This is a genomic window from Streptomyces sp. NPDC050732, assembly GCF_040654255.1.
Lineage (GTDB): Bacteria > Actinomycetota > Actinomycetes > Streptomycetales > Streptomycetaceae > Streptomyces.
Map to the genome: position 1 here is coordinate 1 of NZ_JBFAHP010000023.1, position 56135 is coordinate 56135.

Annotated in this window: 49 protein-coding genes and 1 pseudogene (1 of these 50 running past the window's edge); 21 read left to right on the forward strand and 29 right to left on the reverse strand. The window is 72.3% G+C overall.

Annotated elements, in window-relative coordinates:
• Positions 1–91: 91 nt before the first annotated feature.
• On the reverse strand, positions 92–1969 hold the full coding sequence (locus AB0H82_RS21430) for an NAD-binding protein (protein ID WP_362995168.1): 1878 nt from the start codon (positions 1967–1969) through the stop codon (positions 92–94).
• Between the two features lie 246 nt (positions 1970–2215).
• Here AB0H82_RS21430 and AB0H82_RS21435 point away from each other — a divergent pair, with 246 nt between their 5' ends.
• From AB0H82_RS21435 to AB0H82_RS21450, 4 genes are read left to right on the forward strand one after another with little or no spacing between them, the layout of a single operon-like run.
• A complete protein-coding gene (locus AB0H82_RS21435) occupies positions 2216–3055 on the forward strand; it encodes a TetR/AcrR family transcriptional regulator (protein ID WP_362994965.1) in 840 nt (279 codons plus the stop codon).
• Between the two features lie 54 nt (positions 3056–3109).
• Positions 3110–4003 (forward strand): 3-keto-5-aminohexanoate cleavage protein, encoded by an 894-nt coding sequence (locus AB0H82_RS21440; protein WP_362994967.1) that lies wholly within the window; start codon positions 3110–3112, stop codon positions 4001–4003.
• 39 nt (positions 4004–4042) lie between these two features.
• On the forward strand, positions 4043–4996 hold the full coding sequence (locus AB0H82_RS21445; RefSeq protein ID WP_362994969.1) for a 3-hydroxyacyl-CoA dehydrogenase NAD-binding domain-containing protein: 954 nt from the start codon (positions 4043–4045) through the stop codon (positions 4994–4996).
• A complete protein-coding gene (locus tag AB0H82_RS21450) occupies positions 4993–5484 on the forward strand; it encodes a thioesterase family protein (protein ID WP_362994971.1) in 492 nt (163 codons plus the stop codon). Before AB0H82_RS21445 ends, AB0H82_RS21450 begins: the two co-directional genes overlap by 4 nt.
• A gap of 50 nt (positions 5485–5534) precedes the next feature.
• Here the strand turns inward: AB0H82_RS21450 and AB0H82_RS21455 are convergent, their stop codons facing one another.
• Positions 5535–6845, reverse strand: coding sequence for an MFS transporter (locus AB0H82_RS21455; protein ID WP_362994973.1), 1311 nt, complete (start codon positions 6843–6845; stop codon positions 5535–5537).
• Positions 6846–6926: 81 nt separating this feature from the next.
• Positions 6927–7733, reverse strand: a complete 807-nt coding sequence (locus AB0H82_RS21460) for a hypothetical protein (protein WP_362995170.1) — start codon at positions 7731–7733, stop codon at positions 6927–6929.
• A gap of 149 nt (positions 7734–7882) precedes the next feature.
• On the opposite strand from AB0H82_RS21460, the gene AB0H82_RS21465 reads away from it, so the two are divergent.
• Both AB0H82_RS21465 and AB0H82_RS21470 read left to right on the forward strand, forming a co-directional pair.
• Positions 7883–9223 (forward strand): 6-phospho-beta-glucosidase, encoded by a 1341-nt coding sequence (locus AB0H82_RS21465; RefSeq protein ID WP_362994975.1) that lies wholly within the window; start codon positions 7883–7885, stop codon positions 9221–9223.
• Between the two features lie 53 nt (positions 9224–9276).
• Positions 9277–9666: a (2Fe-2S) ferredoxin domain-containing protein gene (locus tag AB0H82_RS21470; RefSeq protein ID WP_362994977.1), complete on the forward strand. Its 390-nt coding sequence runs from the start codon at positions 9277–9279 to the stop codon at positions 9664–9666.
• 38 nt (positions 9667–9704) lie between these two features.
• Here AB0H82_RS21470 and AB0H82_RS21475 read toward each other — a convergent pair whose 3' ends face one another.
• The gene (locus AB0H82_RS21475) at positions 9705–10208 is read right to left on the reverse strand and encodes an FBP domain-containing protein (RefSeq protein WP_362994979.1); all 504 of its coding nucleotides are present in this window, start codon (positions 10206–10208) and stop codon (positions 9705–9707) included.
• Positions 10209–10307: 99 nt separating this feature from the next.
• Here AB0H82_RS21475 and ppk2 point away from each other — a divergent pair, with 99 nt between their 5' ends.
• Positions 10308–11267: a polyphosphate kinase 2 gene (ppk2, locus tag AB0H82_RS21480; protein WP_362994981.1), complete on the forward strand. Its 960-nt coding sequence runs from the start codon at positions 10308–10310 to the stop codon at positions 11265–11267.
• Positions 11268–11294: 27 nt separating this feature from the next.
• On the opposite strand, the gene AB0H82_RS21485 is transcribed toward ppk2, so the two are convergent.
• Complete coding sequence (locus AB0H82_RS21485) at positions 11295–12536, reverse strand: serine hydrolase domain-containing protein (protein WP_362994983.1); 1242 nt, start codon at positions 12534–12536, stop codon at positions 11295–11297.
• A gap of 239 nt (positions 12537–12775) precedes the next feature.
• Between AB0H82_RS21485 and AB0H82_RS21490 the strand changes: the two genes are divergently transcribed.
• Both AB0H82_RS21490 and AB0H82_RS21495 read left to right on the forward strand, forming a co-directional pair.
• Positions 12776–14833 (forward strand): phosphocholine-specific phospholipase C, encoded by a 2058-nt coding sequence (locus AB0H82_RS21490; protein WP_362994985.1) that lies wholly within the window; start codon positions 12776–12778, stop codon positions 14831–14833.
• Positions 14834–15079: 246 nt separating this feature from the next.
• Positions 15080–16018, forward strand: coding sequence for a phospholipid scramblase-related protein (locus tag AB0H82_RS21495; RefSeq protein ID WP_362994987.1), 939 nt, complete (start codon positions 15080–15082; stop codon positions 16016–16018).
• Positions 16019–16321: 303 nt separating this feature from the next.
• Here AB0H82_RS21495 and AB0H82_RS21500 read toward each other — a convergent pair whose 3' ends face one another.
• Together AB0H82_RS21500 and AB0H82_RS21505 are read right to left on the reverse strand one after the other, a co-directional pair.
• Positions 16322–17233, reverse strand: coding sequence for a DMT family transporter (locus AB0H82_RS21500; protein WP_362994989.1), 912 nt, complete (start codon positions 17231–17233; stop codon positions 16322–16324).
• Positions 17230–18066, reverse strand: coding sequence for a phosphatase PAP2 family protein (locus AB0H82_RS21505; protein WP_362994991.1), 837 nt, complete (start codon positions 18064–18066; stop codon positions 17230–17232). Before AB0H82_RS21505 ends, AB0H82_RS21500 begins: the two co-directional genes overlap by 4 nt.
• 159 nt (positions 18067–18225) lie before the next feature.
• Between AB0H82_RS21505 and AB0H82_RS21510 the strand changes: the two genes are divergently transcribed.
• The gene (locus tag AB0H82_RS21510; RefSeq protein ID WP_362994993.1) at positions 18226–18810 is read left to right on the forward strand and encodes a TetR/AcrR family transcriptional regulator; all 585 of its coding nucleotides are present in this window, start codon (positions 18226–18228) and stop codon (positions 18808–18810) included.
• Between the two features lie 143 nt (positions 18811–18953).
• Here AB0H82_RS21510 and AB0H82_RS21515 read toward each other — a convergent pair whose 3' ends face one another.
• The 4 genes from AB0H82_RS21515 to AB0H82_RS21530 form a co-directional block, all read right to left on the reverse strand.
• The gene (locus tag AB0H82_RS21515) at positions 18954–19907 is read right to left on the reverse strand and encodes a DUF2510 domain-containing protein (protein ID WP_362994995.1); all 954 of its coding nucleotides are present in this window, start codon (positions 19905–19907) and stop codon (positions 18954–18956) included.
• Between the two features lie 84 nt (positions 19908–19991).
• Entirely contained in the window at positions 19992–21176 is a 1185-nt protein-coding gene (locus AB0H82_RS21520) for an anhydro-N-acetylmuramic acid kinase (RefSeq protein ID WP_362994997.1), read from the reverse strand.
• Positions 21177–21285: 109 nt separating this feature from the next.
• The gene (locus AB0H82_RS21525) at positions 21286–22272 is read right to left on the reverse strand and encodes an acyl-CoA dehydrogenase family protein (RefSeq protein WP_362994999.1); all 987 of its coding nucleotides are present in this window, start codon (positions 22270–22272) and stop codon (positions 21286–21288) included.
• Positions 22272–23444, reverse strand: coding sequence for an acyl-CoA dehydrogenase family protein (locus AB0H82_RS21530; protein ID WP_362995001.1), 1173 nt, complete (start codon positions 23442–23444; stop codon positions 22272–22274). Before AB0H82_RS21530 ends, AB0H82_RS21525 begins: the two co-directional genes overlap by 1 nt.
• A 109-nt stretch (positions 23445–23553) precedes the next feature.
• Between AB0H82_RS21530 and AB0H82_RS21535 the strand changes: the two genes are divergently transcribed.
• From AB0H82_RS21535 to AB0H82_RS21550, 4 genes are all read left to right on the forward strand, one after another.
• On the forward strand, positions 23554–24345 hold the full coding sequence (locus tag AB0H82_RS21535; RefSeq protein WP_362995003.1) for an SDR family oxidoreductase: 792 nt from the start codon (positions 23554–23556) through the stop codon (positions 24343–24345).
• A 15-nt stretch (positions 24346–24360) separates the two neighbouring features.
• Positions 24361–25005 carry a TetR/AcrR family transcriptional regulator gene (locus AB0H82_RS21540; protein WP_362995005.1) on the forward strand — a complete coding sequence of 215 codons (645 nt, stop codon included), beginning with the start codon at positions 24361–24363 and terminating at the stop codon, positions 25003–25005.
• Positions 25006–25051: 46 nt separating this feature from the next.
• On the forward strand, positions 25052–26209 hold the full coding sequence (locus tag AB0H82_RS21545; RefSeq protein WP_362995007.1) for an acetyl-CoA C-acetyltransferase: 1158 nt from the start codon (positions 25052–25054) through the stop codon (positions 26207–26209).
• Positions 26210–26358: 149 nt separating this feature from the next.
• A complete protein-coding gene (locus AB0H82_RS21550; protein WP_362995009.1) occupies positions 26359–29022 on the forward strand; it encodes an AAA family ATPase in 2664 nt (887 codons plus the stop codon).
• Here the strand turns inward: AB0H82_RS21550 and AB0H82_RS21555 are convergent.
• The 4 genes from AB0H82_RS21555 to AB0H82_RS21570 are packed head-to-tail and all read right to left on the reverse strand — an operon-like array spanning position 29002 to position 32511.
• Complete coding sequence (locus AB0H82_RS21555; protein ID WP_362995172.1) at positions 29002–30078, reverse strand: nitronate monooxygenase; 1077 nt, start codon at positions 30076–30078, stop codon at positions 29002–29004. The two genes, AB0H82_RS21550 and AB0H82_RS21555, sit on opposite strands and share 21 nt — an antisense overlap.
• A 20-nt stretch (positions 30079–30098) precedes the next feature.
• Positions 30099–30872, reverse strand: a complete 774-nt coding sequence (locus AB0H82_RS21560; RefSeq protein ID WP_362995011.1) for a CoA-transferase — start codon at positions 30870–30872, stop codon at positions 30099–30101.
• Positions 30869–31759, reverse strand: coding sequence for a CoA-transferase (locus AB0H82_RS21565; protein WP_362995013.1), 891 nt, complete (start codon positions 31757–31759; stop codon positions 30869–30871). The genes AB0H82_RS21560 and AB0H82_RS21565 overlap by 4 nt, the downstream gene beginning before the upstream one ends.
• Entirely contained in the window at positions 31756–32511 is a 756-nt protein-coding gene (locus tag AB0H82_RS21570; protein ID WP_362995015.1) for an enoyl-CoA hydratase family protein, read from the reverse strand. Before AB0H82_RS21570 ends, AB0H82_RS21565 begins: the two co-directional genes overlap by 4 nt.
• A gap of 69 nt (positions 32512–32580) precedes the next feature.
• Here AB0H82_RS21570 and AB0H82_RS21575 point away from each other — a divergent pair, with 69 nt between their 5' ends.
• Both AB0H82_RS21575 and AB0H82_RS21580 read left to right on the forward strand, forming a co-directional pair.
• Positions 32581–33345: an SDR family oxidoreductase gene (locus AB0H82_RS21575; protein ID WP_362995017.1), complete on the forward strand. Its 765-nt coding sequence runs from the start codon at positions 32581–32583 to the stop codon at positions 33343–33345.
• 26 nt (positions 33346–33371) lie between these two features.
• On the forward strand, positions 33372–34298 hold the full coding sequence (locus AB0H82_RS21580) for an SDR family oxidoreductase (protein WP_362995019.1): 927 nt from the start codon (positions 33372–33374) through the stop codon (positions 34296–34298).
• A gap of 39 nt (positions 34299–34337) precedes the next feature.
• Here AB0H82_RS21580 and pcaD read toward each other — a convergent pair whose 3' ends face one another.
• From pcaD to AB0H82_RS21615, 7 genes and pseudogenes are all read right to left on the reverse strand, one after another.
• Positions 34338–35513 (reverse strand): 3-oxoadipate enol-lactonase, encoded by a 1176-nt coding sequence (gene pcaD / locus AB0H82_RS21585; protein WP_362995021.1) that lies wholly within the window; start codon positions 35511–35513, stop codon positions 34338–34340.
• Positions 35510–35644 (reverse strand): annotated as a pseudogene (locus AB0H82_RS21590) (3-carboxy-cis,cis-muconate cycloisomerase); the annotation flags it as partial. The pseudogene AB0H82_RS21590 and the gene pcaD, both read right to left, overlap by 4 nt.
• A 26-nt stretch (positions 35645–35670) precedes the next feature.
• The gene (gene pcaB, locus AB0H82_RS21595) at positions 35671–37020 is read right to left on the reverse strand and encodes a 3-carboxy-cis,cis-muconate cycloisomerase (RefSeq protein ID WP_362995023.1); all 1350 of its coding nucleotides are present in this window, start codon (positions 37018–37020) and stop codon (positions 35671–35673) included.
• Entirely contained in the window at positions 37017–37616 is a 600-nt protein-coding gene (pcaG, locus tag AB0H82_RS21600) for a protocatechuate 3,4-dioxygenase subunit alpha (RefSeq protein ID WP_362995025.1), read from the reverse strand. Before pcaG ends, pcaB begins: the two co-directional genes overlap by 4 nt.
• Complete coding sequence (pcaH, locus tag AB0H82_RS21605; protein WP_362995027.1) at positions 37616–38392, reverse strand: protocatechuate 3,4-dioxygenase subunit beta; 777 nt, start codon at positions 38390–38392, stop codon at positions 37616–37618. The genes pcaG and pcaH overlap by 1 nt, the downstream gene beginning before the upstream one ends.
• Positions 38389–39051 carry a CoA transferase subunit B gene (locus AB0H82_RS21610; protein WP_362995029.1) on the reverse strand — a complete coding sequence of 221 codons (663 nt, stop codon included), beginning with the start codon at positions 39049–39051 and terminating at the stop codon, positions 38389–38391. Before AB0H82_RS21610 ends, pcaH begins: the two co-directional genes overlap by 4 nt.
• Positions 39051–39806 (reverse strand): CoA transferase subunit A, encoded by a 756-nt coding sequence (locus AB0H82_RS21615; RefSeq protein WP_362995031.1) that lies wholly within the window; start codon positions 39804–39806, stop codon positions 39051–39053. The genes AB0H82_RS21610 and AB0H82_RS21615 overlap by 1 nt, the downstream gene beginning before the upstream one ends.
• Positions 39807–39977: 171 nt before the next feature.
• On the opposite strand from AB0H82_RS21615, the gene AB0H82_RS21620 reads away from it, so the two are divergent.
• Positions 39978–40493 carry a MarR family transcriptional regulator gene (locus tag AB0H82_RS21620; RefSeq protein WP_362995174.1) on the forward strand — a complete coding sequence of 172 codons (516 nt, stop codon included), beginning with the start codon at positions 39978–39980 and terminating at the stop codon, positions 40491–40493.
• Here AB0H82_RS21620 and AB0H82_RS21625 read toward each other — a convergent pair.
• The 3 genes from AB0H82_RS21625 to AB0H82_RS21635 all read right to left on the reverse strand — a co-directional run bounded on the left by AB0H82_RS21625 (position 40423) and on the right by AB0H82_RS21635 (position 44471).
• Positions 40423–41316: a DUF3048 domain-containing protein gene (locus tag AB0H82_RS21625; RefSeq protein WP_362995033.1), complete on the reverse strand. Its 894-nt coding sequence runs from the start codon at positions 41314–41316 to the stop codon at positions 40423–40425. The genes AB0H82_RS21620 and AB0H82_RS21625 overlap by 71 nt on opposite strands.
• 116 nt (positions 41317–41432) lie before the next feature.
• Positions 41433–43226, reverse strand: coding sequence for an FAD-dependent oxidoreductase (locus tag AB0H82_RS21630; RefSeq protein ID WP_362995035.1), 1794 nt, complete (start codon positions 43224–43226; stop codon positions 41433–41435).
• A 174-nt stretch (positions 43227–43400) separates the two neighbouring features.
• Positions 43401–44471, reverse strand: a complete 1071-nt coding sequence (locus tag AB0H82_RS21635; protein WP_362995037.1) for an ATP-dependent DNA ligase — start codon at positions 44469–44471, stop codon at positions 43401–43403.
• Between the two features lie 83 nt (positions 44472–44554).
• On the opposite strand from AB0H82_RS21635, the gene ligD reads away from it, so the two are divergent.
• Positions 44555–45586, forward strand: a complete 1032-nt coding sequence (gene ligD, locus AB0H82_RS21640) for a non-homologous end-joining DNA ligase (RefSeq protein ID WP_362995039.1) — start codon at positions 44555–44557, stop codon at positions 45584–45586.
• Between the two features lie 81 nt (positions 45587–45667).
• Here ligD and AB0H82_RS21645 read toward each other — a convergent pair whose 3' ends face one another.
• Positions 45668–47815, reverse strand: coding sequence for a family 16 glycoside hydrolase (locus tag AB0H82_RS21645; RefSeq protein WP_362995176.1), 2148 nt, complete (start codon positions 47813–47815; stop codon positions 45668–45670).
• Between the two features lie 89 nt (positions 47816–47904).
• On the reverse strand, positions 47905–50319 hold the full coding sequence (locus AB0H82_RS21650) for a ThuA domain-containing protein (protein WP_362995178.1): 2415 nt from the start codon (positions 50317–50319) through the stop codon (positions 47905–47907).
• 310 nt (positions 50320–50629) lie between these two features.
• Between AB0H82_RS21650 and AB0H82_RS21655 the strand changes: the two genes are divergently transcribed.
• On the forward strand, positions 50630–51733 hold the full coding sequence (locus AB0H82_RS21655) for a multicopper oxidase domain-containing protein (protein ID WP_362995041.1): 1104 nt from the start codon (positions 50630–50632) through the stop codon (positions 51731–51733).
• Positions 51734–51766: 33 nt separating this feature from the next.
• On the opposite strand, the gene AB0H82_RS21660 is transcribed toward AB0H82_RS21655, so the two are convergent.
• Positions 51767–53245 carry a hypothetical protein gene (locus tag AB0H82_RS21660; RefSeq protein WP_362995043.1) on the reverse strand — a complete coding sequence of 493 codons (1479 nt, stop codon included), beginning with the start codon at positions 53243–53245 and terminating at the stop codon, positions 51767–51769.
• 307 nt (positions 53246–53552) lie between these two features.
• Here AB0H82_RS21660 and AB0H82_RS21665 point away from each other — a divergent pair, with 307 nt between their 5' ends.
• A complete protein-coding gene (locus tag AB0H82_RS21665) occupies positions 53553–53867 on the forward strand; it encodes a hypothetical protein (RefSeq protein ID WP_362995045.1) in 315 nt (104 codons plus the stop codon).
• Positions 53868–53892: 25 nt separating this feature from the next.
• Positions 53893–54927 carry a LacI family DNA-binding transcriptional regulator gene (locus AB0H82_RS21670; RefSeq protein ID WP_362995047.1) on the forward strand — a complete coding sequence of 345 codons (1035 nt, stop codon included), beginning with the start codon at positions 53893–53895 and terminating at the stop codon, positions 54925–54927.
• 31 nt (positions 54928–54958) lie between these two features.
• Here AB0H82_RS21670 and AB0H82_RS21675 read toward each other — a convergent pair whose 3' ends face one another.
• Positions 54959–56135, reverse strand: partial view of a glycoside hydrolase family 64 protein gene (locus AB0H82_RS21675; RefSeq protein WP_362995049.1) — the 3' portion only. 62 nt of this gene lie beyond the right edge of the window; 1177 of the gene's 1239 nt are visible here — the last part of the coding sequence; its start codon lies off the right edge, out of view — the gene reads right to left on this strand; its stop codon occupies positions 54959–54961.

Here is a 56135-nt window from a genome sequence, read left to right on the forward strand (position 1 = left end):
CCAAGCTCTCGGCTCCGCTTGAGCAGGGGAGGCCCCAATCCGCCGCTGCGCCCGCGCTCCGCGCGAACGACGGGGGTTCAAAGACAGGCTCTCAGGGCTGGGCGGGCAGCGGTCTGCGGGCGAGGAGCTCGGCCAGGCCCTGACGGGTCGCGGCCAGCACGACGCGGTCCTCGGGGCGCAGTTCGTACTCCGGGTCGAGCTCCCACTCCAGGCCCGACGACAGACCGGGCCGCTGGCCGGACGCGCGCTCCAGGGCCACGACGCGCCAGGCGCCGGGCCGGAACACCGCGGCGATGGTGCGGCCCGTCAGCTGCGGCTGCAACGACACGTCGAGCACCGCGAAGAGCAGCACCGAGCGCTCGACGGGCAGCGCGCCCAGGATCTGCCGGCCCATCATCGCCCCGGCGAACGCGGGCGCGGCCAGCGCGGACACGCTGCGGCTCCGGGTGAGGGCACCGGGGTGCGCGGCGCGCAGGGTGCGGTAGACGGCGGTCGCGAACTCGTCGTCGTACAGCCGCAGCGCCACCCGCAGATCGGGCTTCACCGACCGTGCGTACAGGGCCGCTTCCAGGTTGATGGTGTCCGCGCTGGTCAGCGCGAGCAGGGCGTGCGCGCGGTGCACCTTGGCCGCCTCCAGGACACCCTCCTCCGTCACGTCCCCGATCACGGTCGGCACGCGCAGGCGCCGGGCCAGGGAGATGCCGCGCGCCTCCGGGTCGGCCTCCACGCACACCACCGGGATGTCCAGCTCGCGCAGCCGGGCGAGCACGCGCGTGCCGATCTTGCCGAGGCCCAGCAGGACGACGTGGCCGGAGAGGCCGCGCGGCGGGCGGCGCAGCGACGACGCGGTGCGGAACGTGCCGAGCGCCTCCAGGACGGCGGCGAACAGGATCGGCAGGAGCAGCAGCCCGACCAGCCCGGCGAGGAGCTGGAGGACCTGCCGGCTCATCGGCCCTTCCGTCGCCGGGTCGTTGATCGAGAAGAGGTCCAGGAGCGTCAGATACGTGGCGTGCAGCGGGGTGGTGTCCTCGGTGGTGACGATCGACGCGATGGCCATGCCGACGACGGCCGCCGCGAACCCGGCCACCGACCAGCGCAGCCGCCGCGAGAACAGCTCGCGCAGCGGCACGCCGCGCCCCGCGAGGAATCCGGGCGGCGGCGCGGAACCGGAGTACGAGACGGTCTCAAGGACCAGCGCGCCCCGCCCGGGAGCGGCGGCGACGGCGGCGTCGTCCGGCAGCAGCCGGGGCCCCGCGCCGACGCCCGCGTCGTCCGAACCCTCCGCGCCCGCCGGGTCGTTGGCGGTGGCCGAGAGCAGCGCGAGGGTGGCGAGGCCGCGCGGCGCCACCTCGCCGGGCGCCGGCGGGGTCCGCTCCACCGCGCGCAGCAGCAGCCCGTCGGCGTGCACGACCTTGCTGGTACCGGCGACGGCGGTGGCGGCGAGGGCCGGGGCCGCGGTGTCCGCGTCGGACAGGACGGTGACGCTGGCGTCGGTGGTGGCGAGCCCCGCCACGGCGGCCGCCTGGTCCAGCAACTCCTCCACGTGCTGCCCGAGCTTGCGGTTGTACAGCCGGATCACCAGGCGCAGCCGGGGGTTGAGCCTGCGGGCCGCGAGCGCCGTGCGGATGTTGGTCTCGTCGTCGTCGTGCATGAGCGCGAGCGCGGCGGCCTGCGGGATGCCGGCGTCGGCCAGGACGTCGTCGGTGAGGTCGGCGGCCTCCAGGGTCCGCGGCAGGCCGGCAGGGTCGCCGTTCTCGGCGTGGCCGTCCCCGTTTCCGTTCCCCGTGGTGCGCGAGACGGCGGCGGTGATACGCCCGATCAGCGCCGTCGTCCGGGCCCGCCCCGTCAGCCGGTTCGGCTCACCACGCCCCGCGGGCGGCACGACGAGAACGACCTGCTCGCCGTAGACACCGCGCAGTTCGGCGGCGAGCCGGTGGGCGAGGGCGTTGTCACCGCCGCACACGACCATGTGGCCGGGGAAGGGCAGCGGCGGGCGCTGTGGGGGAAACGAAGATGCGTGCGACACAGAAGGAAGAGTGCCTCACGTGGCCGGCCGGTTCCGCGGGCGGCTGGGGTAAGCAGTGACTGATGCGTCAGTCAGAAACGCAATTTCTCCTCAGGATCTCCTCAACTCGTGGTGGATTGGGGGAATGAGGTGACGGAGGCCCTGCGCCTGCGTTGTGTTCACCGCAATGCACGGGTAGGGTCGCCGACCATGCAGTACGACCCCGAGGTGGCGGACCGCGTCCGCAAGGTGATCGCCGATGCCGGCGTGACCCAGCGCGAATTCGCCCGCCGTATCGTCATGGACCCCTCCAAGCTCTCCCGCTCGCTGGGCGGCACCCGGCGCTTCACGGCCGCGGAGCTCGCCCGCATCGCCGATACCGGCGGGGTCGACGCGGGCTGGCTGCTCGGCGCCGCCCGGCCCCCGGAGCCCGCCGCCCGGCGTGAGCGCGCCGTGGCGCCCGAGGGCGGCCGTCCCCTGCAGATCGTCCGCGAGACCGTCCGCCTCATCGCGGAGCGCGGCTTCCACGCCGTACGCGTGCAGGACATCGCGGCGGCCTGCGACACCAGCACCGCCGCCATCCACTACCACTTCCCCGGCCGCGACGACCTCCTCGAAGCCGCCGTGCGCTGGTGCATGGACGAGGACACCGCGCGCAGGGCGGCCCGGGTCGCGGACGCCGCGGACACCGCCGACGAACTCCGCCAGCTCATCGAGCTGCAGATCCCCCGCACCCCGCAGCAGCGCTGGCAGTGGAGCGTCTGGCTCGACCTGTGGGCGGAGGCCGCCCGCTCCACCGCCGTGGGCCGCCTGCACGCCGACTACTACCGCCAGTGGCGCACCACCGTCGCCGACGTCATCCGCCGCGGCACCGCCGAAGGCGTCTTCCGCCCCGCCGACCCCGACGCCGCGGCGCTGCGCCTGACCGCCCTGATCGACGGCCTCGCCACCCAGGTCCTCGCCGCGGCCCCCGACGGACCCGGCACCGGCCCCGACGACATGCACGAGGCCCTCACCGCCTACGTCGACGCGACGCTGACCGCGCACTGACTCCTCGTACGACGCCCGGCTCCACCCCCCCCCATCCCCCAGGGAGAGTTCAGCATGCCCGTGAACGACAACGTCATCATCACCTGCGCCCTGACCGGCGCGGGCGACACCGTGCGCAAGAGCCCGCACGTGCCCGTCACGCCCGAGCAGATAGCCACCTCGGCGGTCGAGGCCGCCGAGGCGGGCGCCGCCGTCGTCCACATCCACGTCCGCGACCCCGAGAGCGGCGCCCCCTCCCGCGACCCGCGCCTGTACCGCGAGGTCGTCGAGCGCATCAAGGAGACCGGCACCGACGTCGTCATCAACCTGACCGCGGGCATGGGCGGCGACCTCGTCATCGACCCGGACGAGCCCCTCAACCACCTCCCCGGCACCGACCTCGTCAGCGGCCTCGACCGCCTCCCGCACGTCGAGGACCTGCTCCCCGACATCTGCACCCTGGACTGCGGCTCCCTCAACTTCGGCGACGGCAGCAACCTCTACGTCTCCACCCCCGACATGCTCCGGCAGGGCGCCAAGCGCATCCAGGAGCTCGGCGTCCGCCCCGAGCTGGAGATCTTCGACACCGGCCAGCTGTGGTTCGCCAAGCAGCTCCTCGCCGAAGGGCTGCTCGACGACCCCACCGTCTTCCAGCTCTGCATGGGCATCCCGTGGGGCGCCCCCGCCGACCCGGGCGTCCTCCAGTCCATGGTCAACATGCTGCCCGAAGGCGCCCAGTGGGCCAGCTTCGCGCTCGGCCGCATGCAGATGCCGTGGGTCGCCCAGTCCATCCTGCTCGGCGGGCAGGTCCGCGTCGGCCTGGAGGACAACCTCTACCTCGGCAAGGGCAACAAGGCGACGAACGCGCAGCTCGTGGAGCGTGCCGTGCAGATCACCGAGAGCTTGGGCTCTCGGGTCGCGTCCCCCGACGAGGCCCGGCAGAAGCTGGGGCTCAAGCCCCGCGCGTAGCGCTCCCCCCCCACCGGCAGCACGGATAGGACCCCCCTCATGACCACCACCCCTGAAGAAGTCCGCCGCGTCGCCTGCATAGGCGCCGGCGTGATCGGCGGCGGCTGGGTCGCCCACTTCCTGGCCCGCGGCTACGACGTCACCGCCTGGGACCCCGCGCCCGACGCCGAGCAGCGGCTGCGTCGTCTCGTCGAGGCCGCCTGGCCGGCGCTGACCCAGCTCGGCCTCGCCGAGGGCGCCTCGCGGGACCGCCTCACCGTCACCGCGACCCTCGAAGAGGCCGTCGCCGACGCCCAGTTCGTGCAGGAGAGCGCCCCCGAGAAGCTGGAGCTCAAGCGCGAGCTCCTCGCGCAGGTGGACGCCGCCGCCCCCGCCGGCGTCGTCATCGCCTCCTCCACCTCCGGCTACCCGATGACCGACATGCAGACCGAGGCCGCCACGCCGGGCCGCCTCGTCGTCGGGCACCCCTTCAACCCGCCGTACCTGATCCCCCTCGTCGAGGTCGTCGGCGGCGAGCGGACCGACGCCTCCGCCGTGGCCTGGGCGTCCCGGTTCTACGAGGTCGCGGGCAAATCCGTCATCACCATGAAGAGCGAGGTGCCCGGCTTCATCGCCAACCGCCTCCAGGAAGCCCTGTGGCGCGAGGCGCTGCACATGGTCGCCAACGGTGAGGCCACCGTCCGGGAGATCGACGACTCCATCACCGAAGGGCCAGGGCTGCGCTGGGCGTTCATGGGCCCCATGCTCACCTTCGCGCTCGCGGGCGGCGAGGGCGGCATGGCCCACATGCTCGACCACTTCGGCCCGTCCCTGAAGTCGCCGTGGACGCGCCTCGAAGCGCCCGAACTCGACAAGAAGCTGTACGACGCCGTGGTCGCAGGGTGCGACGAGGCGGCGAACGGCCGCACCATCGCGGACCTCGTCGCCGAGCGGGACCAGGGCGTCATCGACGTCCTGCGCGCCACGGGCCGGCTCCCCGGAGGCACCGAGTGACCGAGCCCCTGCCCCTGTTCCACCGGACGGTGCGCCCCGAGTGGATCGACTACAACGGCCACATGAGCGAGGCCTTCTACGTCCTCGTCTTCGGCTACGCCACCGACGCCATGATGATCGAGACGGGCCTGCACGCCGGCTACCGCGAGTCCACCGGCTGCTCCCTCTACACCGTCGAGGCCCACGTCCGGTACCTCGACGACGTCGCCGAGGGCTCCCACCTCACCCTCCGCACCCGCATACTGGGCGCGGACGCCAAGAAGGCCCGGTTCACGCACGAGATGTACGTGGTCGAGGCCGAGGGCGCGGAACCCGCCCCGGACGCCACCCCCGTGGCCACCACGGAGCTCCTCGCGCTCCACGTCGACCGGAACGCGGGCCGCGCGACCCCGTTCCCGGACGGGATCCGCGACCACCTCACGGCTCTGACGGAACCGGCCCCGGAGTGGGCGGGCCGCTCGATCGCCGGGGTGCCCCGGGTGGCTTAGGGGCGCGGGGAACTGCGCGATCAGCCACAACGAACCGGCAGATACAGAACTCACCGTTCGAGGGGCTTGTGAGCAGTTTCCGGAAGCCTCAGATAGACGGCCGACGAAGCAACACACAGCACGGCCACGTACACGGGAAACAACCCAGGAGACCCGATCTCCTTGAACAACGTGCCCATGTACGGGGCCGTGCCGCCGAACACCGCGACGGTCAGCGAGTACGGGAAGCCGATCCCGGCCGCCCGCACCCGCGCGGGGAAGACTTCGGCGTTCACGGCCGCCGAGATCGACGTGAAGCCGGTCAGGAGCACCATGCCCGCGCACTGCACGAGCAGCAGCGAACCGAACGACCCCGAGAGGGACTTGAGCAGCGGCACGCTCAGGGCGGCGAAGCCGACGCCGAAGAAGAGCAGCAGCGGCCTGCGCCCGACCCGGTCGGAGAGCAGCCCGCCCACCGGCTGGAGCACGGTGAAGAAGGCGAGGGACACCGTGCCCGCGAGGAGCGCCTGGCCCTTGCTGATGTCCGTGTTCAGCTCGGCGTACGTCGGCAGGTACGACGTCCAGGTGTAGTAGGCGAGGGTGCCGCCCGCCGTGATGCCGCAGATCAGCAGGGACTGGCGCGGATGGTGCCGCAGCGCGTCGAAGAGCCCCGGCCGGTCGCCCTCCTCGGCGGGCGCCCGGTGCGTCTCGTGCGCCCCTTGCCTGATCCAGAAGCCGACCAGGCTCAGCGCGGCCCCGACGAAGAAGGGCAGCCGCCAGCCCCAGCCGTCCATCTGCCCGTCGGAGAGCGTGGCGACGAGGAGGGCGGCGATGCCGGACGCCGCGAGCTGGCCGATGCTGGTGGAGACGTACTGGAAACTGGAGAAGAGTCCGCGCCGCCCCGGGCCCGCCGACTCGACGAGGAACGTCGTCGACGCCGCGAACTCCCCGCCCACGGAGAGTCCTTGGAGCAGCCGGGCCAGCACCAGCACGATCGGGGAGAGCACGCCCACGGCCGCGTAGGTCGGGGTCAGGCCGACCAGCAGACTGCTGCCGCCCATCAGCAGGATCGTGACGGTCAGCGCCGCCCGTCTGCCCTGCCGGTCGGCGACCGCTCCCATCAACAGCCCGCCGACGGGCCGCATGAAGAAGCCCACCGCGAAGACGGCGAACGTGGAGAGCAGCGGGACGAGGGAGTTGCCGGATCCCTTGGGGAAGACCTGGTCGGCGATGTACGTGGCGAGGAAGGTGTACGCGTACCAGTCGTACCACTCCACGGCGTTGCCGACCGACGCGGCGAGCAGCTGCCGTATCGGGCGCCGCTCGGCGGCGGGGGAGGGGACGGGACCGGTGGCGGCCACCTGCTGGTCGTGCTGTGTCATGATCACGACCTTCCCCTGCCCCGCGGCGCCCCACACGTCCTGTCCGGCAGACGGACGGGCCCGCGTCCGCAGGGCGAGCGCTCAGCCGGTCGTCGGCTTGTACGCGTACACCGCCGTCGTCACCAGGCACGGCACGGGCGGCACCACCTCGACGCGCAGGGTGCGGCGCGCGGCGTCGTAGTCGACGCCCTCCGTCTCGAACGTGCCGGAGCAGACGCTGCGCTGCGGCGCCGCGAAGAGGCTCGTGACGCGGCCTGTTACCGGCTGCCCGTCGAGGGGGCGCTCCAGATCGACCTGGAGGACCGGGCGGTCCACGGGGAACAGCTCCTTGGACGCGTCGTTGGAGGCGCACACCAGGCGCGTGGCGGAGGCGAAGTCGCAGCCCTGGATGTCACGCACCGGCTTGTCGAGCGTGATCTGCCCCGCCTGGGGGAGCGCGCCGCCGGCGGGCGGGGTCGAGGGGTTGAGGAGCGGGGCGGGGAACACCTGGAGGCGGTGCTGGTCGCCCCACTCGCCGGAGACCAGCCACCGCGCGTCGGGCGAGACGGCCGCGAAGGAGTTGTTGAGCTTCTCGCCCGCGTCGAGCCGGTGCTCGTACAGGTGGCGCTTCCCGTCCGGCGTCGTGACCGCGAACATCTTCGACCGCGCGCTGTCGCCGCCCTGGTAGGCGTCGAAGGTGTGGCCGTCCGCGATGTCCGGGTCGCCTATGTGCCCCCAGCCCTTGGCGCGCAGGTCGAGGGGTATCGAGCCGAGGCCGCGGTGGAGGAGCCCGCCGTCGGCGCGGCTCGCGAGGCCCTGGCTGCCGGTGAGGGAGTTGACGTACGACGTGCCGGTCTCCTGCCAGCCGCCGGGCGAGGCGGGCGCGGCCGAGGCGGCGCCGCCCGTCATCACCGCCAGGGCGACGGTGCCGAGCAGGGCGGTTGATGCCTTCCAAAGGGTCATCGGGGCGCTACCTCCGTGGGGGGTCGGAACGCTGCCGCGTCATCGTACGTAACGTGAGCACCGGTGATAACGGTCCGACAGAAGGCGGTTCAGACGTGAAGCTGGCAATTCTCGGCGGCGGCGGGTTCCGCGTGCCGCTCGTCTACGGGGCTCTCCTCGGCGACCGCGCCGAGGGCCGCGTCACCGACGTCGTGCTGCACGACCTCGACGCGGCCCGGCTCGACGCCATCGCCCGTGTCCTCGCCGACCAGGCCGCCGGTGTCCCGGACGCGCCCTCCGTGACCGCCACCACCGACCTCGACGAGGCGCTGCGCGGCGCCGACTTCGTGTTCTCCGCCATCCGCGTCGGCGGCCTGGAGGGGCGCGCCGCCGACGAACGCGTCGCCCTCGCCGAGGGAGTGCTCGGGCAGGAGACGGTCGGCGCGGGCGGCATCGCGTACGGACTGCGCACCGTGCCCGTCGCCGTCGACATCGCGCGCCGCGTCGCCCGGCTCGCCCCCGACGCCTGGGTCATCAACTTCACCAACCCCGCGGGCCTCGTCACCGAGGCCATGTCCCGCCACCTGGGCGACCGCGTCATCGGCATCTGCGACTCGCCCGTGGGCCTCGGCCGCAGGATCGCGCAGGTGCTCGGCGGCAACCCCGACGAGGCCTTCATCGACTACGTGGGCCTCAACCACCTGGGCTGGCTGCGCGGCCTGCACATCGGGGGCCACGACGAACTGCCGCGCCTGCTCGCCGAACCCGAACTCCTCGTCGCCTTCGAACAGGGCAGGCTGTTCGGCCCCGACTGGCTCCAGTCGCTCGGCATGATCCCCAACGAATACCTGCACTACTACTACTTCAACCGCGACACCGTGCGCGCCTACCAGAGGGCCGAGCGGACCCGCGGCGCCTTCCTCCACCACCAACAGGCGCGTTTCTACGCCGACATGCGCCACCCCGACACACACGCCCTCAAGGCCTGGAACGACACTCTCGCCGAGCGTGAGGCGGCGTACATGGCGGAGAACAGGGAAGCGGCGGGCGTCGGGGAGCGGGCCGAGGAGGACCTGGAGTCCGGCGGGTACGAGAAGGTCGCCCTCGCGCTGATGCGGGCCATCGCACGCGACGAGCGGTCGACGCTGATCCTCAACGTCCGCAACGGCACGACCCTCGCCGCGCTGGACGCGGACGCCGTGATCGAGGTGCCCTGCTCCGTCGACGCCAACGGCGCCCACCCCATGTCGGTGGCCCCGCTGCCCGGCCACGCCACCGGCCTGGTGTGCGCGGTCAAGGCCGTCGAGCGCGAGGTGCTCGAAGCGGCGGACAGCGGTTCGGCGGCCACCGCCGTCAAGGCGTTCGCGCTGCACCCGCTCGTCGACTCCGTGACCGTCGCGCGGCGCCTGGTGGACGGCTACCGGGGCGTGCACCCCGGGCTCGCGTACCTGAGGTGATCACACCCCGAGGTGATCGCACCCGCGGTGAGCCCACCTGAGATGATCACGACATGAGTCCCGTCGTCTCCATCGGTGCCGCCGCCCGCCGCCCCTGCACGCTCGTCGTGTGCCGGGGCTGCTGCTGCGGCGACCCGCGCAAGAACCCCGGCATCGACCACGCCTGGCAGCTGGAGCGGCTGCGCTCCGCGGCGGCGGCCTCGCGCGGCCGGTTCGCGGTGCGCACGAGCGACTGCCTCGGCCCGTGCGGCCAGGCCAACATCGTCGTGGTCCAGCCCTCCTCCGAGGGGCGCAGGCGGGGCGGCCGGGCGGCCTGGGTGGGTTTCGTCACGGACGACGAGTCGCTCGACGGGATAATCACCTGGGCCGCGGCGGGCGGCCCGGGCCTCGCCGCCCCCTCGGACACGCTCACCCTCCAGCTGGTGGACCCCCGCGCGAGCTAGGGCGTGTCTTTCGGCCGGAGGCCCGCGCCGGGCTGCGGTCAGCCGTCGAGGACCTGGTCCAGGAAACCGTTCAGGTTCTGTATGGTCCGCGCGTTCTGCTCCTCCGGCGTGAGGCTCTCCTCCAGGCGGCGGCGGGCCTGCGCGGTGGTCCTCTTGCCCCGTACGTAGAGGGAGCAGGCCAGGTCCGCGCAGACGTAAAGGCCGACGGAGTTGCCCTGGCGGCCCGCCGCGCCCGCCTTCGGGGCCACGAGCAGCGTGATGCCGGAGCCGGACTGCGGCGTCACGCAGACCGAGCAGATGCTGGACTTGAGCATGCTCCTGCGGGCCCCGGTGGAGGCGCGCAGGGCGATGCCCACGGGCCGGTCGTCACGCCACGTCACGACATAGCCGCGCTCGGGCGCCTTGGGGTCCCGCCAGCCGAGAAAGTCCAGGTCGGACCAGGGAGTGTCGGCGAAGTCCGCCGGGAGGGTGAGTCTGCGGGCCTCGCCCTTCGAACAGTTCACAAAGGACGCACGGATCTCGTTCTCACTTACGGACTTCATGATCCGCAAGGTACCAACGGGCCGAGGGGACCGTCCTGCCATTTTTGGGGCAGGCTGTCGACTGAGGCGTCGAGGATCTTTCGAGGGAGAGGTGACCGCGTGGTGCCGACCGGTGGGAACGGCGAGGATCTGCTCAAGGGCCTTTCGGTGGACGAGGCCCGTCCCGAACGCCCGGTGCTCCTCGACGAGCAGGGGCAGCCCCTGCGGACATGGCAGGAGAACTACCCGTACACGGAGAAGCTGGGCCGCCGGGCGTACGAGCGGCGCAAGCGGATCCTCCAGATCGAGCTGCTGAAACTGCAGAAGTCGGTGCGTGACCAGGGCAAGCGCATCGTGGTGCTGTGCGAGGGCCGTGACGCGGCGGGCAAGGGCGGCACGATCAAACGTTTCACCGAGCGCCTGAACCCGCGCGGCGCGCGGACCGTGGCGCTCGACAAGCCGAACGAGCACGAGGCGGGCCAGTGGTACTTCCAGCGGTACGTCGCCCAGCTGCCGACGGCCGGCGAGATCGTCTTCTTCGACCGGTCCTGGTACAACCGCGCCGGCGTCGAGCCGGTGATGGGGTTCTGTACGCCCGAACAGCACCGGCACTTCCTGGAACAGGCTCCGCTGTTCGAAAAGATGATCACCGATGACGGCATCATCCTCGTCAAGTTCTGGTTCTCCGTCTCCCGGGCCGAGCAGCGGACCCGGTTCGCGATCCGGCAGGTCGACCCGGTGCGCCAGTGGAAGCTGTCCTCCACCGACGTCGCCTCACTGGACCTGTGGGACGCCTACACGTACGCGAAGGTCGAGATGTTCCGGGCGACGGACACCGCGCACGCCCCCTGGACCGTCGTGAAGACCAACGACAAGCGGCGCGGCCGCCTCGAAGCCATGCGGCACCTGCTGCTGCGGGTCGACTACGAGGCCAAGGACACGGAGGCGGTGGGGAAGGCCGACCCGCTGATCATCGGCCCGGCCAACACCCTGCTGGAACCCGGGGAGGACGCCACGGACCTGTCGCCCAGCAAGCTCGCCCCCAACGACCGGGGCCCCGGCCGGCACCCCGACACCTGAGAGCCTGTGTCATGACCCCGTCGTCGGCTACCGCACCGGGCCCAGCTCGGCCAGCCCCTCGTACAGCGCGCCGACCAGGTGGATGCTGCGCAGGTCCTCGCCGGAGGTCCCGGCACCCATGCGGTTCATGGTGTACGCGTACGAGACGCCGTTCTCCGGGTCGGCGAAGGCGTAGGAACCGCCCGCGCCGCCGTGCCCGAACGCCCGCGGGTTGGGGCCCGCCTGCCCGAACTGGTTGAGCATGTAGCCGAGGCCCCACGGCCAGTTCTCGGCGAGCGGGGTGCCCGCCCGCAGCACCAGGTCCGGCTCGTCGCCCCCGCCCTGCCGGGTGCGCAGCCGCTCCACGGCGCCGGGGGAGAGGAGCCTGCCGCCCGCCAGCTCCGCGTACACGGCGGCGAGTCCCCGCGCGGTGGCGTGGCCGTTGACCGCGGGGATCTCCGCGCTGCGGTAGGCCGCGGCGTTCACGTCGCCGAGCGGCAGGTACTGCAGGGCGAGCGTGACCGGCGCCATCGGATGGTCCGTCAGACCGCCCACGGGGGGCTTCGGCGCATCGCCGAACACGGTGCGGGCCTGCTTCGGCGACACGCCGGACTCCGAAGGAGCCGGCGCCGGCTCCTCGGTGGCGCGGAGGGCCGGTGCCATGTCCGCGCACCGCCCGTGCTCGCTCTCCGGCGTGCCCACGTGGACGTCGGCGCCGAGCGGCCCGGTCACCTCGGCGCGCAGGAACGTCCCGAGCGAGACACCCGTGACGCGCCGCACCACCTCACCGACGAGGAAACCGAACGTCACCGCGTGATAGCCCTGGGCGGTGCCCGGCCGCCACCACGGCCGCGTCGCCGCCAGCGCGTCCGTCACCTTCTCCCAGTCGTACACCCCGCCCGGCGCCAGCGGCTCGCTCGGCGCGATGAGACCGGCGCGGTGGCTCAGCAGCCAGCGCACCGGGATGTCGGCCTTGCCCTCCCGCGCGAACTCGGGCCAGTACCGCGCGACCGGCGCGTCCAGGTCTAACTCGCCGCCGTCGACGAGCAGATGGGCGCAGAGGGCCGTCATCCCCTTGGTCGTGGAGTAGACGTTGACCAGCGTGTCCCGCTCCCAGGGGCGGGTGCCGGTGCGGTCCGCGTCGCCGCCCCACAGGTCGACGACGAGCTCGCCGCCGACGATGGCCGCGACGGACGCGCCGAGGTCGTCGCGCTCGGTGAAGTTCCGCTCGAATTCCGCCCGCACGCGCTCGAAACCGGGGGCGCAGGTGCCATGGACGCGCAGAGTCATGGGCTCATGGTTGCCTACGGCACCTATCGCCGCAAGAGGGCCGGAGGTGTGCACGACGCGTGAAGAAATGCCTGCGCCGAATGTGCTGTTTTCCGCCTCAATGCCCGGCGCTTGTGTCCTGCCCGCCGGAGGTTGGACTTCTCTTCACACAGCCGTCACAGGCTCTTCCGTATCGCTTGCTCCCCTTGGCACACTTCACCCCGCTCACGTCCCCCACAAAACACGAGGTCGGAACATTCATGCCTGAACTCAATCGGCGCCGCTTCATGCAGCTGGCCGGCGGCACCGCGACGTTCGCCATGCTCAACCAGAGCATCGCCCGCGCCGCGTCCCTGCCGGCCGCCCGCGCCACCGGCACCATCAAGGACGTCGAGCACGTCGTCGTACTGATGCAGGAGAACCGGTCCTTCGACCACTACTTCGGGACGATGAAGGGCGTACGCGGCTTCGGCGATCCGCGCCCGGTGACCCTGCCCAGCGGCAAGCCGGTCTGGCACCAGCGGGGCGGCGGCAAGGAGGTGCTGCCCTTCCACCCGGACGCCGAGAACCTCGGCATGCAGTTCATCGCGGGCCTCGACCACGACTGGGCGGGCGGCCACAAGGCGTTCAACAACGGCGCGTACGACCAGTGGATCCCCGCGAAGTCCGAGCGGACGATGGCCTACCTGGAGCGGAACGACATCCCGTTCCACTACGCCCTCGCCGACGCGTTCACGGTCTGCGACGACTACCACTGCTCGTTCATCGGGGCCACCGACCCCAACCGCTACTACATGCTCACGGGCCACGTCGGCAACGACGGCAAGGGCGGCGGCCCGGTCCTCGGCAACCAGGAGCTCGGCTACGACTGGACGACGTACGCGGAGCGCCTGGAGCAGGCGGGCGTGAGCTGGAAGGTCTACCAGGACATCGGCGACGGCCTGAACGCGGCGGGTCACTGGGGCTGGATCGACGACGCCTACCGCGGCAACTACGGCGACAACTCGCTCCTCTACTTCAACAAGTACCGCAACGCCAAGCCGGGCGACCCGCTGTACGACAAGGCCCGCACCGGCACCAACGCCAAGGCGGGCGACGGCTACTTCGACATCCTCACGGCCGACGTGAAGGCGGACAGGCTCCCGCAGGTCTCCTACATCGCCTGCCCGGAGGCCTTCACCGAGCACCCCAACTGGCCCGTGAACTACGGCGCCTGGTACATCGCGCAGGTCCTGGACGCGCTCACCTCCAACCCCGCGGTGTGGGCGAAGACGGCCCTGTTCATCACCTACGACGAGAACGACGGCTACTTCGACCACATCGTCCCGCCGTACGTGCCCAAGGACGCCAACCAGGGCAAGTCCACCGTCGACACCACGCTCGACTACTTCCCCGGCAACGCCTCCTACGCGGCCGGGCACTACGGCCTCGGCCAGCGCGTCCCGATGATCGTCGTCTCGCCGTGGAGCACCGGCGGTTTCGTGAACTCCGAGGTCTTCGACCACACCTCGATCATCCGGTTCATGGAGAAGCGCTTCGGCGTCAAGGAGCCCAACATCTCGCCGTGGCGCCGCGCGATCTGCGGCGACCTGACCTCCGCCTTCGACTTCAGCGGCAAGGACACCGACCCGGCGGAGCTCCCCGACACCGCCGCCTACGAGCCGCCGGACAACAAGCGCCACCCCGACTACGTGCCGAAGGCGCCCGCGAACCCGGCGCTGCCCAAGCAGGAGCGCGGCTCCCGGCCCGCCCGCGCGCTGCCGTACGCCCCGCTGGTGGACGGCGCCGCGGACCCCGTCGCCGGTAAGTTCACGCTCACGTTCAGCGGCGGCGCCAAGGCCGGCGTCTGCTTCCACGTCCGCTCCGCGAACCGCACCGACGGCCCCTGGACGTACACGACGGAGGCCGGCAAGTCCGTCTCCGACACCTGGAACTCGAAGTACTCCAAGGACGCCTACGACCTCTCCGTCTTCGGCCCCAACGGCTTCCTGCGCACCTTCAAGGGCCCCGGCAAGAAGGCGGGCCCCGAGGTCGTCGCCCGCCACGACGGCACGACGGGCAACATCAAGCTGACCCTGAAGAACGCGGGCAGCGCCGACGTGAACCTGACGGTGACCAACGCCTACGGCGGCACGGGCCAGACCTTCAAGGTCAAACCCGGCACCTCCGTGGAGCACACCGTCGACCTGCGCGCGAGCAAGCGCTGGTACGACCTGACGGTGAAGTCCGACACCGACACCGGCTTCCTGCGACGCCTCGCGGGCCACGTGGAGACCGGCGCGGCGGGCGTGAGCGACCCGGCGATCATCACGGCCTGACGGGGGGGAGGAGGTCTTTTCCATCTGCCGACCGAGCGGCGCGTCCAGAACCCCGGACGTCACGCGGGTCACCACGGCGCCGCGCGCGACCCTCGGCCACTTCGCGGCGGCCGAGGGCGATGTGGGGAACTGCGCGACCAGCTACGACGTGCCCGCAGGTGCGGGCGAGGCGCCGGATGAGTCGGAGGTCACACCCGTGCGAAGTGACTGGCGGACGGCCCGTGCCCGGGGGGTAGGGTCTCCCGGGTGACAACGCATTCGAACACTCCTGCAGGCTGGTACCCGGACCCGCACGGCGCGGCCCAGCTGCTCCGTTGGTGGGACGGCGCCCAGTGGACGGACCACACCAACCCGGCCCCGCAGGGCCAGGTTCCGCAGCAGGCGCAGCAGCCCGCTCAGGCCCAGCAGCCCGCGCAGGGTCAGTTCGGCCAGCCCCAGGCACAGGCTCAGCCCCAGGCGCAGGCGCCGCAGGGCCAGTTCGGCCAGCCGCAGGCGCACCCGCAGGCTCCGCCGACGGCCGACCCGGGCAAGGTGCAGCGCCAGGTGCAGAAGCAGGCCGGTGTCGCGCCGTCCGCGCAGGGCGGCGGCACGCTGTTCACGGAGCCCGTCCTGGTCGTGAACCAGAAGGCCAAGCTCATCGAGCTGACGAACGAGTACAGCGTCATGGACCAGGCGGGCAACACGCTCGGCTCGGTCGTCCAGGTCGGCCAGAGCGCGCTGAAGAAGGTCGCGCGCTTCGTGGCCAGCGTCGACCAGTTCATGACGCACAAGCTGGAGATCCGCGACGCGTACGGCCAGCCGCAGATGATGCTGACCCGCCCCCGCAAGTTCATGAAGTCGCGGGTGATCGTCGAGCGCCCGGACGGCCAGCAGGTCGGCGAGATCGTCCAGCAGAACATGATCGGCAAGATCAACTTCGCGATGATGGTGAACGGCCAGCAGGTCGGCGCGATCAAGGCGGAGAACTGGCGCGCCTGGAACTTCTCGATCGTCGACCACGCCGACAACGAGGTCGCCCGGATCACGAAGACCTGGGAAGGCCTCGCCAAGACGATGTTCACGACCGCGGACAACTACGTCCTGCAGATCCACTACCAGCTGCCCGAGCCGCTCCTGAGCCTCGTCGTGGCGACGGCCCTCACGGTCGACACGGCCCTGAAGCAGGACGCCCGCGGCTTCGGATAGCCGAACACAGAGCCCCATGAGGGGCCCCGAGTGGGGTGCGTCCGACCGAGCGACGGCTTCCCCAGGGGCGCGGGGAACTGCGCGCTCAGCCACATCCGGCCCGCAGTCCCCAAGCGACATCGCCTGCCCGCCCCGGGTGGGCAGGGGGCGCCCCAGCGTCCGACCGAGCGACGGCTTCCCCAGGGGCGCGGGGAACTGCGCGACCAGCCACATCCGACCCGCAGACCCACACGACGGCGTCGGCCGCACCCCCCCGGAGGGACAGGGTGCCGCCGACGCCGTCGGTGTAAGGGAGACGCGGGGTCAGGACCGCGAGAGCCGCAGCCCCGCACGCTCCACCGGCTGAGCCGGGATCGAGGGCAGCGGCTCCGGTACGGGCTCGCCCGCCACGTCGCGCGGTGACCGCGTGAGCACCACCACCCCGTACGCCGCCACCGCCGCGCCCGCCACGGCGACGAGGATCCCGCCGGCCCCGCCCTGGAGGCGCTCGCCGAGCAGGGCGACGCCGATGACCGAGGCCGCCACGGGGTTGGCGAGGGTCACCACGGCGAGGGGTGCGCCGAGGCCGCCGCGGTAGGCGGTCTGCGAGAGCAGCAGCCCGCCCGCGGCGAACGCCGCGACCAGCAGGGCCACGATGACCACCTGCGGGCTGAGCAGCGGGCCCGACCGGTCCGTGACGGCGACCGTCACGGTCTGGGTGAGCGCCGAGGCGACCCCGGAGGCGAAGCCGGACGCGGTCGCGTGCCGCAGTCCGGGCCGCGTGCCGGGCCGGGAGAGGACCCCGATGACCGCCATGGTCGCGGCGGCCACGACCAGCGCCTCCGGCACGGTCAGCGTGTCGTCCGGCGCCGGTCCCGACGCGGTCAGGAGCAGCGTGCCCAGGCCGATGAGCGTGAGCCCGGTGCCGCGCCACTCCAGGCGCGTGACCCGGCGGCCCGCGAGCCGCGCGCCCAGCGGCACGGCGGCGACCAGGGTGAGGGCGCCGAGCGGCTGGACCAGGGTGAGCGGGCCGTACTTCAGGGCCGCCACGTGCAGGAGCGCGGCGGACGCGTTGAGTCCGACGGAGGACCACCAGGTGCCGTTGCCGAGCATCCGCAGGGCCCCGCTCTCGCCCTCGCGGACGCGCGAGGCGAGCCGCTCCTGGGCGACCGCCGCGGCGGCGTAGGCGGCCGCCGAGACGAGGGAGAGCGCGACGGCGAGGAGTGTGGCGTTCATCGGCCGGCCCCTGTGGTGATCAGTTCCCGTACGGGCGCCGAGCGGCGCACGACCAGTGAGGGCCCCGGGCGCTGCAGCCGGATCACCGCGAGCGCGATGCCTAGCAGCGCGGTCGCTGCGAACGCGTCGAGCCAGTAGTGGTTGGCGGTGCCGACGACCACGAGCAGCGTCACCAGCGGGTGCAGCAGCCACAGCCAGCGCCACCGCGACGAGGTGGCGGCGATCAGCCCGACGGCGAGCATCAGCGCCCAGCCGAAGTGCAGCGAGGGCATGGCCGCGAACTGGTTCGCCATGGTGTCGGTCGCGGGCTTGGCGGCGTACACCGACGGCCCGTAGACCTGCGCCGTGTCGACGAGGTGCGCGGCGTCCAGCATCCGCGGCGGCGCGAGCGGGAAGCCGAGGTGCAGCACGAGCGCGGCCGCGGTCAGCGCGGCGAGCACCCGCCGCGTCCACACGTAGTGCCGGGGGCGGCGCCAGTACAGCCAGACCAGGAACAGCAGCGTCGCCGGGAAGTGCACGGTCGCGTAGTACGTGTTCGCGACGTGGATCAGCGTGTCGCTGCTGAGCAGGGCGTCCTGCACGGTGCCCTCGCCGGGCAGGTGCAGCGAGCGCTCGGCGTCCCAGACGCGGTGCGCGTTGTGGAAGGCCTCGCCGGTGTGACCGTTGGCGAGCTGCCTGCCGAATTTGTAGACGAGGAAAAGTCCTACGACGAGGAGGAGCTCGCGGACGAGGGGCGGTCGGGCAGATGTGTCCGGCTTCCGGACGGCGGTCGCGCCCGGCTCCCGGACGGATATGTCCGGCTCCCGTTCGGCAGGCTCGGTTCGGGATTCCATCCCCCGGCCCCTTTGCGTGATGACTGGGTAGTGCGGTCTGAGCGGAGGATCGCCCCACTCATCGATACGCCAGTGTACCGATACGGAGGCGTACCGGTACACTCGCGTTTCGAAAGGTGTCGATCGGGCCGATCGGCCGCCGTACCGAGGAGAAGAGCCATGACGTCGACGTCGAGCCGCTCGAAGATCACGCCGGAGCGTGAGCAGGAGTTCTACGACGCCGTCCTCGACCAGCTCCGCGAGTGCGGCTACGAGGCGCTGACCATGGAAGGCGTGGCCGCCCGCACCCGGTGCAGCAAGTCCACGCTCTACCGTCAGTGGAAGACCAAGCCCCAGTTCGTGGCCGCCGCGCTGCGCGCCAACCGCTGCGTGCGGTTCGCCGGCATCGACACCGGCAGCCTCGCCGGGGACCTGCGGGAGGCCGCCCGGGCCGCGGGCGAGCAGTCGGGGCGCGACACCATGCTGGTCCAGGCGCTCAGCCACGCGGTCCTGCAGGACGAGGACCTGCAGCGGGTGCTGCGCGAGACGCTGGTCGAGCCGGAGCTCAGGGCCATGGCGGCGATCATCGAGCGCGGGGTCGAGCGCGGCGAGATCGCCGCGGGACACCCGGCGGTGGAGTTCCTCTCCGTGCAGCTGTTCGGCGTGCTGCGGGCCAGGCCGATCCTGGAGGGCGCGTACGCCGACGAGGAGTACGTGACCCGCTTCGTGGAGGCGTGCGTGCTCCCCGCACTGGGCCTCACCTAGATCGTGGGCCCGGGTCTGTCGGATGACGCGCCCCGGGCCCGCCCGCGCCGCACCGTGGGGACGGGGGCGGCGCGCACCCCCGGGCCGGACGGGGTTCCTCCTGAGCGGCGAGGATCCCCGTCCGGCCCCGTTGTCGGCTGCCGCTACACGTCCTGGCCGGCCCCGCCGGCGCCCTCGCCGACCGGGCCCGCCTTGATCCCCTTGGCGATCTTGTCCATGTACGAGGGTGAGGGGGCCTTGTCGTTGACGTCGATGCCCATGCGGACGACGACGAGCTTCGACTTGTCGGCGGGGGACGGGAAGACGAGCGACTCGACGTAGCCGTCGTCGCTCTTCTGCGTCACGGCCTTCCAGCGGACGTGGTAGCCCTTCTGGCCCGCCACGGTGATCGACTCGGAGGCCAGCACCTTGTGCGAGGTGATCTTGCCGTAGGTCTTGCCGCCGTATCCGTCCTTCGCGTTCTTCTTGATGTCCTCCTTGGCGGCCGCCTCGGGCGTCTTGCCGTCGAGGTCCAGCTCCTCGGCCGACTGGGAGTACGCGCTGCCGCGGGTGCACTGTTCTTCCGCATTCCCGGGGCAGGGGATCGGGTCCGTCTGTACCCCGGCGCCGTACTGCGTGGCGCCGCCCTTCCAGCCGTCCGGCACGGGAATCTTGATGCCGTTCACCACATCGCTCGCGAAGCCCGCCTCCTGTCCCGGAGGCTGCCCCTCGGGCGCGCCCGGCGACCGCGGCGCCCGGGGTGACTCCGTCGGGTCCGGCGCTCCCGGCTCCCGCGGGGCGTCGGCCGACGGCTCCCTGCCCACGGTGTCGGCGCCGTCCCCGCCGTCGTCCGAGGTCAGGGCGTACACGCCGCCGCCTATCCCGGCGAGCACGACGAGCACCACGCCGGCGGCTATCGCCGCGCGCAGGGTGCGGCGCGGGGCGGGGGCCTGTCCGGGGTACGCCGGATAGGCCGGTTGAGTCGGGTACGCCGCGGTACCGGCGGCGGCCCGCACCTGGTCCGTCCACACGTTCCCGTCCCACCAGCGCTCGGTGGGAGGACCGCCGGCGGTCTGGCCGGGGTCGGGGTACCAGCCTGGGGGAGTCATCTGGGTCATGGCCGCCAGCGTATGAGCACAGCGTGAAAGGCGGATGAGAGGGGGCCTCCATAAATTGGCCCTTTCCACCGGCCCCGCACTTTTCTACCGGCCCCCGCTCCCATGGCCGTTGACCACGAGCCGCTCCGGCCCCCGGGCCCCCGCCGCCCCCCGGGGCCACGGCATGCCCCGGCGCCCCGGCGTGATCGAACCCAGCACGCTCGCGTGCCGCGCCCCTGTGCTCGCGGGGACGGTGCCGGGGAGGCCGTGCAGGGTCAGGAAGCCGAGGACGGCGAAGGCATACGCCTCCTTCGCCGCGGCGGGCAGGCCGAGCTCGTCGGAGGTGCGCACCGGGATCCCGTCGCCCAACTCCGCCCGCACCGCGGCCATCAGCGCCGGATTGCGCGTCCCGCCGCCGGAGACGACGGCCTCGGAGGCGCGTACGGAGCGGACGGCGTCGGCGACCGTGCGGGCGGTGAGACGGGTGAGCGTGGCGACGACGTCCTCGGCGGGCAGCTCCTCGTACCCCTCCAACGCCTCGCGCAGATACGGCAGATGGAAGAGCTCCTTGCCCGTCGTCTTCGGCGCTGGAAGGGCATAGTAGGGCTCGGCCAGGAGCCGGGCGAGGAGCCCTTCGTCGACCGTGCCGCGGGCGGCCAGTTCGCCGTCCAGGTCGTAGGCGAGACGACCGCCCGTCGCCTCGCACACGGCGGCGTCGATCAGCGCGTTGGCCGGGCCGGTGTCGAAGGCGGTGCCGTCGGCCGCGGTGATGTTGGCGATGCCGCCGAGGTTCAGCGCGGCCGGACTGCCCGGCCTGCCGCGCAGCCACATCCGGTCCACCAGGCTGACCAGGGGCGCCCCTTGGCCGCCCGCCGCGATGTCCCGGGGGCGGAAGTCGGCGACCACCGGCAGGCCGGTCGCCTCGGCGATCCACGCGGGCTGCCCGAGCTGCAGCGTGCCGTGCACCCGCCCGTCCGCCACCCAGTGGTAGACGGTCTGCCCGTGCGAGGCGACCAACTCGGCCCGCCCGTCGCACAGCTCACGGTCCGCCTCGACCGCGGCGGCCGCGAAGGCCCGCCCGATGCCGGTGTCCAGGCGGCACACCTCGGCGAGCGTGGTGGCGGCGGGCGGCAGCGCGGCCGCGAGCCGGGAGCGCAGCCCTTCTTCGTAGCCACGGCTGATCAGCCCGAGGGGGGTGAGCGTCAGACGGTCGCCGTCGAGGGTCAGATCGGCGGCTGCCGCGTCGATCGCGTCGTACGAGGTCCCTGACATCAGCCCGATCACGCGCACGTGGGGCCTCCTTCTCGGTCGGCTCACCAATGTGCTTGATCATCGCATCCCGGGGGCCGCGGGCGGCTCGTGTTCCGGAAAGCGGCACCCGGTGCAGCCGCGGACCCCCTCACTCCCGGGCGTCGAGGACCCGCCCCCGACACACCCCCGGATCCCCCCAGGCGCTCCGCAGCGCCCGCGCCTTGGTGAGCCACAGGGAGAGGTCGAACTCCGCCGTGTACCCGATCGCCCCGTGCAGCTGGAGCGCGGCACGGGCCGCGCCGTACGCGGCCTCGCCCGCCGTCACCTTGGCGGCGGCCACATCCGCCGGCGCCATGGTCGTCGCGGCGCCGAACACCAGCGGCCGCGCGAACTCCAGGCGCAGCAGCACGTCCGCGAGCCGGTGCTTGACGGCCTGGAACGTCCCGATCGGCGCCCCGAACTGGGCGCGCTGCTTCACGTACGCCACGGTCCTGTCGAGCAGCGCGACGCCGACGCCGAGGGACTGCGCCGCCGTGGCGAGCGCCGCCCAGTCGCCCGCCCGCCGCGCCGCCGCCGTCACGGCGGGGCCCGAGGCGAGCAGTTCCCCGCCGGGCAGCGGCGCGGCGAGGCGCCGCGCGGGGTCCAGGGAGCGGCGCACGCGCGCGTGCCCGGGGGCCAGCCGCAGGTCGCCGTCCGTCACGGCGAGGAGCAGGTCCGCCGCGTCGGCGTCCAGGGCGTGCGGGCCGCCGTCCGGCAGCGTCAGCGTCGCGCTCGCCGCCCCCGAGGCCAGGGAGGGCAGGAAGCGCTTGGCCGGTCCCCGCTCGCCCTCCTCGGCCAGGTGCGCCAGGAGCACGGCCGCCGCCACCGTCTCGACGGTCGGCCCCGGCACGGCGTGCCGCCCCAGCTCCACGAAGGCGACGGCCGTCTCCACGGACAGCGGCCCCACGCCCTCGTACTCCACGGGCACCGGCAGCGCGAAGACCCCCGCGTCCGCGAGCCTCGTCCACACCGCCCGCCCCCGTGCGTGGTCACCGAGGCTCCACGCGCGCGTGGCCGCCACCGTGTCGGCTGCCGTCAGCATCGCGTCCAGGGAGCGGGCGAACTCCCGCTGCCCTGTGTCGAGGAGGAACCTCATCAGCGGCGTCCCTTCGGCAGACCGAGCAGGCGCTCGGCGATGATGTCGCGCTGGATCTCGTTCGTCCCCGCGTAGATGGGGCCGGCGAGTGCGAAGACGTAGCCCTCGGCCCAGTCGGAGCCGTCCGGTGGGGCGCCGTCGGTCAGCTCGCCGTCCGGGCCGAGCAGGTCGAGCGCCGTCTCGTGCAGCGCGATGTCGTACTCCGACCAGAAGACCTTGTTGAGACTGGACTCGGCGCCGAGCGTCTCGCCGGCCGTGCACCGCGAGGCGTTGGCCCAGGTGAACAACTCATAGGCGCGCGCCCCGACGACGGCGTCGGCGACGCGGTCGCGCAGCGCTGTGTCGGCCGGGTCCGCGCGCTCCCGCCACTGCCGGGCCAGCCGGTCCGCGGCGGCGAGGAAGCGGCCGGGGGAGCGCAGCGTCAGACCGCGCTCGTCGCCCGTGGCGGACATGGCGATCCGCCAGCCCTGGCCCGGCTCGCCGATCACGTCCTCGTCCGGCACGAAGACGTCGTCCAGGAAGAGCTCGGCGAAGGCGGGCTTGCCGTCCAGGCGCCCAAGGGGACGGACCGTCACCCCGTCCGCGTCGAGCGGGAACATCAGATACGTCAGGCCCCGGTGCGGCTTGTCCTCGCGGCCCTCGGGCGGCCCGCTGCGGAACAGGCCGAACGCGCGGTCGGCGAACGCGGCCCGCGACGACCACGTCTTCTGCCCGCTGATCAGCCAACCGCCGTCCGTGCGGCGGGCGGTGGAGCGCAGCGACGCGAGGTCGGAGCCCGACTCCGGCTCCGACCAGGCCTGCGCCCAGATCACCTCGCCGGTCGCCGTGGGCGGCAGCAGCCGCGCGCGCTGCTCCTCGGTGCCGAAGTCGAAGAGGGTGGGCGCGAGGAGGCTGATGCCGTTCTGCGAGACGCGGCCCGGGGCGCCCGCCGCGTAGTACTCCTCCTCGAACACCAGCCACTTGACGATGTCGACGCCCTGCCCGCCGTACTCCTCGGGCCAGGACACCACCGACCAGCGGTCGGCGGCGAGCGTGCGCTCCCACTCCCGGTGGGCCGCGAAACCTTCCTCGGTCTCCAGCGAGGGCAGGGGCACGGCGGGCACATGCGCGGCGAGCCAGGCGCGCGCCCGCTGCCTGAACTCCTCTTCCCCTGCGGTGAAGTCGAGGTCCATCGGTGGCCCACCCCTCGGTATTCCCTAACAAGTGTTTGGTAGATTACCTTGAGGGGAGTCAAGGAGTCGAGAGCCGGGACTCAGGCCTGATCCGGAATCGGGGACCTCAATGAACGTGCCCGCCGCACCCGTCTACGAGCCCGCGCACGACCTGCTCGCGGGCCGCACCGCCGTGATCACGGCGGCCGCCGGAGCCGGTATCGGCGGCGCCACCGCACGCCGCTTCCTGGAGGAGGGCGCGCGCGTCGTCATAGGAGACGCCCACCCGCGCCGCACCAAGGAGACGGTGGCGTCGCTCGCCGAGGAGTTCGGCGCCGACCGGGTCGACGGCATCCCGTGCGACGTCACCGACGACGGGCAGATCCAGGCGCTGTTCGACCTGGCGGAGCGGCGCCACGACCACCTCGACATCGTCGTGAACAACGCCGGACTCGGCGGGACCGCCGAGCTCACGGAGATGACCGACGAGCAGTGGGACAAGGTCATCGACGTCACGCTGAACGGCACCTTCCGCTCCACCCGGGCCGCCCTGCGCCGCCTGCGCGCCGCCGGCCGGGGCGGCGTGCTCGTGAACAACGCCTCCGTGCTCGGCTGGCGCGCCCAGGTGGGACAGGCGCACTACGCAGCGGCGAAGGCGGGCGTCATGGCCCTCACCCGGTGCGCCGCCCTCGAAGCCGCCCCCCACGGCATCCGGGTCAACGCGGTCGCGCCGAGCCTCGCCCTCCACCCCCACCTCGCGAAGGTCACCTCGCCCGAGCTCCTCGAAGAGCTCACCGCACGCGAGGCGTTCGGACGGCACGCGGAGCCCTGGGAGATAGCCAACGTCATCGTCTTCCTGGCCGGCGGCTACTCCTCGTACATGACGGGGGAGACGGTCTCGGTCAGCAGCCAGCACGCGTAGGCGGAGAATGACGGTGTGCCGAATCAGAGACAGGGTGCCGGTGAAAAGCCCGCCACCAAGAAGAAGCCCCAGGTGAGCCCCTCGCCCGAGCGCCGCCGCGAACTCCTCGGCATCGCCGCCGACGTCTTCGCGGAGCAGGGGTACAACGCGACGACGGTCCGCAAGATCGCCGACTCCGCGGGCATGCTCGCCGGCAGCCTCTACTACCACTTCGACTCCAAGGAGTCGATGCTCGAAGAGATCCTCCGCACCTTCCTCACCGAACTGTGGGACGGGTACGACACCGTCCTCCAGGCCCAGCTCGACCCCCGGGCGACACTCGAAGCCCTCGTCACCGAGTCCTTCCGCGAGATCGACCGGCACCGCGCCGCCGTCGCCATCTACCAGAAGGAGGCCAGACACCTGGTCGCACAGGAGCGCTTCCAGTACCTGTCGGACTCGCAGCAGCGCTTCGAGAAGGCCTGGCTGACGACGCTGGAGCGAGGCGTCGCGGAAGGCGTCTTCCGCGCCGACCTGGACGTCCGGCTCGCCTACCGCTTCGTGCGCGACACCGTCTGGGTCGCCGCGTCCTGGTACCGCCCCGGCGGCGGCCACAGCCCCGAGGAGATCGCCCGCCAGTACCTGTCGATGGTCCTGGACGGCATCTCCGTACGTATGTGAGCGGCGCGTCGTCACACGGCGCCCCCCGACCGAGGAGTACGCAGTCATGGCCGAGGCCTACATCGTCGAAGCGGTCCGCACCCCCGTCGGCAGGCGCAAGGGAGGACTCTCCGGGGTCCACCCGGCCGACCTGGGCGCCCACGTCCTCAAGGCGCTCGTCGAACGCACCGGCATCGACCCCGCCGCCGTCGAGGACGTCGTCTTCGGCTGCCTGGACACGGTGGGACCCCAGGCCGGCGACATCGCCCGCACCAGCTGGCTCGCGGCCGGACTCCCCGAAGAGGTGCCCGGCGTGACGATCGACCGGCAGTGCGGCTCCTCCCAGCAGGCCCTCCACTTCGCGGCCCAGGGCGTCCTCTCCGGCACCCAGGACCTCGTCGTCGCGGGCGGCACCCAGAACATGTCGATGATCCCCATCGCGTTCGCCTCCCGGCAGGCCGCCGAACCCCTCGGCCTCACCGAAGGCCCGTACGCGGGCAGCGAGGGCTGGCGCGCCCGCTACGGAAACCGGCCCGTGAACCAGTTCCACGGCGCCCAGCTGATCGCCGAGAAGTGGGACATATCCCGCCGCGACATGGAGGAGTTCGCGCTCCGCTCGCACCGGCGGGCGGTGCGCGCCATCGACGAGGGCCGCTTCGACCGCGAACTCGTCCCCTATGGAGACGTCACCACCGACGAGGGCCCCCGGCGCGACACGACCCTGGAGAAGATGGCGGCCCTCAAGCCCGTCCTCGACGACGGCACGATCACCGCCGCCTGCTCCTCACAGGTGTCCGACGGCGCCGCCGCACTGCTCATCGCGAGCGAACGGGCCGTACGGGAACACGGGCTGACGCCCCGCGCCCGCGTCCACCACCTCTCCGTGCGCGGCGAGGACCCCATCCGGATGCTCTCCGCGCCCATCCCCGCCACCGCGCACGCCCTCAAGAAGACCGGCATGGGCATCGCCGACATCGACCTCGTCGAGATCAACGAAGCGTTCGCGCCCGTCGTCCTCGCCTGGCTGAAGGAGACCGGCGCCGACCCCGAGAAGGTCAACGTCAACGGCGGCGCGATCGCACTCGGCCACCCCCTGGGCGCGACCGGCGTCAAGCTGATGACGACCCTCCTGCACGAACTGGAGCGCACCGGCGGCCGGTTCGGCCTCCAGACGATGTGCGAGGGCGGCGGCCAGGCCAACGTGACCGTCGTCGAACGCCTCTGACGGCCCACGGGTGTACACCGGCCGTCCCCGGGACGCCCTCTTCCTCACCCCTTGCGGGGAGTACCTGCCCCGACCGCGCTCCACAGCGGCCCCGACCCGGCTAGTCTCGACTTCTGTACGTCGATTGAGCGACCCCGGGAGGTAGCGCGATGACGCAGGGACGGCCCGGAGGAGCCGCCTGGGCCCCGCTGTGGGAGCGCGACGTCGAACTCGCCGCGGTGGCCCAGGCCGTCGAGGAGCTCTGCGCCGACGCGACGACCACGGGCGGCCTGCTCGCCTTCTGCGGAGAGGCGGGCATCGGCAAGACCGCGCTCCTCGCCGAAGTGCGCCGCATGGCGGAGGGCCGCGCCACGGTCTGGTCCGCACGCGGCGGCGAGACGGTCACCTCCGTCCCCTTCAACGTGGTGCGGCAACTGCTGCAGCCCGCGCTCGTCCAGCTCACCCCCGACGAGGCCCGCGAGTACTTCGGCGACTGCTACGACATCGCGGGCCCCGCCCTCGGCATAGCCGAGCCCGGCGGACCCCAGGCCGATCCGCAGGGCGTCTGCGACGGCCTCGTCGAAGCGGTCTCCCGGCTCTCCCGACTGCACTGGCCGCTCGTCCTCCTCATCGACGACGCGCACTGGGCCGACCAGGAAACACTGCACTGGCTGGCCACGTTCGCCCAGCGCCTCGACGAACTGCCCGTACTCGTCGTGGTCGCCCGCAGGCCCGGCGAGGCCACCGGCGACAGCGCCCGCCACCTGGCGACGGTCGCCGCCGAGGCCCGCTCCTTCAGCACGCTGCGCGCCCTCACGCCGGACGCCGCGGCCGGCCTGACCCGCGCGACGCTCGGCGAGCACGCCGACGCCCCGTTCTGCCGCGAGGTCTGGGCGGTCACCGGCGGCAACCCGTACGAATCCGTCGAACTCCTCGCCAAGGTCCAGGACAGCGAACTCGAACCGGTGGAGAGCTCCGCCGACGAACTGCGCGCCCTCAACCGCAGCGCCCGCGGCCGCGGCCTGGTCGCCCGCCTCGAAGGACTCGGCACCGACGCCACCCGCTTCGCCTGGGCCGCCGCCATCCTCGGCAGCGCCATCTCCCTCGACCTGGCCGCCCAGCTCGCCGGCATGCTGCCCGACAGCGCCGAACGCTGCGCGGAGCGGCTGTGCACCGCACGCATCCTGACCGGGGGCGACGACGGCCTGGAGTTCGTCCACCCCCTGATCGCCAGCACGGTCTACCACTCCATCCCCGCGGCCACCCGTACCGCGATGCATGGCCAGGCCGCCTCCATCGTCACCCTCTCCGGGCGTGGCGCGGCGGCCGCCTCCCGCCACCTCCTGGAAGTCCACCCGGACGACGACCCCGAGCTCGTCGAGCAGCTGCGCGAGGCCGCCGCCGAACACCTCGCCGTCGGCGCGCCCGACGCGGCCCGCCGCTGCCTGGAGCGGGCCCTGCGCGAGCCACCCCTGCCCGAGATCCACGCCCGCGTGCTCTACGAACTCGGCTGCGCCACCATGCTCACCTCGCCCGCCACCACCATCCGCCATCTGCGCGAAGCCCTCTCGATGCGCGGCCTCGACCGGGAGCTGCGCGTCGACGCGGTCTGCCGCCTCTCCCAGGCCTTCGTCCACAACGACCAGCTGGAGGAAGGCCTGCGGGCCATCGCCGAGGAGGCGGCCAGGCTCGAACAGGGGCCCGCGAGGCTGCGCCTGCAAGCCGTGCACTACATGTGGGAGGGCATCCACGCGGGCGAGCAGGACTCGCCGGGACGCTCGCGACGGCTGGCCGCCCTCGCCGGACCGCTCACCGGCCGCGACAACTCCGAGCGCGCCCTGCTGATCCTGCGCGCCTTCGACGCCATGACCCGCGGCGAGAGCGCGGAACTGGTCGTCGAGCTCTGCGACCGCGCCCTCGTCAACGGCCGCCTCGCGCCCGGACTCGGCTGGACCGACACGGAGTGGAGCTTCGAGCTCCGCCTGATGCTCGGCGGGTCGTACGCCTTCTCGGACCGCCTCGACCGCGCGGAGAGCCTGTTCACCGAGGCCGTGCGCGCCTACGAGACCGCGGGCTGGAGCGGCGGCCACCTCGCACTCGCCCACGCCTTCCTCGGCTACGTGTACCGCAGGCGCGGCCGGCTGACCGACGCCGAGCACTCGCTGCGCGAGAGCCTGCGCCTGGCCGACCGCGTCGGCCAGGGCCTGCCCATGCACTGGGAGGCGGCGAGCATGCTCATCGACACGCTCCTGGCCCGCGGACACATCGAGGAGGCCGGTGAGGTCGCCGACCGGTACGGCTTCGCGCCGCCCTCCGCCTCCACGATCTACGTCCCCGACGCGCCGTCCGTGCGCGGGCGGCTCCTGCTCGCCCTCGGGCGCACGGAGGAGGGACTCAACGAACTGGAGGCCACGGCGAAGGCGCTGACGGCGCGCGGCCAGTACAACACCGTCCTCGCACCGTGGGCATACGATCTCGCTCGCGCCCTGGCCGACGAGGACCCCAGGCGGGCGGCGCACCTCGTCTCGGACGCCCGGATGCAGGCCGAGCGGTTCGGCACGGACACCGCGATCGGTGAGGCGCTGCGGTGTGCGGCGGCCCTGGAGACCGGCCCGCGCGCCGTCGCGCTGTACCGCCAGGCCGTCACCTACCTGGAAGCGTCGCCCTGCGCGTACGAACACGCGGTCGCCCGCGTCGAGTACGGGATCGCGGCGGGTTCCGCGGTGGAGCTGGAGCACGGCCTGACCCTGGCGCGGACCTGCGGGGCGGACGGTCTCGCCGACCGGGCCCTTGACCACCTGGGCCCGCGGTCCTCAGTCGCCGGGCGGGCCTGACCCCGGGCCGTACCGACCGCGCAGCCCGTCCATGACCTCGGCCGCCTCCCGCATCAGCCGTGCCACCAGCTCCGCGCACGAGGGCAGGTCGTCTATGACGCCCGCCACCTGGCCCGAAGCCATCACGCCCAGCTCCGGACGGCCGTCCACCATCGCCGATCTGAGCATCATGGGGGTGTTCGCGGCGAGGAGGACCTGGCTCCAGGTGAGGTCCTTGCCGTGCTTCATCGCGAGGCCGTCGCGGGCCAGCCGTGCCCAGCCGAGGCCGGACACCTTCCGGAACGCCGCCGCGTGTCGCACCGCGCGGGCGAGGGAGGCGAGGCGGCCGGACCTTTCGAGGCCCGCCACCAGCTCCGTGCGCAGCATGCGGTGCGGGAGGCCGTCCACGCGCGTGGTGACCGTGACGTCCTTGACGGAGGCGGCCAGATAGCGCGCCTTGACCGCGTCCGGCACCGGAGAGTCCGAGGTGAGCAGGAAGCGGGTGCCCATGGCGACGCCCGCGGCACCGTAGGCGAGGGCGGCCACCAGGCCGCGGCCGTCGTAGAAACCGCCGGCCGCGACCACGGGAATGCCCACCGCGTCGACGACCTGCGGCAGCAGCACGGTGGTGGCGACCTCGCCGGTGTGGCCGCCGCCCTCGCCGCCCTGCACGAGCACCGCGTCCGCGCCCCAGGCGGCGACCTTCTCGGCGTGCCGTCGCGCGCCGACCGAGGGGATCACCACCACGCCGGCGTCCTTGAGCTCGGCGATCAGCTCCTTGGACGGCGCGAGCGCGAAGGACGCGACCCGCACCCCTTCGTCGATGATGATCCGGACCCGGTCCCGCGCGTCGCCCGCGTCCGCCCGCAGGTTCACCCCGAAGGGCGCGGGCGTACGGGACTTGACCTCGCGGACGGCCGCCCGCAGCTGCTCGACCGTCATGGTCGCGGAGGCCAGGATGCCGAGCGCCCCGGCGTTCGCGGTCGCGGAGACCAGGCGGGGGCCCGCCACCCACCCCATGCCGGTCTGGACGACCGGGTGCCGGACACCGACCAGTTCGGTGAGCGGCGTCTTCAAAGTCGGTGTCATGGTGGGTGTCACGAGCGCACCTCACGGTCGCGCAGGCCGGACGGGTCCACCACGTCGCGGATCAGCCGCAGCTCCTCGGCGGTCGGCTCGCGGGTGTACGGGACACCGTCGTCCGGCACGGCCAGGGTGAACCCGGTGGCTTCACGCACCTCCTCCAGGGTCACGCCCGGGTGCAGGGAGACCAGGCGCATCGCGTGATCCGGCGTTCCGAAGTCGAAGACGCCGAGATCGGAGACGACTCGGCGCAGCTCGTGGAAGCGGGTCGCGGAGGGCCCGGCGGCGGCCGCGCTGTCGTACCCGACCCCGCTGATCATGTCGACCTTCTCGACGAACACCCGCGCCGAATGCCGCGGAATCCAGTAACTCACCGGATTGTTGAGCGTGTTGACCGGTGCGCCGCGCACGCCAAGAAGCTGCCGCTTCGGACGCTCCCAAGCGCCGATGCACGAGATGTTCTGGTTGCCGAAGCGGTCGAGCTGGCTCGCGCCCATCATCACGTGCCGCCGGCCGCCCATCACCATGGTCAGATGCCTGCGGTACGGCAGCCAGCCCTCGGCCACCGCAGACGCGGAGCCGACGGCCGGGACGTCGCCGATGAGCAGGGCCTCGCCGTCCGTGAGCAGCAGGTCGGGGGAGAAGGTCAGCCTGGCGAGGCGGGCCGCGACGGACGGGACCGTGCCCATGGGGGAGGCGAGGATCTCACCGTCGTCCCGCCACGCCTCGGCGCAGGCGATCACGCAGTACTCGGCGCGGGTGGCTGCCCGTTCGGCAGTCGGCGTCATCGCTGCTCCTTGTGCCAGGCCTGGACGGCCAGGTGGTAGTCCCGCTCGGTTCCGGCGAGGAAGCGGTCGCGGAAGGCCCGCCAGGCCTCCGGGTCGGCCGCCGCGGTGGCGTATGCCTTCTGGAAGGGTTCGTCGCGTGCGTAGTCGGGCACGCAGGACGTGAAGTGCGCGCCCTTGGGTGTCTCGGTCACGCCCGTGACCGCGTGCCGGGAGACGAGCATCGTCTGGGGCGCGGCGTGCGCGGTGAGCTCGGCGGATTCGACGATCCGCTCGCACGAGACGTACGCGGTGTCGGAGGCCTCGCAGAACAGGTCGTCGAAGTAGGGGTCGGGGCCGAGGTACTGGCCGTTGCCGAAGCGGTCGGCGCGGTTCAGGTGGACCAGGGCCGCGTCCATCCGCAGGGCGGGCACGGCGACGAGCTCCTCCCCGTCCTCGTACGGCGAAGTGACCGTCCGGAGCTGAGGGTTGACCCTCAGGACGTCCGAGCCGAGGCCCGCGCGGATCGGCAGGAACGGCAGCCGCTGGGCGCCCGCGGTGAGGCCCTGCATGAACATCGCCTCGTCCAGCTCGACGAGTTCGAAGGCGGCACGCTCGCGTGCCGCGCGGAAGTGCGGCTCCAGGGGGATCGAGTCGAGGGTGGTGAAGGCCGTGACGAGCTTGCGGATGCGGCCGGCCGCGGCGAGCAGGCCGATGTCCGGGCCGCCGTACGACACGACGGTCAGGTCCGTGACGTCGGACCGCAGCAGTGCGCGGACCAGCGCCATCGGCTTGCGGCGCGAGCCCCAGCCGCCGATGCCGAGCGTCATGCCGCTGGCGAGTCGCCCCACGATCTCGTCGGGCGTCATCTTCTTGTCGGTCCTGCCGGTCCCGCTGGTTCTGTCGCTCATGACTCGCCCTCTTCTCGCGTCCCGAAGTCCGCTCGGATGCGGTCGGCCAGGCCGCTGAGGTTCGCCTCGAAGGTGAAGCCCTGCTCGAAGCGGTAGCTGCGGTGCACGTCCACGGGGTCGATTCCGTTGATCGCGGCCTTGGCGAAACGCAGCAGCGTGCCGTCCTTGCGGGCGATCTCCCGTGCCAACTCCAGCGCGGCGTCGCGCAGTTCCGCGCGGGGCACGATCCGCCACACGGAGCCGTGCGCGTGCAGCTCGGCGGCCGTCGCGGTCCGCGAGGTGTAGTACAGGGCGCGCATCAGGTGCTGCGGGACGAGGCGGGCCAGGTGCGTGGCCGCGCCGAGCGCGCCCCGGTCCAGCTCGGGCAGGCCGAAGGTGGCGTCCTCGCTCGCCACGATCGCGTCCGCGTTCCCTACGAGGCCTATGCCGCCGCCCAGGCAGAAGCCGTGCACGGCCGCGACGACGGGTACCTCGCACTCGTACACCGCGGAGAACGCCTCGTAGCACCCGCGGTTGGCGCCGATCAGCGTGGTGTGGCCGGTGTCGCGCTGCATCTCCTTGATGTCCACGCCCGCGTTGAACCCCCGGCCCTCGGCGGTCAGGACGACGCAGCGCGTTCCGGGGGCGCGCCCGGCGGCGCGCACCGCGTCCGCCAGGTCGTACCAGCCGCGCACCGGGAGGGCGTTGACGGGTGGGTAGTCGACGGTGACGACGGTGACGCCCTTGTCCGGGGCGGAGGTGGAGACAGACATCAGACGATCCGCTACCTTTCAACCCACACGCCTTCAACCAAACATTTGTTAGTTGGAAAGGTAGCAGCGATGACTGACACCCGACAGGTGGTCGTCGTGACCGGCGGCACCCGCGGCGTCGGTGCCGGCATCGCCCGCAGCTTCCTCGCCGCCGGCGCCCGGGTCGTCGTCTGTGCCCGCAGGCCGCCGGACCGGCCCGTCGAAGCGGCGGGCGCCGCGGCCGAGTTCAGACCGCTCGACCTGCGCGACGCGGCGGCGGCCCGCGCCTTCTTCACCGAGGTCGCGGCGGACCACGGCTCGGTGGACGCTCTCGTGAACAACGCGGGAGGGACTCCGTTCGGACTGCTCGCCGAGACCGCGCCGGCCCGCCAGACCAAGATCGTCGAGCTGAATCTGCTCGCACCGCTGTACGCGTCGCTCGCCGCGTATGAAGTGATGCGCGGTCAGGAGACCGGCGGCAGCGTCACGATGATCGGCAGCGTCAGCGGCACCCGGCCCTCACCCGGCAGCGGTGCGTACGGTGCCGCGAAGGCGGGCCTGGAGAACCTCGCGGGGACCATGGCCGTCGAATGGGCCCCGGCCGTTCGCGTCAACACGGTCGTCCTCGGCCTGGCCCGCACCGAGAGCGCCGCCCTGCACTACGGCGACGAGGAAGGCATCGCCCAGGTCGCCCGCACCGTCCCCCTGGGCCGCCTCGCCGACCCCTCCGACGTCGGCGACGCGTGCGTCTTCCTCGCCTCCGACCGCGCCCGGTACATCAGCGGAGCCGCGCTCCGGGTGCACGGCGGCGGCGAACGCCCCGCGTTCCTGGCCGCCGCTTCCGTCAACCACTGACCGCACGCCACCCGAGGAGTTCCGCCATGACGTCAGCTGCCAGGTCCGGGATCTGCGAAGGCCGCGTCGTGATCGTCACGGGTGCGGGCCGCGGCCTCGGCAGGGCGCACGCGCGCGCGTACGCGGCCGAAGGCGCCCGGGTCGTCGTCAACGACCTCGGCGTGGGGCCCGACGGATCGGGGGCTTCCCACGGGCCGGCCCACGATGTCGTCGAGGAGATCCGCGCGGCGGGCGGCGAGGCCGTCGCGCACGGCGGCGACATCGCCACGTCCGAGGGCGCCGCCTCGCTGGTGCGGACCGCACTCGACACGTACGGGCGCCTCGACACCCTCGTCAACAACGCGGGCTTCCTACGGGACCGCATGCTGGTCAACCTTGAGGAGGACGGCTGGGACGCCGTGATGCGCGTCCACCTCAAGGGGCACTTCCTCCCGCTGAAGCACGCGGGCGCCCACTGGCGCGCCGAGGCGAAAGCAGGCAGGACCCCGCACGCGTGCGTGGTCAACACCAGCTCCGGAGCGGGCCTTTCCGGCAGCGTCGGACAGGGCAACTACAGCGCCGCCAAGGCGGGCATCCTCGGCCTCACCCTGGTCGCCGCCGCCGAACTGGCCTCCTACGGAGTGCGTGTGAACGCCATCGCGCCTGCCGCCAGGACCCGCATGACCGAGCAGACCTTCGCCGACACGATGGCCGCCCCCGAGGACGGCGGCTTCGACACGATGGCCCCGGAGAACGTGTCCCCCCTCGTCGTCTGGCTGGGCTCACCCGCCTCCGCCGGGGTCACGGGCCGCGTCTTCGAGAGCGAGGCGGGCCGCATCACCGTCATGGAGGGCTGGCGCCCCGGCCCCACCGCCGACAAGGGCGCCCGCTGGACCCCGGCGGAGGCGGGCGAGACGACACTGAAGCTGCTCGCGGAGGCGGAGGCGCCCCGGCCGGTGTACGGGGCCCGATGACGCCGCAGCGCGCCGCTGCACGGACCCGGGCGGCACATGTCACCCTCTGCCGTGACCGCCGCCCCCGGCTTCCCTGGCGTCCCCGGCTTCCTCGGTGAGCACCCGCTCGGCGACCGCGAACGCCGCGTTGGCCGCGGGAACCCCGCAGTACACCGCCGTCTGCAGCAGGACCGCGCCGATCTCCTCGGGCGTCAGACCGATCCCGCGGGCGGCGCGCACATGCATCGCGAGCTCGTCGAGGTGGCCGCGGGCGACCAGCGCGGTCATGGTGATCATGCTGCGCTCGCGGCGTGCGAGCGTGGGGTCGGTCCAGATCTCGCCCCACGCGTAACGGGAGATGAAGTCCTGGAAGCGCGCCGTGAAGGGGGTCGTGCGCGCCTGTGCGCGGTCCACGTGCGCGTCGCCGAGCACGGCGCGCCGCACGGCCGTGCCGTTCGGCGGCGGGCCCGTGAAGTGGGCGCGCAGGGCCGCCGCCACCGCGTCGGGGCGTTCCGCGGGGGCCAGGTGGGAGGCGTTCGCGAGCTCCATCAGGGAGGCGCCCGGCACGGCGTCGGCGATCTCCCGCGCGTGGGCGGGCGGAGTCGCCGGGTCCGCGCGTCCGGCGACGACCAGCGTGGGCGCGACGATCGACGCCAGCGCGTCCCGCATGTCGTACGCGGCCAGGGCGTCGCAGCACGCCGCGTACGCGCCCGGGTCGGCCGCCCGGAGGTCCGCCACGAGGGCGGGCACCGTGAACCCCGGCGTGAACCAGCGCCCCGGCGCCGACTCCGCCAGCCCGGCCAGGCCCTCGCGGCGCGCCAGCGCGGCCCGCTCCCGCCACGGTCCGGCGCCGCCGAAGTGCGCCGACGAGCAGATCACGGCGAGGCCGGTCACCCGGTCGGGGTGCCGGGCCGCCAGATGCAGCCCCACGGCGCCGCCCAGCGAGACCCCGGCGTACGCGAAGCGGTCGATCCCGAGGGAGTCGGCGAGCGCGAGGACGAGCCCGGCGAGGTCGGCGACCGTCGCGCCGGGGCCGATCAGGTCGGCGGGGGACCGGCCGTGGCCCGGCAGGTCCCAGCGCACGACGCGGTGGGCGGTGGAGAGTTCGGGTGCGACGGCGTCCCACAGGGCGGTGGAGGTGCCCAGAGACGGGCCGAGGAGGAGCGGCGGCGCGCTCGCGGCCCCTTCGACGGTGTGGTGCGGCAGCTTGCTCCCGCCGCGCGGTTCGCCGGTCAACGTCGCTCCAGGGCGCGGTCGGTCAGTTCACCGGCGAGACCGGTGTAGCGGGTGGGGTCGGCGAGGATCTCCGCGAACGTCCACCCTTCGGTGCGGGCGCGCCCGGCCACCCTGGTGAGGAGATCCTTCGCGCAGGGCCTGTCGCGCGGTTCGCCGGTCAACGTCGCTCCAGGGCACGGTCGGTCAGTTCACCGGCGAGGCCGGTGTAGCGGGTGGGGTCGGTGAGTTCGGGGAGGTCGATGTCGTCGAGGGTGGGGTCGTCGGCGAGGATCTCCGCGAGCGTCCGGCCTTCGGTGCGGGCGCGTCGGGCCGCCGCCGTCAGGAGATCCTTCGCGCGGGTTCCGCCGAGCGACGGTGTGAGCTCGACGGCCAGCCGTTCGGAGACGATCAGCCCGCCGGTGAGGCCGAGGTGTGCACGCATCGCCTCCGGACGGACCCGCAGCCCCTCGGCGAGCTCCGCCGCGTCCCGGGCAGCCCCGCCGGCCAGCCGCAACAGATCACGCAGTGTCTCCCACTCGGCGTGCCAGGCCCCCGCGGGCCGCTCGTCCTCGGCCGCCAGCGAGCCGTACAGGGTCGCGGCGAGACCGGGTGCGCGCCGCGCGGCGGCGGCGATCAGCGTGGCCCGTACGGGATTGGCCTTGTGCGGCATGGCGGACGAGCCGCCGCCCGCCCCCTCGGAAACCTCCGCGATCTCGGTACGGGAGAGGGTGAGGACGTCGGCCGCCGGCTTGCCGAGGGCGCCCGCGGTGAAGGCGAGAGCGGAGGCGAGGTCGGCGACGGGCGTACGGAGACTGTGCCAGGGCAACGAGGGCACGCGCAGGGACAGTTCCGCGGCGAACGCCGCCACGATGGCCTCCGCGCCGGCGGCCGGTGGCTTCCCCGGAGCCGTATCCGCCCGAGCCAGGTACGCCCGGAACGACGCCAACGTGCCCGCCGCGCCGCCCAGCTGGGCCGGCAGGCTCCCGCGCACGTCCCTGGCCCGGTCCCGGGCGTCGAGGACGAGGGAGCGCCACCCCGCCGCCTTCAGACCGAAGGTCGTCGGGACCGCGTGCTGGGTGAGGGTGCGGGCCGGCATCGCCGTGTCGCGGTGTGCGGTGGCGAGGCGGGCCAGCGCCTGTTCCGTACGGGACAGGTCCGCGAGGATCAGGTCCAGCGTGCGGGCGGAGAGCAGTATCAGGGCCGTGTCCAGGATGTCCTGGCTCGTCGCGCCCCGGTGGACGTAGGGCGCCGCGTCCTCGGGCACCGCGGCCGTCAAGGCCGCCACCAGCGGGATCACCGGGTTTCCGCCGTCCCGTGCGCGCAAAGCGATCTCCCGCACGTCGAACCGGCCGACGTCCGCGGCCGCTTCCGTGACCGCTGTCGCCGCCTCCGGAGGCGCGAGGCCCACGGCGGCCTGCGCGCGGGTCAGGGCCGCCTCGACGGCCAGCAGCGCCTCCAGGAAGGAGAGGTCGGAGGTCGCGTCGTCGGCGGGGGAGCCCGCCCACCCCGGGGAGAGCAGGCCGGTCACGGCGACACCTCCGGAGTTTCCGGCCCGTGAGGGTCTTCGGAGAACGTCGGGAACTCCAGGAAGACCGTCTCGTCGGGCCCCTGGAGGCGGATGTCGAACCGGTACGTGCGCGGGGCCTCGCTCCGGGCGACCAGCGTGCCCCTGCGCTCCGCCGCGAGGGAGCCGAGCAGCGCGTCACCGGGCTCGTCCACCAGGTACGCGCGCGTGTACAGATGGTGCAGCAGACCGCGTGCGAAGACGGCGAGCGAGATGTACGAGACGCCGCCCGGCGGCAGCGTCCGCACGGCCCAGTGGCCGTCGGCGTCGGTCGGCACCCGGCCGAACCCGGTGAACGCGACACCGTCGCGCCCCACGAGCCACCCCGTGACGGGGTCGTGCCGCAGCGATCCGGGCACGCCCGCGCGCGAGCCGTCCGGCGCGGGCTGCCAGCTCTCTATCAGGGCGTCGGGCACGGGCTGCCCCGCGCCGTCGAGCACGTACCCGTGCAGGGTGATCGTCTCCGCGTCCCCGGAGGGCGCCACGTCGCCGCCGCGCGGGAACGGCAGCGCGTATCCGTAGAAGGGGCCGACGGTCTGGGAGGGGGTGGGAGCGTGCATCAGTGGTCGTCGTCCTCCTCGAAGAGCGTCGCGGACGGGCCGTCCAGGACGATGTCCCAGCGGTGGCCCAGGGACCACTCGGGGACGGAAAGGCCGTGGTCGTACGCGCAGACGAGGCGCCGCCGCGCCGATTCGTCGGTCACCGCGTTCAGCACCGGGTCGTACGGCAGGAGCGGGTCGCCGGGGAAGTACATCTGCGTCACCAGGCGCTGGGTGAACGCCGTGCCGAAGAGCGAGAAGTGGAGGTGCGCGGGGCGCCAGGCGTTGGTGTGGTTGCGCCATGGATAGGCGCCCGGCTTGACGGTCGTGAAGGAGTACGTGCCGTCGTCGTCGGTGAGACAGCGGCCGAACCCCGTGAAGTTCGGGTCGAGGGGCGCGGGGTGCCGGTCCAGCTGGTGGGCGTACCGGCCCGACGCGTTGGCCTGCCACAGCTCCACCAGCTGGCCGCGCACGGGCCGCCCCCGGCGGTCCAGGACCCGGCCGCTCACGGTGATGCGCTCGCCCAGCGGTTCCCCCGCGTGCTGCCGCGTCAGATCGCTGTCCAGCGCGGACACGTCGGTGACGCCGAACGCGGGACCGCTCAGCTCCACGGCCTCCGGGTCGCGCAGCGGGATCAACGGCTGTTTCGGGTGCCGCAGACGGGTGCTGCGGTACGGCGGGTAGTCGCGGGGCGGATGGTGCGCGCCGGGCGGCGCGGACGCCTGCGCCTTCGCGACCTCGGCGTCGATCGCGTCCTGGCCGAGCCCGTCCGGCAGGGGTTCGGTGGTGAGGGTCATATGGGGTCGCTCCGTACGTGAAGGCTGTCCGGGACGTGGATCTCCGCCGCGGTCTTCGCGGCGATCTCGTCGGCGGTGACGCCCGGCGCCGTCTCGACCAGCTCAAGACCGTGTGCGGTCACTTCCAGTACGCCGAGGTCGGTGATGACCCGGTCGACGCAGCGCTTGCCGGTGAGCGGCAGCGCGCACTCGGCGAGGATCTTCGGCGAGCCGTCCTTGGCGGTGTGCGTCATGACGACGACGACCGTGCGGGCGCCGTGCACGAGGTCCATCGCCCCGCCGATGCCCGTGATCAGCTTTCCGGGGACCGCCCAGTTGGCGAGGTCCCCGCGCGCGGAGACCTGCATCGCGCCGAGCACGGCCACGTCGATGTGACCGCCGCGGATCATCCCGAAGGAAAGCGCCGAGTCGAAGAAGGAGGCGCCGGGCAGCACGGTGACGGTCTCCTTGCCCGCGTTGATCAGGTCGGGGTCGACCTCCGCCTCGGTGGGATAGGGGCCCACTCCCAGGATGCCGTTCTCCGACTCCAGGATGACTTCGACGCCGGGTGGGAGGTGGTTGGGGATCAGCGTGGGCAGTCCGATGCCGAGATTCACGTACTGGCCGTCCCGGAGCTCGCGCGCGGCGCGGGCGGCCATCTCCTCACGGGTCCAGGCCATCAGCCTGCCACCGTCCGCTTCTCGATCCGCTTGTCCGCCGCCTGCTCCGGAGTGAGCGCCACCACCCGCTGCACGAAGATCCCCGGCAGATGCACCGCGTCCGGTTCGATCCCGCCGGGCTCCACCAGCTCCTCGACCTCCGCGACGGTCACCCGTCCGGCCATCGCCGCGAGCGGGTTGAAGTTGCGGGCCGACCTGCTGAAGACGAGGTTGCCGTGCCGGTCGCCCTGCGCCGCGCGGACCAGCGCGAAGTCGGTGCGGATGCCGTGTTCGAGGACATGGGGGGTGCCGTCGAACTCCCGTACCTCCTTGGCCGGGGACGCGAGCGCGACCCCGCCCTCGCCGTCGTAGCGCCAGGGGAGCCCGCCGTCGGCGACCTGCGTGCCCACCCCGGCCGGAGTGTAGAACGCGGGGATGCCCGCGCCGCCCGCCCGCAGCCGCTCGGCGAGCGTGCCCTGCGGGATCATCTCGACCTCCAGTTCGCCGCCCAGGTACTGCCGGGCGAACTCCTTGTTGCCGCCTATGTAGGACCCGGTCACGCGGGCGATGCGGCCCGCCGCCAGGAGTACCGCGAGGCCCGAGTCCATGGCGCCGCAGTTGTTGGACACGACCCGCAGGCCCGAGACCCCGGACGCGTGCAGCGCCCGTATCAGCTCGGCGGGCACGCCGCTCAGCCCGAAGCCGCCGACCGCGACCGACGCCCCGTCCGGGACGTCCGCCACCGCGTCGGCAGCCGTGGCCACCACCTTGTCCATCCGTGCGGCCTCTCTCCTCCGGCCCGATTAATCAGGTCACTGACTATTGCGGCGAGGATAGGGCGACTCGAACTACCGCACAAGACCTGCGCTGTTCGGCGCGTAGGGCGAGTATTGTTCAGTGCACCGACGGAATACGCCGGGAGAGTCGAAGTGAACACGGAGGACCCCATGGCCGCGGTGGACCTTGCCACCCACCCCGGGCACCTGGCCCGGCGGCTGCAGCAGGCGCATCACCTGCTGTGGAACACGATGGTGTCCGAGGAGATCACTTCACCGCAGTTCGCCGTGGTCAACGCCCTCGTCGCCGAACCCGGCCTCGACCAGCGCACCGTGGGGGAGCGGGTGGGCCTCGACCGGTCCACGATCGCGGAGGTCGTCGCCCGGCTCATCCGCCGTGAGCTGCTCGACAAGGTGCGCGACCCGCAGGACGCCCGCCGCTACCTGCTGCGCCTCACCGACGAGGGCCGGCGCACGCACCGCGCGCTGACCGTGCGGGCGGCCCGGATGAACCAGGTCCTGCTCGCCCCGCTCTCCGCCGAGGAGCGCCCCGTCTTCCTCGAACTGATGCAGCGCGTCGCGGACGCGGCGGAGGACCTGCGCACCCCGGCCCCGCTCACGCCTTCGCGTACACCACCCACACCTGTCCCTTCGCGAACGGCAGCCGCTCGCCGTCGGCCGTCGTGAACTCCGTGCCGGCCCCGGCCGCCGGACGCTTCCACCGCGCCTCGTAGGCGCGCCCGTCCCGCAGCACGCTCGCGGAGCCCTCGCCGACCGTCTCGGTGAACGGCGAGACGCTGCCCGCGCGGTCGTGGAAGCGGGACGGCCGCACCTTCACGTACTGCACGACGACCGTCGAAGGGCTCAGCTCCTTGCCGCCGGACGTCCGCGCCCGCTCCCCGTCCATCGCGACGCGCCAGCGCCCCTCGTACTCCACCCAGTCGAAGGTGAAGCGCGCCGCGGGGAAGCGGACCGTCCGCCGTGTCTGCGGTGTGCCGCCTTCCGGGCGCGGCCCGAACCGGAACCCCGCGTCGGCCAGGGCGTCCACGTTCGGCTCGGCCTTCAGGGCGTCCGGGCGTACGAAGAGGTTGTGCGGCGCGGGCTTCGCGCCGCCCCGGTAGTACGCGCCGTCGGGCGCCCTGCCCGGCGGCAGCGCCCGCACGGGCGCGCCGGCGATCAGCGGCAGGAGCTTGGACTGCGCTCCGGAGAACGCGAGCACGGGCCGGTCGAACTGCCGCAGGAGTTCGAGATCCGTCTCGCGGGCGCTGCGCACGGGACCGACGGCGGGCGGCAGCCGCGACGCGTACACCGCCATCAGACGGGTGAGCCCCGCCTCCACCTGCTCGACGTACACGACGTCCGCGGCGTCGAGACCGGTCTGCGGACGCGCAGGACGTACGTTGTCGACCTTCACGGCGAGCACGCTGCCGCCGCCGCCCGACCCGGGAGCCTTGCCGTCCACCCCCTCGATCGTGCAACCGGACACCAGGGCGGCGAGTGCGATCGCCACCGCCGCCCCGGCCCTGCTCCGTGCCCGTGTCCCCGTGCGTGTTCCCGTGCGTGCCCGCGTCCGCGTCCGCCGTGTCATGCGGGAGTCCTACCCCGAACGCGCCCGATCGCAGCCCGTCAGCCGAGATCGAGGGCGTTCGGCAGGCCGAGCCGGTAGCGGGTGCGGTCGTGGCGCTTGAGGGCCTCGATCGCCGGAACGCGGTGCAGCGGCCGCACCGTGCACGGCTTCTGGTCCGAACCCACCTGTTTCAGCAGGGCGTTGACCGCCTGGCGGGCCGAGGCGTTGGCGCCCTCCATGGTCGCCAGGTCGATGTCCACGGAGACGTAGTCGCCGGAGAGGAAGAGGTTCGGGATCCTCGTGGCGGCCGACGGGCGGTTGTGGAACGTGCCCACCGGGTGGATGAGGAGCTGGTCCTCGTTGGTGGGGTTCGGTGTGCCCAGGCCGTCGACACCCGGGTCGAGGAACCACGAGTGGAGCTTGCTGTCGCTGAGCACCGTCTTCCCGGTGTCGTTGAGGGCGGCCTTGAGCTGCGCCCACACCTCTTTGGCGACCTCGTCGCGGGTGCACTGCTTGGCGGTCTTGCCGTACAGGATGCCGGGCTTGTCCCACTCGGAGATGTCCACGGAGAGGCAGTCGACGGCGACGCCGTCTCCGTAGTCGGCCGGGAAGTCGCGCTCGGGCCAGTGGCCCGCCTGGGCGATGCCGGTCAGTGACCAGGGCGAGTCGATGAGGTTGAAGTGGCCCTTGACGACGGGCGGGCGTTCGGTCAAATAGAACTGAATGCCCGTCATCCAGTCCGTCTGCAGCTTGTCGCAGCGCGCCAACTGCGGGTCCGCCGCCTTCAGTTCCCTGCTCCACGTCCGGCGCGCGTGCTCCACCGGCATGGCCTGGACGTAGTGGTCGGCGGTGATGTCACGCCGTACGCCGTCGGGGTCCTCGACGACCGTCTTCGTGATGCGGCCGCCGCCGAACGCCAGCTCGCGCACGGTCCAGCCGATGCGGAACTCCACGCCCAGCGACTTGAGATGGGTGATCCACGGGTCGATCCACGCCTCGTTCGTCGGCGCGTTCAGGATGCGGTCGGGCGGGCCGTCCGCGCCCTGGCCGAGCGCGTTGAGGACGAACGCCTCGCCGAGCGTGCCGACCGTGCGGGTGCTCGCCTCCTCCGCCTTCGTCGCCACGATGTTGCGGGTCACACCGATCACGAGGATGCGCTGGTAGTCCTTGGACATGTGCTCGGCGCGGGTGAAGTCCCACCAGGGCGTCGACTCCCAGTCGTCGTCGCGGCGTTCGTCGCAGCTGGTGAAGAAGACCAGGGCGCGGTTCACGAAGTACGCGGCCTCGTGGGCCGGCAGGTTGAACGCGGTGTCGAGCAGCGCGGTCAGTGCCCGCCGGATGTCGTCCAGGGTGAGCTTCTCCGGCTCCGTGCCCGGCCACGGGATCGGCATCCTGATGTCTTCGCGGCCGGTGCGCGCGAACGACATCTCGCGGGGCGCGACCAGGTTGTCCCACACGCCGTTCGCGTTCCCGGGGAACGGGATGCGGCGCATCGTGTCCGGCAGGTTGTGGTAGATGCCCGGGATGAACCGGAAGCCGTGCTCACCGGGCAGCGGTTTGCGGTTGCCCTTCGCGCTGCCCGGCACGTCCATGCTGCGGGCCTTGCCGCCCAGCTCCCTGCGCTCGTAGACCGTGACGGCGAAGCCGCGCTCCGCGAGCTCATGGGCGGCCGTGAGCCCGGCGACACCACCGCCGAGCACGGCCACCGACTGCTGCGCGCGCGGTGCGTCCTGCGTGGCCGCCGCCGCGGGCAGCGCCCCCGCCCCCACTCCCAGCGCGGCCGCCCCGCCCACCGCCGCGGCCCCCGCGACGAACCCCCGCCGCGTGCTTCCCTCGGCACCGCTGTGTCCCATGCCCCGCCCCCCTTACCGTAGGTAACTCCCCTATCAGTCGCAGGAGCATACGGTCACCGTCGGTGGGGTGGAAGCTACCCGGGTGCCGCATCACACAATGGCGTGATTGTGGCGCCCGTGAGGTGTGCGGTGACGGATGTGGTGGGTGGGCGCGGTCAGTCGGGAGGGGTGCGGTCAGCCGGTGCTCCCCAGCGCGTCCGCGAGGTCGTACCGCACGGGCTCCTCCAGCTGCGCGTACGTACAGCTCTCCGGAACCCGGTCCGTACGCCACCTGCGGAACGCGGCCGTGTGGCGGAAGCGCCGCCCGCCCTCCATGTGGTCGTACGCCACCTCGCAGACGAGCTCCGGGCGCAGCGGCACCCAGGAGAGGTCCTTCTTGCCCGACCAACGGCTCGGGGCGCCGGGCATGCGGGCCGTCTCGTGCGCGGCCTCGTCCGTCCAGGACGCCCACGGGTGCCCGGCTGCCGACTCCATCCGCAGCGGCTCCAGCTCCTCGACGAGTTCGGCCCTGCGCTTCATCGAGAAGGCCGCGCACACGCCGACGTGCTGCAGGGTGCCCCCGTCGTCGTACAGCCCGAGGAGCAGCGAGCCGACGACGGGCCCGCTCTTGTGCAGGCGGTAGCCCGCGACCACGCAGTCCGCCGTCCGCTCGTGCTTGATCTTGAACATGAGGCGCTCGTTCTGGCGATAGCGCAGGTCGAGCGGCTTGGCGATCACCCCGTCCAGGCCCGCGCCCTCGAACTGCTCGAACCACACCTGCGCCACCTCGGGGTCCGTGGTCGCGGGCGCGAGGTGGACGGGCGCCGAGACACCGCCCAGCGCCGCCACCAGCAGGGCGCGCCGGTCGCTCAGGGGCGCGTCGAGCAGCGCCTCGTCCCCGAGGGCGAGCAGGTCGAACGCCACGAACGAGGCGGGCGTACGCTCGGCGAGCGTCGCCACGCGGGACGCGGCGGGATGGATACGCTCCGTGAGCGCGTCGAAATCCAGGTGACCGTCCCGGGCGATCACGATCTCCCCGTCCACCACGCACCGCTCGGGCAGCCGCTCCCGCAGAGCCGTCACGAGCTCGGGAAAGTAGCGGGTCAGGGACTTGCCGGTGCGGCTGCCGAGCTCGACCTCGGCCCCGTCGCGGAACACGATCGCGCGGAACCCGTCCCACTTGGCCTCGTACTGCATGCCCGGCGGGATCTTCTTCACGGGTTTGGCGAGCATGGGCTTCACGGGCGGCATCACCGGCAGATCCATGCTCCGATTCTGCTCCGGAATGCCACTTAGCGCCCGGTGTGCGCCAGTATGCGTGGGATGTCGAGTCCGCTTAGCGTGGCCGCATGGGTGCAGCCAAGGGCAAGAGCGCGGCCGTGGAGATCGACACGGGGGAGCGGACGGTGCGGCTGTCCAGCCCGGACCGGGTGGTCTTCCCCGAGCGGGGGTTCACCAAGCTGGACGTCGCCGAGTACTTCGTGGCCGTGGGGCCGGGCATTCTCCGCGCGCTTCGGAATCGCCCCACGACCCTGCAGCGCTACCCGGAGGGGGCGGCCGGCGAGTTCTTCTATCAGAAGCGCGTCCCTAAGAACCATCCCGACTGGATCCCCACCGCCACCATCGCCTTCCCCAGCGGCCGCACCGCCGACGAGATGTGCCCCACCGAGGTGGCCGCCGTCATCTGGGCCGCCCAGTACAACGCCCTCACCTTCCACCCGTGGCCGGTACGCGGCGACAACCTCGACCATCCCGACGAGCTCCGCATCGACCTCGACCCGCAGCCCGGCACCGACTACGCGGACGCGGTACGGGCCGCCCACGAACTCCGCTCCGTGCTCGACGAGTTCGGCGGCCTCGTCGGCTGGCCCAAGACGTCGGGCGGACGCGGGCTGCACGTCTTCGTGCCCATCGAGCCGCGCTGGACCTTCACCCAGGTGCGCAGGGCCGCGATCGCCTGCGGACGGGAACTGGAGCGGCGCATGCCGGACGCGGTCACGACGGCCTGGTGGAAGGAGGAGCGGGGGCAGCGGATCTTCGTGGACTACAACCAGACCGCCCGGGACCGCACGATCGCCTCCGCCTACTCCCTGCGTGCCCGCCCGCACGCCCCCGTGTCGGCGCCCCTGCGCTGGGACGAGGTCGAGGACGCCCGCCCCGAGGACTTCGACCTCGCCACCATGCCGGGCCGCTTCGCCGAGGTCGGCGACCTCCACGCGGGCATGGACGACCGCGCCCACTCCCTGGAGGCCCTCCTGGAACTGGCCACCAAGGACGAGCACGACCACGGCCTGGGCGACCTGCCGTACCCGCCGGAGTACCCGAAGATGCCCGGCGAGCCGAAACGCGTCCAGCCGAGCCGCGCGAAGCATGAGGAGTGACGTGACCGGCCGGTTCCGGAACGGCGCCCCCGCCCCAGCGGGGCGAGAGCGCCGAAGCGGGCCGGGGAGAGCCGAGCCGGGCTACAGCTCCTTGATCCGGATGTCCCGGTACGACACCACGTCCGTCACGCCGTGGACCTGGAGTCCCACGTAGCCGGAGGCGTACCTGCGGCCGTCCGTGCCCGGGTCGTCGGCGCGTGGCGGGGTGAAGTCCTGGCCGCCGGTGTTGTCGAACTCGTTGATCAGGACGCCGTTGCGGTAGACCGAGTAGTGCTGGTCCACCACGCGGATCTCGTAGTCGTTCCACGTGCCCTTCGGAGTGACCCCGGCGCCGGCCAGGCCCACCCGGTCGAAGCCGTAGATCGAGCCCGTCTTGTACATGTCGCCGTCGGGCCGGTCGTGGACCTGCACCTCGTGCCCGTACTTGATGGCGACCCACTCGGGGCGCGACTCCTCCGGGTGGTCGTGGACCTGCGGGAAGCGCACGAAGACACCGGAGTTGGTGTTGCCGTTGCCCGGTGCGTCGTCCCGCCACTGGAGCTTCAGCGAGAAGTCGCCGTACTTGCGCTCCGGGAACCAGAGCATGCCCATGCCCTGGACCGTGGTCGAGCTGGTGATGGTGCCGTCGGCGTTGAGCCCGAACCTGCCGCCGCCCACCTGCTCCCACTGGTCGAGGGACTTCTGCGTGCCGTCGAAGAGCTTGCGGTAGCCCTCCGTCTGGCCGGGCTTCCCGATGCCGGACTGTTTGGCGGCGCGGTTGATTTTGTTGTACTCGCGCCTGTCGATCTCGCCGGCCTTCAGGAGTTTGTCCGTCACGCTCCTGACGTGCTTCAGGAAGAGCGCGTGCGACGTCCACTCCTTCTCGTCCTCGATCAGCTCACCCACACGGCAGCGGTTGTTCGTGACGCGGTTGGGGATGCCCGTGTCGACCGTGCCCACGAACACCGTCAACCGCTCGTCGTACTCGGGGCAGTTGGGGGCCGGCACGCCGCCGCCCTCGGCCACCGTGAAGGCCACCGTCTTCGCCCCGGCGGTGTTGCCCGCCTTGTCGCTCGCCCGGTACGCCACCGTGTGGCGGCCCGCTCGGTCGACGACGACCGGCGCCTCGTACGCGAGGTAGGGCCCGCCGTCCAGGGAGTACTCGACCTTGTCGACGCCCGAACCGGCGTCCGTGGCGGTGACCGTCACCTTCGCCTTCCCGAGGTAGGCACCGTCCGAGTCCTTGTCGCCCTCGACCTTCGCCGACGTCTCCGGAGGCGTCCTGTCCTCCACGGGCGGCGCGACGACCGTGAAGTCGACGGCCTTCTCGGCCGCCTGGTTGCCCGCCTTGTCGGACGCGCGGTAGCGGACCTTGTGGGCGCCGGCCCCGTGCACCATGACCGGCGCGGTGTACGCGGTCCAGGCGCCGTCACCGACCGCGTACTCGATCTTGTTGACGCCGGAACCGGTGTCGGACGCCGTCACCGTGACCGTCGCCATCCCGACGTACTGCCCCTGGTCGTTCTTCTCACCGGTCACCGTCGCCGAGGTCTCCGGAGGTGTTCTGTCGTCCGTCGGCGGTGCGACGACCTTGAAGTCGACCGCCTTCTCCGCCGACGTGTTGCCCGCCTTGTCGGTGGCCCGGTAGCGGATCTTGTGGGTGCCGACCCGGTCGACGACCACCGGCGCGGTGTACGGCTGCCACGCGCCGTCCGCCCCGACCGCGTACTCGATCCTGTCGACGCCCGAACCCTCGTCCGTCGCCGTCACGGCCACCGAGGCCGAACCGACGTACGCGCCGTCGGAGTTGGTCTGCCCCTCCACCTTCGCCGCGGTCACCGGGGCCGCGGTGTCCTCGCCGCCGCCCTCGGTCACGATCAGGATGCCCTGCATCGAACCGTGGCCGGGGATGGTGCAGTGGTAGCGGTAGCGGCCCGGGGTGAGCGTCACCTCTGCGGTGTGCTTGCCGCCCTGGTCGTCGTTGGGGTTGGCCAGGATGTTCAGCGGGACGTCGTTGTTGTATTCAGGGTCGGAGACGTCGAACGTCAGCGTGTGCGGCATGCCCGTCGTATTGCCGGTCGCCTCGCTGTTCTCGAAGACGATCGTCGTCGGCCCCGCCACCGCCGTCGTGGGCGCCGACTTGTACTTGGCGATGTCGTTGTCGGCGGTCCAGGTCAGGGTCTGGGCGGCGGCGAGCCCGGTGTTGTCGGGCCGCGCCGTCGCCGCGGTCGACGTCAGTCCGAGCACCATGAGGAGCGCGGCGAGCAGAGCCGTCCACAGTCTTCGTTTCCGTATGGTCCGGTGGTGCGCCGGAAGGGACCGCTGCCACGGAGAACGCATCATCCCGCCTTCCTTGCCAGGTCGCCGGCGGCCGGGGTCGCCGCCCCGCCCTTGTACGTCACGCGCCACAGCGCCGACTTGGAGTCCGAGGTGAAGAAGCCGCGGCCGTAGTCGAGGACGTACAGCGAGCCGTCCGGCGCGAACTTCCAGTCCATGAGGTTCTTGATGCCGTCGTTGCCGATCGGAATGATCTTCTTCAGGGATTCGGCGTGGACCGGGAGGCCGCCGCCGCCGACCGTCTTCGGGTCGGTGACGACCGCGTGCCGCGGCTGGTCGCCGTCGTAGAAGTCACCGACGAACCACTTCCCGTCCCAGTACGAGGGCCACTTGTCGGCGCTCGTGCTCGCCGCGTCGTAGCGGTAGACGGGACCGTTCATGGTGGCCTGGCCGCCGCCCTTGAGCCACGGCAGGAGCAGCTTCTGCTCCGACGTCCGGTAGCTCGGCACACCGTTCGCGTCGCGCGGGTAGTCGACACCGCCGCCCTGCGGCGAGTACCAGATGTTGTTGGGCTCGGCCGGCGGGATGTTCACCAGGCCGTCGTTGTTGGGCGACTCGTTCTTCAGGTTCTCGCAGTCGTACCAGCCGAGCGGCTTCGTCGGGTCCGGCAGATTCCGGTCGCGGTAGGGCTGGTTGTTGCCCATGCAGTACGGCCAGCCGCGGTTGGAGGCGTGGGTGATCGCGGCGAACGTGTCGTACTTCGCCGGGCCCCACGTCGTCGACGGCGCGCCGGCGTCCGGGCCGACCCAGCCCGCGTACAGCGTGTCGGTCTTCTTGTCGATGGAGATGCGCGCCGGGTTCCTGACGCCCATCACATAGATCTCGCCGCGCGTCTTGCCGCCGCCCTCGGCCTGCTCCTTGCCGGTGAAGAGGTTGCCCTCGGGAAGGGTGTACGTTCCGTCGGCCTCCGGGTGGATGCGCAGGATCTTGCCGTTGAGGTTGTTGGTGTTGCCCGCGGTGCGGCGGGCGTCGGCGAAGGAGACGCCCTTGAAGTTGGGCTGCGGGTTGTTGCCCGAGTAACCGTCGCTGAAGCGCGAGGAGTTGTTGTCACCGGTCGCGATGTAGAGGTTGCCCTTGGAGTCCCAGGCCATCCCGCCGCCCGCGTGACAGCAGCTGTGGATCTGCACCGGCCACTTCAGGAGCACCTTCTCGCTGCCCATGTCCAGCTTGTTCGTGTCCCGGTCGAACGTGAAGCGGGAGACGTACCGCTCGGCCATGTGCGTCTCGCGGTTGATCTTCGAGTGGGGTGTGTAGTGCAGGTACACCCACCCGTTCTGCTCGAACTTCGGGTCCAACTCGATGCCGAGCAGGCCTTCTTCGACCTTGATGAGCTCGTCACCGCCGCCCTTGTTCCCGAACACCGTCAGGGCGCCCGCGAGCGTCACCTTCTTGGTCTTCGGGTCGTAGACGTGGATCTCGCCCGTGCCCTTGCCGATGTCCGGGTCGTTCCAGTCGGTGACGACCGGCTGGGAGGAGTCGGCGCCGCCCCGCCCGATGTAGAAGACCTTCCCGTCGGGCGCGGTGACCAGGCCGTGCGGCTCGCCGATCTGGTCGTTCCTGCCCGGCTGGTTGGCCTGGGTGAGGCGCTCCGCCTTGTAGTTGGCGTTGATCGTGCCCTTGCAGTCGGTGCGCGCGATGCGGGTCGTCCACAGCAGAGCGCCCCGCAGATGACCGCGGAAGTCCGCTTCGTCGTACGACGCCGCGGTGCCGCCCATGCCGGTGTAGAAGGAACGTCCGCCGTCGTAGTCGCGGCACCAGGACACCGGGTGGTCCCAGCCATTCGCCCCGGAGCCGGGCTTGTAGGTCGTCTCTCGTACCCGCGCGACCGTATGCACGTCGCCCGAGGGGTTCTTCGCCCAGTTCAGCCACCGGTCGGGGCGCTTCCACTGGAGGGGCAGCTCCTTGGTCGCCGGGTGCTCGCGGTCGCCGACCTCGACGGTCGCGCGCTGGACGTCCGTCGGGCTCGCGTCGGCGGGACGGGCGCCGATCAGGCCGGTGAACCAGTCCGAGTACGGCTCGGCGCGGGCCGCGTCGTGGATGCCTAGGAAGCCGCCGCCGGCCTCCATGTACGCCTCAAGGCCCGCCTCCTGCTCGGGGTCGAGGACGTCTCCGCCGCCGGTGAGGAAGGCCACGGCGTTGAACTTCCCGAGCCTGGCCTCGTTCGTGAAGACGGCCGGGTCGTCCGTCGCCTCGATCCTGAACCGCTGGGCGGCCGGGCCCGACCGGCCGATCCTCTCGATCGCCTCGATGCCGGCGTTGACGACCGGTGACTCGTCGCCGCCCGCCGCCGAACCGTGGAAGACCAGGACCTTGACGTTGGCCCCGCCGGGCGGCGAGGGAAGGGACATCGTTGTCACCGGCGGTTCCGGGTACGGCCGCGCGGAAGCGGCCTGCGCCGAGAGTGCCCCGGTGACCATGGCGCCGGACAGCAGCGCGGCCGTCCAGGCCCGGCGCGAGCGGTACGGTCTGTGTCGTGCTCGGATCGACCCTCGTACGGTCAAGGGCTCTTGATGCGGTGTGCGCCGCATGAGTACACCCACCCCTCGTCGGTCACAGCAACAGCGCCGACGAAGCTAGACCTCTTTTCGCAACTCGCCAATAGGTATCACCGCGATAGCACGAACTTTGTCCTGCGTGTGGATAAACGAAGGTCCGGCCGATACCGTGTGGCCGTCCCCGGGGCCTCCTGCGCCCCGTCAGTCTCCGTACCGCAGTGGGGAGTTCGTCATGGGCCGGCGGAACCGACAGGATCTCGACAGGCGGAGCTTCAACCGGCGGATGCTGGTGGGCGGCGCGGCAGCCGCGGCCGGTGTGACATCGTTGTCGATCGCGGGCGCGCCCGACGCGAGCACGGCGGAGGCCCCCAGGACCGCCCCCGCGGGCGGCGAGGTCAAGCGCATCAAGATGTACGCGGAGAAGCTCCCCGACGGGCAGATGGGCTACGGCCTGGAGAGGGGCAAGGCCTCCATTCCGGGGCCGCTCATCGAGCTGAATGAGGGCGACACCCTGCACATCGAGTTCGAGAACACGATGGACGTGGCCGCCAGTCTGCACGTGCACGGCATGGACTACGAGATCTCCAGCGACGGCACCAAGCACACCAGGAGCCATGTCGAGCCGGGCGGCAAGCGCACCTACACCTGGCGCACGCACGCCCCGGGCCGCCGCAAGGACGGCACCTGGCGCCCCGGCACCGCGGGCTACTGGCACTACCACGACCACGTGGTCGGCACGGATCACGGCACCGGCGGCGTGCGCAAGGGGCTCTACGGTCCGCTGATCGTGCGCCGCAAGGGGGACCTGCTGCCGGACAAGACCTTCACGATCGTCTTCAACGACATGACGATCAACAACAAGTCCGGCCACGACAGCCCCACCTTCGAGGCCACGGTGGGCGACCGGGTCGAGTTCGTCTCGATCACCCACGGCGAGTACTACCACACGTTCCACGTGCACGGTCACCGCTGGGCGGACAACCGCACGGGCCTGCTGACCGGCCCCGACGACCCGAGCCAGATCCTCGACGACAAGATCACGGGCCCGGGCGACTCCTTCGGCTTCCAGGTCGTCGCGGGCGAGGGCGTGGGGGCCGGGGCCTGGATGTACCACTGCCATGTGCAGAGCCACTCGGACATGGGAATGGCCGGGCTGTTCCTGGTGAAGAAGGCGGACGGAACGATTCCGGACTATGAGCCGCACCATGGGGCGCGGTCCGGGAAGCCGGCGAAGCCCCCGTCCGCGAAGTCTCCGTCCGCGAAGTCGAAGTCGCCGTCCGGGCCGTCTTCAGGAAAGTCGTCGGAGAGCGCCGCCGAGGAGCACGCGCACCACTAGCGGCCGGGCCCGGCAACCGGCCGCGCCCCGCCCTCAGTCACGGACGCGCACCCGCTCAAGCAACTCCTCCAGCATCTCGGCCAGATCGTCCAGGTCGGGGTGGCCCTCCGGGTCCGCCCAGCGGTCGACCCAGCCGGTCGCCTCCATGTGCTCAAGCCGTTCGGCGAGGCGGGGGCTGACCTCCTCCGGGAGGCTGAACTGCGCGTCCATGGCCGCCAGTTGCAAGGCCGACAGGAACTCCCAGTGCACGTCGGGTGCGTCGAACTCGGTGAGCAGCCGGTCGTACGCGTCCGGGGCGCCGTGTTCCAGGGCGTGCTGGAGAGTCGCGGCGCGGATCTCCGGTGCGGGCGAGTCGGCGTGGCGTGCCATGGCGTCCGCCACGGTCCGGGCGGCGGCCAGTTCGGGGCGTGCCAGGCCGGCCAGGCTGCGGGCGGCGGCAGCGCGCACCTGGACATCGGAGTCGTGGTCGAGGCGCTCCAGGAGGGCGGCCACGACCCGGCTCTCCGCGGGGGTGCCGGGGGCCAGCAGCCCCACGCCCGACGCGGCGGAGGAGCGGACATCGGCATCGGCGTGCCGCATCCTGGTGAGGAACAGCTCCACCGGCGGGTCAGGCAGCCGCGAGGCCAGGTGCAGCCGCACGTAACAACCGAGGAGCTGGAACAGGACGAACGGTGCCTGCTCGCGCGCCAGCAGGTGGTCCAGGGCAGCGCGGGTCCGCCCGCGCCGGAGTATGCCGTCGCGCATGATCTGGTGGTGCAGCGTCTCGACGCCCAGGGTCACCCGGTCGTCGTCCGCGCTCATGCAGAGCGCCAGCGTCTCGTCGACCTGCACGCCGTGCCGCGCGCGGTCCGTCCACGACTCCTCGTCGGGCTCGTCCACCAGCGGGGCGATCAGGACGAGGCGTTCCTCGCTGTCGGGAGGAAAGGCCAGGGCCCTTTCCAGGACCACGCGCGCCTCGCCCCGCACCCGCTCCGCCTCCTCCGCGGACAGCGGCTCGTTCCTGCGCACCACGAGCGACGCCAGCATGACCGCGACGTCGAACGCCAGGTCGCGTGAGAAGGTGCCGGGTCGTCCCAGACCGTCGATCCCCTCGGCGGTCCAGCCCTCGCCGCGCAGATAGGCGAGACGCTCCCGCATGTCGTCGCAGAGGTCATCGCCGATGTCGCGCGGCGCCGGGGGCCCGCCGAGCTCCGCCACGAGACCGGTCCACACCCGCACGAAGCCCTCCGGGTCGTCCAAGTGCTCCGCGACGATCCGCTCCGTGCGCTCACGGATCGCCGCGTCGCGGCGCAGCGCGGCCGCGAAGCCGTCCACCACGGTCTCGTGGAAGTCGTCCGTGAACGGCTCGCGCGCCACGGCCGCCGCCAGCTCCCGAAGCGCCCACTCCAGGCCGGCCACCTCCGCCGCGTCGGCCGCCGCCTTGGCCCGCACCGCCGCATCCGGATCCCGCAACGCCCCGGCCAGCTCCTCGTGCAGCTCGGCCTGCCTGCGCTCTCTCCGCTTCTTGAACATGGGGGCAGGGTATGCGCACAGGATGACGCTGCCCGAGGAGCGCTGCGGTTCCGTGCCGCGAGGGGGCACCTGGGCGAGGCGGGGCAGAAGCCGGACCCGGCGCCTTGCCGGGACCTGATGCCGCGCTCGGCGGGCCCGTACGGCAGGGTCATCGCCACGGCCGGGGACGTCGCCCGGCTCGCACAGCTGCACCTCGAAGGCGGCGTGGCGCGGGACGGCACGCGCGTGCTCTCCGAGAAGACCGTCGCGCTGATGCGGCGGCGCGTGGTCGACTCCCCGGACAAGTGGACCGTACGGCCACCTGCGCGTGGTGCCGTCGGCGGGCGTAACGGTCGTGCTGCTCACCAACGGCGGCGGCGCCCGCGAGCTGTACGCGGCGCTGTTCCGCGAACTCCTCGCCGAGCTGGCCGGAGTGACGATGCCGGCGCCCTTCGCGCCGCCCACCGAGCCGCCCGTGGTCTTCTCCCCCCTGCGGGACGGCACAGGCTGCGTCTCCATCGGTATGCGCTGCGGCCCCAAGGTCGCGCAGCCCTGCCGGGGAGTCGGCGAACCGCCCGTGGTGTGCGACGACTTCACCCTCGCCGGGCGGTCCTCGGGGCCGATACGGGAAGATGCCTCCTGAACATCGTCAGGGAGGAGTGACCGAGGTGACCGAGGAACCGCGCCCGACCCTGGAGGCCGTGGCGGCCCGTGCCGGGGTTTCCAGGGCCACCGTCTCGCGTGTCGTCAACGGTGACCCAGGGGTGCGGGAGGTGCTTGCCGAGAAGGTGCGGCACGCGGTCGACGAGCTCGGCTACGTCCCCAACCGCGCCGCCCGCAGCCTGGTCACCCGGCGCCACGACGCGGTCGCCGTGGTGATCGCCGAACCGGAGACGCGGGTCTTCGCCGACCCGTTCTTCGCGCTGCAACTGCGCGGCATCAGCAAGGAGTTGACGGCGAACGACATCCAGCTCGTGCTGCTGCTCACCGAGGGGCGGGACGACCACGAGCGGGTCGGCCGCTATCTCGCGGGCGGCCACGTCGACGGGGCCCTCGTCTTCTCGCTGCACCTCGACGACCCGCTGCCCGGCATCATCCGGCGCGCCGGGGTGCCCACCGTGTTCGGCGGCAGGCCCGGGTGGCCGCAGGAGGAGCCGGGCGAACCGAGCGCGGCGTACGTCGACTGCGACAACCGCGGCGGCGCGCGCGAGGCCGTGCGCCACCTGGTCGGCCTCGGCCGCGGCCGTATCGCGCACATCACCGGGGCGCTCGACCAGACGTCCGCGGTCGACCGGCTCGACGGCTACCGCGACGTCCTTGGCGACGTCGATCCTCGGCTGATCGCCGAGGGGGACTTCACCCCGGCGGGCGGGGAGCGCGCGATGCGTGAACTCCTTGAACGCGTGCCGGACGTGGACGCCGTCTTCGCCGCCAGCGACCTGACGGCGTCCGGCGCCCTCCGCGTGCTGCGCGAGCGGGGCAGGAGGGTGCCGGACGACGTGGCGGTGGTCGGGTTCGACGACATGCTTCCGGTGGCCGAGCAGACCGATCCGCCACTGACGACGGTCCGTCAGGAGATCGAGGAGATGGGCCGGTTGATGGCGGGGATGCTGCTGAGCGGCAGGGGAGGAGCCGAGCCCGTCCCCGTCGAACCGGCCGGTGTGGTCCTGCCGACATCCCTGGTGCGCAGGGCATCGGCGTGACCGAACCGCCCGCGGCGGCGACGGGGGCGCGTCAGGACCCGACGCTCACCGTGAACCGCCGCGGGTTCCCGTCGTGCGCCGCCCCCGACACGTCCGGTTGCCCGTCGGGCCGCACGTCGTCGTACGGAAACGCGTACCCGATGGGGGAGTTGGCGTGCACCACGCGTGACCAGTGGTTGGTCACCGCGTCCCGGTAGTAGTCGGCCGTGCTCGTCCCGTTCGGCTGCTGGGGGTGGGTGAGCATGATGCTGCGGTTGAAGCCGGCCGCGAGCCGGGCGAGCAGGCCCTTCTTGTCGTCGGGGTCGTTCGGGATGTTGGCGAACGGACCGTGGTTGCAGGTGAAGATGTCCTTCGAGGTGGGCTTGGTGAAGGAGTGGCCGCCGTTGAACGTCAGTACGTCGCCGCTGACGCGCCCGGTGAACACGCCGCGGCCACCCTGAAGGTCGATCTTCAGGTCGGTGCCGCGGTACTTGTCCCACACCTTGTCGATGTAGCCGCTCCACACGTCGCGGAACGGCATCTGGTCCGGCCTGTCGAAGTACGGCGCCATGAGGTTCTGCGGCGAGATCACCCGCAGTACGCCACCGTTGTCGCCGCGGATGACCAGCTTGTCCCACGGCTGCCCGTCCTTCGCCGCCTGCGCCGTGAGGTCCGCCGCGATCCTGCCGACGGCTCCGTCCGGCAGCGGGGCGACGGTGTGCCTGGCGTCGCCCTCCAGGGTCAGCCCGATGGGCAGCGCGGTGACGAGGTCGACGTAACTGATGTTGGCGTAGAGCTGCTGCGGGTTGAAGGTGAACTCGCAGAACGACCACGTGCGGCCGTAGTTGGGGTCCGCGCGGGTGGCGAAGGCCGGCTCGACCAGCGCAGGGCCCGGGTTGAGGAAGAAGTCCAGCTTGTCGTCGCGTACGAAGTAGACGCGCGCGCCGAACATCTGAGGCAACGTCAGCACCTTGGGTGCCGAGCCCGCGGCGCCGAGCGGGATGGCGCAGTCGACGGGCAGCGGGGTCTGGGGCGCCGAGGGCGACTCGGGGCGGTAGACGCCGCCGTCCGGCTTGAGCAGCAGCCAACGGCCGGTGCCCTGCTCGTGTCCGGTGACGTAGGCGCGGACCTGGCCGGGGAGCGACTTGTTCACGAGGGCGAGTTCGCAGGTGGCGGGGGCGGCGGTGTCGCCCGCCAGGGCGCGGGGGCTGAGGGCGCTGCCCCAGGCG

Excerpts from the sequence above, each read along its gene's own strand:
- AB0H82_RS21435 (WP_362994965.1), top strand. The coding sequence starts at position 2,216 with ATGCAGTACGACCCCGAGGTGGCGGACCGCGTCCGCAAGGTGATCGCC.
- AB0H82_RS21430 (WP_362995168.1), bottom strand. The coding sequence starts at position 1,969 with ATGGTCGTGTGCGGCGGTGACAACGCCCTCGCCCACCGGCTCGCCGCC.
- AB0H82_RS21510 (WP_362994993.1), top strand. The coding sequence starts at position 18,226 with ATGACGTCGACGTCGAGCCGCTCGAAGATCACGCCGGAGCGTGAGCAG.
- AB0H82_RS21475 (WP_362994979.1), bottom strand. The coding sequence starts at position 10,208 with ATGAAGTCCGTAAGTGAGAACGAGATCCGTGCGTCCTTTGTGAACTGT.
- AB0H82_RS21530 (WP_362995001.1), bottom strand. The coding sequence starts at position 23,444 with ATGGACCTCGACTTCACCGCAGGGGAAGAGGAGTTCAGGCAGCGGGCG.
- pcaH (WP_362995027.1), bottom strand. The coding sequence starts at position 38,392 with ATGACCCTCACCACCGAACCCCTGCCGGACGGGCTCGGCCAGGACGCG.
- AB0H82_RS21570 (WP_362995015.1), bottom strand. The coding sequence starts at position 32,511 with ATGTCTGTCTCCACCTCCGCCCCGGACAAGGGCGTCACCGTCGTCACC.
- AB0H82_RS21635 (WP_362995037.1), bottom strand. The coding sequence starts at position 44,471 with ATGGATCTGCCGGTGATGCCGCCCGTGAAGCCCATGCTCGCCAAACCC.
- AB0H82_RS21615 (WP_362995031.1), bottom strand. The coding sequence starts at position 39,806 with ATGGACAAGGTGGTGGCCACGGCTGCCGACGCGGTGGCGGACGTCCCG.
- AB0H82_RS21580 (WP_362995019.1), top strand. The coding sequence starts at position 33,372 with ATGACGTCAGCTGCCAGGTCCGGGATCTGCGAAGGCCGCGTCGTGATC.
- pcaG (WP_362995025.1), bottom strand. The coding sequence starts at position 37,616 with ATGCACGCTCCCACCCCCTCCCAGACCGTCGGCCCCTTCTACGGATAC.
- AB0H82_RS21440 (WP_362994967.1), top strand. The coding sequence starts at position 3,110 with ATGCCCGTGAACGACAACGTCATCATCACCTGCGCCCTGACCGGCGCG.
- AB0H82_RS21610 (WP_362995029.1), bottom strand. The coding sequence starts at position 39,051 with ATGGCCTGGACCCGTGAGGAGATGGCCGCCCGCGCCGCGCGCGAGCTC.
- AB0H82_RS21655 (WP_362995041.1), top strand. The coding sequence starts at position 50,630 with ATGGGCCGGCGGAACCGACAGGATCTCGACAGGCGGAGCTTCAACCGG.
- AB0H82_RS21525 (WP_362994999.1), bottom strand. The coding sequence starts at position 22,272 with ATGAGGTTCCTCCTCGACACAGGGCAGCGGGAGTTCGCCCGCTCCCTG.
- AB0H82_RS21535 (WP_362995003.1), top strand. The coding sequence starts at position 23,554 with ATGAACGTGCCCGCCGCACCCGTCTACGAGCCCGCGCACGACCTGCTC.
- AB0H82_RS21470 (WP_362994977.1), top strand. The coding sequence starts at position 9,277 with ATGAGTCCCGTCGTCTCCATCGGTGCCGCCGCCCGCCGCCCCTGCACG.
- AB0H82_RS21545 (WP_362995007.1), top strand. The coding sequence starts at position 25,052 with ATGGCCGAGGCCTACATCGTCGAAGCGGTCCGCACCCCCGTCGGCAGG.
- AB0H82_RS21645 (WP_362995176.1), bottom strand. The coding sequence starts at position 47,815 with ATGGTGCTCGGACTGACGTCGACCGCGGCGACGGCGCGGCCCGACAAC.
- AB0H82_RS21550 (WP_362995009.1), top strand. The coding sequence starts at position 26,359 with ATGACGCAGGGACGGCCCGGAGGAGCCGCCTGGGCCCCGCTGTGGGAG.
- AB0H82_RS21460 (WP_362995170.1), bottom strand. The coding sequence starts at position 7,733 with ATGACGGGCGGCGCCGCCTCGGCCGCGCCCGCCTCGCCCGGCGGCTGG.
- AB0H82_RS21660 (WP_362995043.1), bottom strand. The coding sequence starts at position 53,245 with ATGTTCAAGAAGCGGAGAGAGCGCAGGCAGGCCGAGCTGCACGAGGAG.
- AB0H82_RS21630 (WP_362995035.1), bottom strand. The coding sequence starts at position 43,226 with ATGGGACACAGCGGTGCCGAGGGAAGCACGCGGCGGGGGTTCGTCGCG.
- AB0H82_RS21455 (WP_362994973.1), bottom strand. The coding sequence starts at position 6,845 with ATGACACAGCACGACCAGCAGGTGGCCGCCACCGGTCCCGTCCCCTCC.
- AB0H82_RS21565 (WP_362995013.1), bottom strand. The coding sequence starts at position 31,759 with ATGAGCGACAGAACCAGCGGGACCGGCAGGACCGACAAGAAGATGACG.
- AB0H82_RS21490 (WP_362994985.1), top strand. The coding sequence starts at position 12,776 with ATGCCTGAACTCAATCGGCGCCGCTTCATGCAGCTGGCCGGCGGCACC.
- AB0H82_RS21575 (WP_362995017.1), top strand. The coding sequence starts at position 32,581 with ATGACTGACACCCGACAGGTGGTCGTCGTGACCGGCGGCACCCGCGGC.
- AB0H82_RS21445 (WP_362994969.1), top strand. The coding sequence starts at position 4,043 with ATGACCACCACCCCTGAAGAAGTCCGCCGCGTCGCCTGCATAGGCGCC.
- AB0H82_RS21620 (WP_362995174.1), top strand. The coding sequence starts at position 39,978 with ATGGCCGCGGTGGACCTTGCCACCCACCCCGGGCACCTGGCCCGGCGG.
- AB0H82_RS21650 (WP_362995178.1), bottom strand. The coding sequence starts at position 50,319 with ATGGTCACCGGGGCACTCTCGGCGCAGGCCGCTTCCGCGCGGCCGTAC.
- AB0H82_RS21500 (WP_362994989.1), bottom strand. The coding sequence starts at position 17,233 with ATGAACGCCACACTCCTCGCCGTCGCGCTCTCCCTCGTCTCGGCGGCC.
- AB0H82_RS21560 (WP_362995011.1), bottom strand. The coding sequence starts at position 30,872 with ATGACGCCGACTGCCGAACGGGCAGCCACCCGCGCCGAGTACTGCGTG.
- AB0H82_RS21485 (WP_362994983.1), bottom strand. The coding sequence starts at position 12,536 with ATGACTCTGCGCGTCCATGGCACCTGCGCCCCCGGTTTCGAGCGCGTG.
- AB0H82_RS21505 (WP_362994991.1), bottom strand. The coding sequence starts at position 18,066 with ATGGAATCCCGAACCGAGCCTGCCGAACGGGAGCCGGACATATCCGTC.
- ligD (WP_362995039.1), top strand. The coding sequence starts at position 44,555 with ATGGGTGCAGCCAAGGGCAAGAGCGCGGCCGTGGAGATCGACACGGGG.
- AB0H82_RS21515 (WP_362994995.1), bottom strand. The coding sequence starts at position 19,907 with ATGACCCAGATGACTCCCCCAGGCTGGTACCCCGACCCCGGCCAGACC.